This window comes from Achromobacter denitrificans NBRC 15125, from assembly GCF_001571365.1.
Lineage (GTDB): Bacteria > Pseudomonadota > Gammaproteobacteria > Burkholderiales > Burkholderiaceae_B > Achromobacter > Achromobacter denitrificans.
In genome coordinates, this window is the sequence record NZ_BCTQ01000038.1 from 1 (window position 1) to 56594 (window position 56594).

Consider the following 56594-nt stretch of genomic DNA (forward strand, 5'->3'; position numbering starts at 1 on the left):
GTAGGACGCGCCGCTGGCGCCGCTGTAGCCGGGCCGCGGCGAATCCGCGGGCCGGGGGGCGGCGGGCGCTGCGGCCGCCTGCGGCGGCGTGCCGGCCGCGGACTCGGGCCGGGCGGCGGTTTCGAATTCGTCTTCGTCCTGGCTCGCCGGCGTGACCGCGGAGGATCCGCCGGTCTGCGCCAGCGTCTGGCCGACGGCGTGGGACACGAAGCGGTGCACGGCGCCGCTGTCGCGGAAGCGCACCTCGTGCTTGGCGGGGTGGACGTTCACGTCCACCGCGGCCGGGTCGATGTCCAGGAACAGCACGTAGGCGGGCTGGCGGTCGCCGTGCAGCACGTCCGCGTAGGCGGCGCGCAAGGCGTGGCTGACGGTGCGGTCGCGGACGTAGCGGCCGTTGACGTACAGGTACTGACGGTCCGCCCGGGCGCGCGCCGCGGTGGGGCGGGTGATCATGCCGGCCAGGCTGACGTTGCCCACAGAGTGCGACAGCAGCAGGCCGTGCTCGGCGAATTCCGCGCCCAGCACGTCGCGGATGCGCTGGGGCGGCTCGGCGGGGAGCCATTGCCGCTGCGCGCGGTCGTGGTGGAACAGGCGGAAGGCGATCTGCGGATGCGCCAGGGCGATGCGCTCCATGGCGTCCACGCAATGGCCGAACTCGGTGGCTTCGGAACGCAGGAACTTGCGGCGGGCCGGCACGGCGTCGAACAGCTGGCGCACGTCCACCGTGGTGCCGGGCGGGCCCGACGCGGGGCTGACCTGCATGCTGCCGGCGTCGATCTGCCAGGCATGCTCGCCGTCGCGGGTGCGGGAAATGATGGTGACCTGGGCCACGGAGGCGATGGAGGCCAGGGCTTCGCCCCGGAACCCCATGGAGGCCACCGATTCCAGTTCGTTCAGCGAGCGGATCTTGCTGGTGGCGTGGCGCGCCAGCGCCAGCGGCAGTTCCTCGGGCGGGATGCCGCCGCCATCGTCGGTGACCGCGATGCGGCGGATGCCGCCGCCTTCCAGGCGCACCTCGATGGCCCGGCCGCCCGCGTCGATCGCGTTCTCAAGGATTTCCTTGAGCACGGAGGCGGGGCGCTCGATGACCTCGCCGGCGGCGATCTGGCTGATCAGCAGGTCGGGGAGCGCAAGAATGGAGCGGCGTTCGGTCATATTGCTGGCATTTTCTGGCATGGCTGTGCCGATGATTTTAGCGTCATGGGCGGGTGGGCTATATTCGCTGACACTTATTCCATTCCCACCGCAGGGTTGCTTCAATGCTTGAGTTCTTCAATATGGTCCTCCACATCGACCAGACGCTGGGCGTCTGGGTCGAGCAGTATGGGGTGTGGGTGTACCTGGTGCTGTTCCTGATCGTCTTCGCGGAAACGGGGCTGGTCGTCCTGCCGTTCCTGCCGGGAGACTCGCTGCTGTTCATCGCGGGGGCGTTCGGCGCGACGGGCCATATCGATCCGCTCTTGATGGGGGGCCTGCTGATCGTCGCGGCGATCACCGGCAATACGGTCAACTACGCCGTGGGGCGCTACATCGGGCCGCGCGTGTTCTCGATGAACCTGCGTTTTCTCGACCGCGGCGCGCTGATGCGCACGCACGCGTTCTACGAAAAGCATGGCGGCAAGACCATCGTGATGTCGCGCTTCATCCCGGTCGTCCGGACCTTCGCGCCCTTCGTGGCGGGCGTGGCCGACATGTCGCTGGCGCGTTTCCAGCTGTTCAACATCCTGGGCGCGCTCATCTGGGTGGTCAGCCTGGTCGCCGCGGGCTACTTCTTCGGCAACATCCCGCTGGTGCGCGAACACCTGAACACCATCGTGCTGCTGGGCCTGGCCGCCGCGATCGTGCCGGTCGTGGGGGCGGGGCTGTTCAAGCTGGTCAAGGCGCGCCGCGGCGCGCGCTGAACCGCCGCCCGCGCTCTGGCGCGGCGGCGGAAAAAAGGCGATGCGCGGAAACCGCGCATCGCCTTTTTTTATCGGCCGGAAGCCGGCCCTAGCTGACGTCGCCCAGCCGCGCCAGCGGCGGATTGGCGGTGAAGTAGCGTTGGATGCCCGTCATCATGGCCTGCGCCAGCTTGTCCTGGTGCGAGGTGCTGCGCAGCAGGGCTTCTTCCTGCGGGTTGCTGATGAAGGCGGTCTCGACCAGCACGGACGGGATGTCCGGCGCCTTCAGCACGGCGAAGCCGGCCTGTTCGACGCTGTTCTTGTGCAGGCGGTTGATCTTCTTGATTTCGTCCAGGAAGGCGCTGCCGACCTTCAGCGAATCGTTGATCTGCGCGGTGGTGGACAAGTCCAGCAGCACCTTCGCCACCTGGCGGTCGTGGCTGCCCAGGTTGACGCCGCCGATCAGGTCGGCCGCGTTTTCCTTGTCGGCCATCCAGCGCGCCTGCGTGCTGGTGGCGCCGCGCTGCGACAGCGCGAATACCGAGGACCCATTGGCCGAGGGCTTGATCCAGGCGTCGGCGTGGATGGAGATGAACAGGTCCGCGCGCACGCGGCGGGCCTTCTGCACGCGCACGTGCAGGGGCACGAAATAGTCGTCGTCGCGCGTGAGATAGGCGCGCATATAGGGCTGGCTGTCGATCAGCGCCTTCAGGCGCCGGGCGATGCGCAGCACCACGTCTTTCTCGCGCAGGCCGCTGCTGCCGATGGCGCCCGGATCCTCGCCGCCATGGCCCGGATCCAGCGCGATGGTCAGCATGCGCTGCTTGCCGCGGCTGGCCGTGGCCGGCGGGGGCTTTGGGGTGGACGGCAGGGCCGGGGCGGGCTGCTGGCCCTGGACGCGGGGCGGTTCGGGCGGGTCCGCGCGGGTTACCGGGTTGCGCTGGATGTCTTCCAGGATGCGCGCCAGCGGATCGTCCACGTCGGGGCCGCTCTGCTTGTTCAGGATCGCGATCAGCGGGTCCTGGGCGATTTTCGGGTACAGGTCCAGCACCAGCCGGTACTGGTAGTCCGCCACGGGCTTGAGCGTGAATACCTGCGGCGCCACGGGCTGCTTCAGGTCGAACACCAGCCGCACCACGTTGGGGCGGTTCTGCGCCACGCGCAGGCTCTGGATATAGGGGTCGTCGGGGCGGACCTTGGAGACCAGGTCGTTCAGGGCCGCGCTGATGGTCAGCCCTTCGATGTCCACCACCAGGCGGTGGGGATTCTCCAGGGTGAATTGTTCAGCCTTGAGCTCGCTGTCGAGTTCAAGCGTGACCCGGGTGTATTCGTCGGCCGGCCAGGTGCGCACGGCCAGGATCGTCGCCGCCTGCGCCAGGCGCGGCAGAACCGGCAGGACGAGCAGGGTGGCGGCGACGCTGATCAGGCGGCGCCGGGTGGCGCCTGCCGAGGGGAGGGCGCCGCTGAGGGCGGGGGGACAATCGCGTTCAACCATGTTTGTCCTCGGGCGGTGTACGCGGTCAGGGTGGCGTCACGTCCTTCGCCCACATAGGCTAGGGAAATCAGCAGGTCGGGAGGGGGCAAAAGGCCCTCTGCCCGCTCAGGCCATTCGATCAAAACGACCGCGTCGTCACGCAGCAAATCCCGGAATCCTGCGTCCAACCATTCGCGCGAATCACTAAATCTATAAAAATCAAGGTGATAGAAGTATAAGTTAGAAACTTTATAGGATTCAAGCAGCGCGTAGCTCGGACTTTTGATTCGCCCTGTGATGCCGCATTCCCGCAACAGCGCCCGGGTGAAGGCCGTTTTCCCTGCGCCGAGGTCGCCCTGGAGGTGGATACACCCCCCCGCCAGGCCGGTATCGCGGCCGGAAACCAGGGGGGCGAGCTGCCGCGCCAGCGACTCCGTGGCGGCTTCGTCGGGCAAGTGCAAGGTCAGGCTGCAAAGAGGGGCGGACATGGCGCGGGGCGAGTGGTAAAAACGGTGGAGGAAACACGGACGTTCGCGCAATTATAGGAATGCGGGTTTCTGCTAATCTAGTAGTGATTGTCATTCTCAACTAAGCCGTGGCTGGCGCGCTTGCCGCCGGCCACCATCGACGTTGCCACGGAGTTGTACGCGCCATGAAGACCCGCATCGAAAAAGACACGTTTGGCCCGATTGAAGTGCCCGAAGACCACCTCTGGGGCGCCCAGACGCAGCGCTCGCTGCATTTCTTCGCAATTTCCACCGAGAAGATGCCGGCGCCGCTGATCGATGCGATGGCGCGCCTGAAGCGCGCGGCCGCCAAGGTCAACGCCGACCTGGGCGAACTGGACCCGAAAATCGCCGACGGCATCATCCGCGCCGCGGACGAAGTGGTTGCCGGCAAATGGCCCAACGAGTTTCCGCTGTCGGTCTGGCAGACCGGTTCCGGCACCCAAAGCAACATGAACATGAACGAGGTGCTGGCCAACCGCGCCTCCGAGCTGCTGGGCGGCGTGCGCGGCGAAGAGCGCAAGGTCCACCCGAACGACCACGTGAACCGCGGGCAGTCGTCCAACGACACCTTCCCTACCGCCATGCACGTGGCGGCCGCCGTCCAGGTGGAACACCACCTGCTGCCCTCGCTGAAGGCCCTGCGCGCCACGCTGGCCGCCAAGAGCGCCGCGTTCTACGACATCGTCAAGATCGGCCGCACGCACCTGCAGGACGCCACGCCGCTGACCCTGGGCCAGGAACTGTCGGGCTACGTGGCCCAGCTGGACCTGGCCGAGCAGCAGATCCGCGCCACCTTGTCCGGCCTGCATCAGCTGGCCATCGGCGGCACCGCGGTGGGCACCGGCCTGAACGCGCATCCGCAGTTCAGCGTCAAGGTCGCCGCCGAACTGGCGCACGCCACCGGCACGGCCTTCGTGTCCGCGCCCAACAAATTCCAGGCGCTCGCCTCGCACGAAGCGCTGCTGTTCGCGCACGGCGCGCTGAAGTCGCTGGCGGCCGGCCTGATGAAGATCGCCAACGACGTGCGCTGGCTGTCCAGCGGCCCCCGCTCGGGCCTGGGCGAGATCAGCATCCCCGAGAACGAGCCGGGCAGCTCCATCATGCCGGGCAAGGTCAACCCGACGCAGTGCGAAGCCATCACCATGCTGGCCGCGCAGGTCATGGGCAACGACGTGGCGATCAACATCGGCGGCGCCAGCGGCAATTTCGAGCTGAACGTCTACAAGCCGCTGGTGATCCACAATTTCCTGCAATCGGTGCGCCTGCTGACCGACGGCATGGCCAGCTTCGACAAGCACTGCGCCGCCGGCATCGAGCCCAACCTCGAACGCATCGCGGAACTGGTGGACCGCTCGCTGATGCTGGTGACGGCGCTGAACCCCCACATCGGCTACGACAAGGCCGCGCAGATCGCCAAGAAGGCGCACAAGGAAGGCCTGTCCCTGAAGGAGTCGGCGCTGGCGCTGGGCTACCTGACCGAGGCACAGTTCGCCGAATGGGTCGTGCCGGCTTCGATGACGAATAAGTAGCCCCCACGCTGCGCGCGCTTTGCGCGCTTGCTGCCCCCCGAGGGGGCTGCGCCGCCTTGGGGCGGCCCGGCGGCGGCGCGGCTATTTTTGCGACGCACTGTAAAACAGGCTTCTTTCTCAGGCATTTTCTACGCGCTTGCAGCTCCGAAGGGGGCTGCGCCGCCTTGGGGCGGCCCGGCGGCGGCGCGGCTATTTTTGCGACGCACTGTAAAACAGGCTTCTTTCTCACGCATTTTCTACGCGCTTGCAGCTCCGGAGGGGGCTGCGTCGCGTTGGGGTGGCTTGGTGGCTGCGCGGCTATTTTTGCGACGCACTGTAAAACAGGCTTCTTTCCCACGCATTCCCTACGCGCTTGCAGTCCCGGAGGGGGCTGCGCCGCGTTGGGGCGGCCCGGCGGCGGCCCAGGAACCAAGCCTCGCTTCAGACTTTGTCGCCGACCCATACGCCGTCCCGCCCGAGGGGGGGGACGTGCGCCGACCGCCTGCGCTCAGATTCTGATCAACCGGCCAGCAGCAGCCAAGCCGGGATCGTCAGCGCGGAGAACAGCGTGCCCAGCGATATCAGCACCGCCACCATGCGGCCGTCGCCACCCATGCGCATCGCCAGCACGTAGGCGGCCGACGCCGTCGGCAGGGCCGCGAACAGCAGCAGCATCCGCGCTTCCAGCGGCGGCAGGTCCAGCAGGTCGGCCACCAGCAACGCCATGGCGGGCAGAACCACGAGTTTCACCGCCAGCATCCACCCGATCAGCGCGCCGTAGCCCTTGCCGCCTTCCCAGGACAGGCTGGCGCCCACGCAGATGATGCCCAGCGCGATGGCTGCCGCGCCCAGGCGGGCCAGCACCGTGTCCACGGGGCCGGGCAGTTGCAGGCCCGCGAGGTTGCAGGCCAGGCCCAGCAGCGTGGAAATCAGCAGCGGGTTGCGCGCCAGCTCGCGCAGGAGATTGTTGCCGCTGTGGCGCGCCAGGCCATAGACCGCCGCCAGATTGGCCATGGGCACCGCGAAGCCGACGATCAGCGCCATCACCGTCTGGCCCTGCGCGCCGCCCAGGCTCGCCGCCAGCGCCAGGCCGATATAGGTATTGAATCGATAGCCGCATTGCGCCGACGAGGCCAGCCCCAGCGACGAAGGCCGCAGCGCCAGGCCCGCGAGCCAGGACAGCGCCACGCCCGACCCGATGACGGCCGCCGTGGCCTGCAACAGCATGACGGCGTTGCCGGCCGTGATGGGCGTGCGGACGATGGCCTGGAACAACAGGGCGGGGAACAGGACGAAGTACACCAGCCGCTCGGTGCCGGCGAAAAATTCGCGTGAAAAACCCAGTTTGTGACGCAGCGCCCAACCCAGCGCGACCAGCATGAAATCAGGGAAAACCAGGAGGGCAACCGACATTGGGCAAGTACGTTTTGATGGGGGTCAACCGGGGATCGGCGCGCTATGCGACTGTAAGCATTTGCTGCTATTCTCCGTCATTCTGGCGGCCGCGTGTGCCACAAGCAACCTACAACAGCAGTGCGATTCGCCCAGCACCAAGCAGCGCGCCGCCACCGTCAATGACTGACCCGTCTACAGGCGGGCACATCAAACACGGCCCGTTTACATACGGGTTCGCATTATTGGAGGAAACACTTTTATGAACAAAGTCCGCTCCCTGGCCGCGGCCATCGCCCTGGCCGCCGGCGCCGCCGGTACCTTCGGCGTCTCGGTCGCCCACGCCGCCGATAAGTACCCGAGCAAGCCCATCCGCGTCATCGTTCCGTTTGCGCCCGGCGGTTCCACCGACATCATCGCGCGCCTCGTGACGCAGCGCATGAGCCAGGAACTGGGCCAGCCCATGGTCGTGGAAAACAAGGGCGGCGCGGGCGGCGCCATCGGCGCGTCCGAAGCCGCGCGCGCCGATGCCGACGGCTACACCCTGTCCATCGCGACCGTCTCGACGATGGCCGTGAACCCGGCTTGCCGCCCCAACGACCTGCCCTACGATCCGATCAAGGACTTCCAGCCGGTCACCAACTTCGCCAACACCGCCAACGTCGTGGCCGTGAACCCGAAGTTCCCGGCCAAGGACTTCAAGGGCTTCCTGGAAGAGCTGAAGAAGAACCCGGGCAAGTACTCCTACGGCAGCTCCGGCACTTGCGGCGTGCTGCACCTGATGGGCGAATCGTTCAAGATGGCCACCGGCACGGACATCGTGCACGTGCCGTACAAGGGTTCGGGCCCGGCCGTGGCCGACGCCGTCGGCGGCCAGATCGAAATCCTGTTCGACAACCTGCCTTCGTCGATGCCGCAGATCCAGGCGGGCAAGCTGCGCGCCATGGCCATCGCGTGGCCGGACCGCATCGAATCCATCAAGGACGTGCCGACCTTCAAGGACGCCGGCTTCCCGGTGCTGAACCAGCCGGTCTGGTACGGCCTGCTGGCCCCCAAGGGCACGCCGATGGAAGTCGTGAACAAGCTGCGCGACGCTGCCGTCGTGGCCCTGAAGGACCCGAAGGTCATCAAAGCGCTGGACGACCAGGGCTCCGCTCCGTCGGGCAACACGCCCGAGGAATTCGCCAAGGAAATCAAGGAACAGTACGACTGGGCGAAGGACGTCGTGAAGAAGCAGAACATCAAGCTGGACTGATGATGCGCGGGGGCGGGCATTGTCTGTCCCTCGGCTTCACCGCGTAACGGACCCCGGCGCCGCGCTTGCGGCGCGCCCAAGTTCCTTTCGGGGAGTGCGGGCAGTCCTGCAATAAAAACGGGCGCCTTCGGGCGCCCGTTGCTTTTGGCGAGACGCCGAGGATGTTCAGGCAGGCGGGGCGTCGAGCGCGGCCTGGCGCGCTTCGCAGCCGGCCCTGAGCCGCTCGATCAGGTCGCGGTGCAGCGCGGACAGGGGATCCTGGTTGCGCACCATGATGCTGATGGGCACGCGCAGCGGCGGATCCAGCCGCCGCAGGCTCATGCCCGGGCGCAGCATCGCCTGGGCCGTGATCGCGTCCACGATCGCGTCGCCGCAGCCGGCGTCGACCAGCGCGCAGGCCACGTAATGGGTCTGCACCTGGATGGCGACCTGCGGATCCAGGCCCTGCGCGTCGAGCGTCATCTGCAACAGGGCGCCGGAGGCGTCTCCGGCGTCCAGCACGATCAGCGTGTCGCCCGCCATGTCCGACAGCTCCGACAGCCGCAGCGGGCCCGCGCCCGGCTTGCGGCTCAGGTGCACGAGCTCCGTGTGGCCCAGGCCCATGCGGGTGAGGCCTGGGTAGTCGTTCGTGTCGAAGGTGATCGCCAGGTCCAGCTCGCGGGTCAACAGCCCCTGCACGAGCTCCGCGCTGTGATGCGTATGGATGTCGAAGGTGATGCCGGGTTGCGCGTCGCGGCTGGCGCGCACCACGCCCGGCAGCAGTCCCAGGCCGAGCGCGGGCGCGCAGCCCAGCCGCAAGTGCCCGTTGGGACGGTCTCGCAGGCTGGCGGCCAGCCTGCGCACGCTGTTGAGGTCCTGGTTCAGGCGCGCGACCTCGGGCGTGAGGATCTCGGCCTCGCGGGTGGCGACCAGCCGGCCCTTCACGCGCTCGAATAGATTGAAGCCCAGCTGGGCTTCGGCGTGCGCCAGCAGCTTGCTGGCCGCGGGCTGCGAAATGTGCAGCGCGGCCGCCGCCTCTGTCAGGGACCCGGTACGGCGGATCGCTTCGAAAATCTCGATGTGGCGCAGGCGCATGGCACGACGGGAAGCAGTGGACGGAAACACGGGATTCTATGCCGGATGCGTCCGCCGGACCCGTTGATATGATGGACGCCTGCCGGATTGCCGGCGCACATCGGAGTTCCACATGCGCGCATCCCGTCATGCCGCCGCGATCCTGCTGGCCGCCGCAATGGCCGCCATGCCCGCCGCCTGGGCGCGGACGCCGCCCGCGGCCGAGGACCTCAATCCGGAAGCCGCCAGCGGCACGCGGGCGCGCGAGCTGGCGCGGGCCTCGCACTTCATGATGGTGTCGGCCAACCCGTTGGCGACCCGCGCCGGCGATGAAATGCTGCGCCGGGGCGGCAGCGTGGTGGACGCCGCCATCGCGACCCAGCTGGTGCTGAATCTGGTGGAACCGCAGTCCTCCGGCATCGGCGGCGGCGCGTTCATGGTGCTGTATTCGGCCCGCGGCGGCCGCTTGCAGACCTACGACAGCCGCGAGACCGCGCCCGCGGCGGCGCGTCCCGACCGATTCCTCGACGCCCAGGGCAAACCGCTGTCTTTCGCGCAGTCCGTCAATAACGGCATGTCGGTCGGCGTTCCGGGCCTGCTGCGCGGCCTGGAACTGGCGCACAAGGAGCATGGCGTGCTGCCGTGGGCCGACCTGTTCCAGCCCGCCATCAGGCTGGCCGAGCAAGGCTTCGCCGTATCGCCGCGCCTGCACAAGCTGCTGGCCGGCAACAAGGCGCTGCCCCAGCAGGCCGCGGCCGCCGCCTATTTCTACGGGCCCGGCGGCGAGGCCTGGCCCGTGGGTCACATACTGAAGAACCCTGAATTCGCGCGCACGCTGCGCGCGGTGGCGGAGCATGGCGCGGACGCCTTCTACCAGGGCGACATCGCTCGCGACATCGTCGCCGCGGTCCATGGCCACGCCGTGCCCGGCGACCTGAGCCTGGCGGACCTGGCCGGCTATCGCGCCCGGACGCGGCCGCCTGTCTGCGGGGCCTATCGCGGCTATCGCCTGTGCGGCATGGGGCCGCCGAGCAGCGGCCCGCTCGCCGTGCTGCAGATGCTGGGCGAACTGGAGCAGTTCCCGATCGGCCGCTACGCGCCGGGCAGCGTCGAGGCGGTGCACTATTTTTCGGAGGCCGGCAGGCTGGCGTTCGCGGACCGCGATTTCTACGTGGCGGATCCCTCCTTCGTGCCGGTGCCAGTGAGCGCCTTGCTGAACCCGGCATACCTGCGGGCGCGGGGCGCCCTGATCCGGCCGGACCGCAGCATGAAAGTGGCGCTCCCTGGCGATCCCGAAGGCAAGCTGCTGTCCCTGGGCAAGGACGACGCGCTCGAACTGCCTTCCACCAGCCACCTGGTGGCGGTGGACCGCGAGGGCAACGCGCTGAGCATGACCACCACCATCGAAAGCGAATTCGGCAGCAAGATCTTCGTGCGGGGCTTTCTGCTGAACAACGAGATGACGGATTTCTCCTCGTCCTTCCAGGACCCCGAAGGCCGGCTCGTGGCCAACCGCATCGAACCGGGCAAGCGTCCGCGCAGCGCGATGGCGCCGATGATCGTGCTGCGCGACGACAAGCCCTACCTGCTGGTGGGCTCGCCCGGCGGCAGCGCCATCATCAACTACGTGGCCAAGACCCTGGTGGGCGTGCTGGACTGGGGGCTGGACATCCAGGCGGCCATCGACCTGCCCAACATGGGCAGCCGCAATAAGGAAACCGAGCTGGAGAAAGGCACGCCGCTGGAGGCCCTGGCGCCCGCGCTGGAGCGCATGGGGCATCCGGTGCGCATCACCGAGTTTCCCAGCGGCATCCACGGCATCGTGATCGGCGCCGACGGGCTGCAGGGCGGCGTGGACCCGCGCCGGGAGGGCCTGGCGCAAGGCGGCTGAGCAGCAACGCGTAGGATGGGTGGAGCGCGAGAATTCTTAAGCCAGAACCCCGACGCTCAACGCGCGAAACCCATCGGCCGGCGCAAGCCGGCATTGCGCTTGCCACGAAAAACGGCGGCTCGCGCCGGCCGAGGGGTAGAAGGCCGACGCTCAACGCGCGAGATTCATCGGCTGGTGCAGGCCGGGATTGCGCTTGCCACGAACGACGGCGGCTCGCGCCAGCCGATGGGTAGAAGGCCGACGCTCAACGCGCGAGATTCATCGGCTGGTGCAGGCCGGGATTGCGCTTGCCACGAACGACGGCGGCTCGCGCCAGCCGATGGGTAGAAGGCCGACGCTCAACGCGCGAGATTCATCGGCTGGTGCAGGCCGGGATTGCGCTTGCCACGAACGACGGCGGCTCGCGCCGGCCGAGGGGTAGAAGGCCGCTCAACGCGCGAGATTCATCGGCTGGTGCAGGCCGGGATTTGCGCTTGCCACGAAAGACGGCGGCTCGCGCCGCCCGATGGGTTGCGCGCGTTGGATACTTGGGTTCGTTTTTAAGAACTCTCGCGCTTCACCCATCCTACAGCCCCGGTGGTAGCTTGCGCAGCGCGGCGGGCGTGCGCGAGAGCTTGATCGGCGAACCCACGCCGCGGTAGTCGCCTTGCTCCAGCACCATGCCGCGATGCCGCGTATGCGGATGCGCCAGCGCCTGGTCCACCGTCAGCACGGCGGCCGCCGGCACGCCGCTGCGCAGCAGCCGGTCGGCCAGTTCGGCGGCGTCATGGCCGGCCAGCAGGGCGGACAGGTCGTCGCGCAGGGACTGGCGGTTGCGCAGGCGGTCGGCATTGGCGGTATAGCGCGGATCCTCGGCCAGCGCGGGCGCGCCCAGGGCCTGCGCCAGCTGCGCGAACTGCCGGTTGTTGCCCACCGCCAGGAAGATGGGGCCGCTGGCCGTGGGCAGGGTCTCGTAGGGCGCGATGTTCGGGTGCGCGTTGCCGCTGCGCGCGGGCACCTTGCCGCTGTAGAAATAATTGGGTGCATGCGGATGCAGCAGCGACAGGGCGCAGTCGTACAGGGTGATGTCCAGGAACTGGCCCAGGCCGCTGCGGCCGCGCTCGTTGAGCGCCAGCAGGATGGCCACCGCCGCGTTCAGCCCGGTCACCATGTCCACCACCGGCAGGCCCACGCGGGTGGCTTCTCCGTCCGCGTCGCCGTTCACGCTCATCAGGCCGCACATGGCCTGGGCGCAGGCGTCGTAACCGGGCAGGCCGCCCAGCGGCCCGTCCGAGCCGAAACCGCTGACCCGGCAGTGGATCAGCGCGGGAAACTCCCGGCTCAGCGTTTCGTATCCCAAGCCCCATTTTTCCAGCGTGCCGGGCTTGAAGTTCTCGACCAGCACGTCGGCGTCGGCCAGCAGGTGGCGCAGCAGCTCCTGGCCCGCCTCCCGGGACAGGTCCAGCGTCATGCCCTCCTTGTTGCGGTTCACGCCGATGAAATAGGAGGCGGTATCGCCCAGGAAGGGGGGGCCCCAGCCGCGCGTCTCGTCGCCGCCGGGCGGTTCGATCTTCAGCACCTCGGCGCCATGGTCGGCCAGGATCTGCGTGCAGTAGGGGCCGCCCAGCACGCGGGAGAGATCGATCACCTTGCAGCCCGCCAGGGCGCCGGGATTGGGTTGGGATGAAGCCATGCGGAATCCGTTCAGTCGATGGAAACGTGGGCGCTGGAGATGACCTCGCGCCATTTCGGAACTTCGGTCGAGATGAAGGCGGACAGGCCCTGGGGCGTCTTGTCCTGCGCTTCGACGATGCCCTGGCTGCGCAGCGTCTGGGCCACCTCGGGGTCGGACAGGGCGCTCTGGAAGGCCCGGTTCAGGGTCTCCACCACCGGGGCGGGCGTGTTCTTGGGCGCCACGATGCCGAAGAACACGCTGACGTCGTAGCCCGCGAGCCCCTGCTCGGACAGCGTGGGCAGATCGGGCAGCGCGTCGGAGCGCTGGGCGCTGGCCAGGCCGATGGCGCGCAGCTTGCCCGCCTTGACGTAGGGCAGCGCGGTCAGGATGTCCGTGAACGACATGGATACCTGTCCGCCCAGCAGGTCGTTGAGCGCCGGCCCGGTGCCCTTGTAGGGGATGTGCATGATCTGGGTGCCGGCCATGCGGTTGAACAGGATGCCGGCCAGGTGCGAGGACGCGCCGTTGCCCGAGGACGCGTAGCTCAGCTTGTCCGGGTTCTTCTTGGCGTAGGCGACCAGCTCCTGGAGGTTGTTGGCGGGCACCGAGGGGTTCACGACCAGGATGTTGGGCAGGTGGCCGATGCGGATGATGGGCGCGAAGCTGGTCTGCGGATCGTAGCCCTGCTTCTTGTACAGGCTGACGTTGATCGCCAGCGGCCCCGAGGTGCCGAACAGCAGGGTGTAGCCGTCGGGCTTGGCCATGGCCACGTATTCCGAGCCGATGTTGCCGCCCGCGCCGCTGCGGTTTTCGACGATGACGTTCTGGTTCAGCGGCTGCCTGAGCTTTTCCGCCAGCCGGCGCGCCAGCGCGTCGGTAGGGCCGCCGGGCGGGAAGGGCACGATCAGGGTGACCGGGCGTGCCGAAGGGTAGGCGTCGGCGGCCAGGGCGGGCGCCGCGGGAAGGGCCGCGGCGGCGGCCAGCAACAGGGGGGCGAGGTAGCGGTTCATGCTTGTCTCCAGTGGTGGATGCGCGCCGGCTGTGCCGCCGGCGTCGGTTTACAGCGCGTATTGCAGGATGGCCCGGCAAGCCGCGCTTTCGTCGGGCGGGATGGCGTAGGGATCGCGCGGACCCAGGCGGTGCAGCAGCACTTGGTCGGCCAGGCGCGCCCGGCTTTCGAGGCCCGGGGCGGAGGCTTCCCAGCGCAGGGCGGCCAGGGAAACGGCGTGGTACAGCAGCGATGCCGCCTGGCGGGCCAGCTCGGGGCGGTCGCCCTGCGCGGCGTGCTCGGCCAGGGCGTACGTCTGTTCCAGCGAGCTGGCCTGCAGCGCGGCCAGTTCGGGCGGGCAGGGCGCGCCCTCGGCCAGCAGGCGTTCGGCATGGCTGCGCAGCGCCGGCAGCGATCGCTCCTTGACGATGGCGCGCAGCACGTCCAGCGCCACGATATTGCTGGTGCCTTCCCAGATGGAGCCCAGGTGCGCGTCGCGCACCAGGCGCGGCTCGGTCCATTCCTCGATATAGCCGCAGCCGCCGCGCACTTCCATGGCATCGCCGGTGACCTTGCGCGCGTCGCGGCAGGCGCGGAACTTGATGAGCGGAGTCAGGATGCGGGCCAGCGCCGGATCGCCGCCGCCCTGGTCGGCGTCGGCCAGGGCGCGCGCCGTCTGGAACATGAGGCTGCGCGCCTGCTCGGCCCAGACCGTCATCTTGACCAGCTGGCGCTGCATCAGCGGCATGTCGATCAGGCGCTTGCCGAAGGCGCGGCGATGCTGCGAGAAGTAGACCGCCTCGGTGACCGCCCGGCGCATCAGGCCCGCGGCGCGCATGCCGTTGGACAGGCGCGAATTGTTGATCATGTCGGCCATCTGCTTGAAGCCGCGCCCGCGCTCGCCCACCAGCCAGGCCTGCGCGCCTTCCAGGCGGATCTCGCCGCTGGCCATGGAGCGCGTGCCCAGCTTGTCCTTCAGGCGCAGGATGCGGTAGCGGTTGTGTTCGCCGCCGGGGAGGTCGCGCGGCAACAGGAAGAGCGACACGCCCTTCAGGCCGGGCTGAGGTTCGCTGCGCGCCAGCACCATGGCGAAGCCGGCGTCCGGATTGGAGCAGAACCACTTGTCGCCGTAGAGGCGCCAGGTGCCGTCCTCCTGCGGCTCCGCCGTGACTTCCGTGGCGCTCACGTCGGATCCCGCGCCTTGTTCCGTCATGAACATGGCGCCTTGCCGCAGCGTGTCGAAGTCCTGGGAGGTGACCTGGGGCAGCACCCGCGCCACCAGCTCGGGGTCGCCGAACTTGCGCAGGGTGCGCGCCAGCGAATCCGTCATGCTGACCGGGCAGCACAGGCCGAACTCGGCCTGCACGAACAGGTGGCTGAGCGCGTACTTGGCGGCGGGCGGCATCGGCTCGGGCCAGCCCAGCACGCCGCCCCGGTGGGACAGCGCGGCCAGGCCGAATTCGCTGTAGGCCAGGCGTTCCAGCTCGACGTAGGCCGGATGCTTGTCGATGCGCGATTCGTCCGTGCCGGCGCGGTTGCGCACGGAAAGCGTGGGCGGGTGCTTGTCGGCCGTCGCCGCGAGTTCGTCCATGGCGCCGCCCGCCAGCTCGCCCAGCCGTTCCAGGTGGGGCAGCAGGTGGGCATGCAGGGCTGGCGGCAGGTAGCGCTGGCTGAGTCCGGCGGCGTACGGGTCCGCGCGGAACAGGTTCAGGCCGCGCGAATCGGGCACGGGCGTGGCGGTGGCGGGAGCGGTCTTGACGGGGGCATCCATGGCGGCATCCTGTGCAAAACGAAAGAGATGCCTTGATGGTGCGCAAATCGATTAATCTATACAAATACTGTTTTTGTGTAGAAGAATCCAAAAAAAGTATAGATCAAGGGGGACGGAACCATGGATCTGGACCCGCGCCTGCTGCGGTATTTCATTGCCGTGGCCGAAGAGCGCCATTTCAGCCGGGCCGCCGTCCGGCTGCACATCTCCCAGCCGCCGCTGAGCTACGCCATCCGGCAGCTGGAGGAGAGCGTGGGCGCGCGCCTGTTGAACCGCAGCAGCCGCCACGTGGAGCTGACCGACGCCGGGCAGGTGCTGTATCGCGAGGCCCTGACGCTGTTGCGGCAGGCCGAAGAAGTGCGCACCCTGGTGCAGCGCGTCGACGCGGGCCTGCGCGGCCGGCTGCGCATCGGTTTCGTGGGCTCCATGTTGTATCGCGGCCTGCCGGCGCTGCTCAATGCCATGCGGGCCGAGCTGCCCGACGTGGAGCACGTGCTGACGGAGCTGAACTCGCACGACCAGATCGAGGCGGTGCGCCGGGGCGAGCAGGACCTGGGCTTCATCCATGCCAATCCCCTCCCCAAGGGCGTGGAGGCGCGGGACCTGGTGGCCGAACCCTTCATGGTGTGCCTGCCGCAAGGCCATCCCCTGGCCGGCCGCGCGTCCCTGAAGCTGGCCGAGCTGGCGTCGGACGATTTCGTGTTCTTCGCCCGGGCGGCGTCGCCCAGCTATTACGAGACGGTGCTGTCCATGTGCGTCTCGGCGGGCTTCATGCCCGTCATCCGCCACGAGGTGCGGCACTGGCTGAGCGTGGCATCGCTGGTATCGCAGGGCCTGGGCGTGTCCATCGTGCCCGCCTGCCTGTCGCGCAGCGGCCTGGCGGGCACGCGGTTCATCGCGTTCGAGCACGCTGCCCGCTCGGTCAGCCAGGCGATCTGGCCCGGCGAGGCTCGTTCGCCGCTGCAGGAAAAGGCCGTGGAACTGATGGCGCGGCACTACGCCGGCGCGGGCGCCTAGGAGTACACTCGTTCAGGCCATGCCCTATCGATCGATCCAGCCGTTGACGCGCCGCAGGCGCTTCATCACCCGGCTGCGCCATTGCGGCCCTCCGGCGAAGCACTGAACCCCATCCGAGGGCGTTTCAGCTTCTTCTCCGGAGTCGATCGTGGACCTTCCCTTTTCATTTCATCCGCGTCTCTTCAGCGCGCTGCGCGGCTACGACCGCAGCCGTTTCCTGCAGGACCTGGGCGCCGGCCTCACGGTGGCCGTGGTCGCGCTGCCCCTGGCCATGGCCTTTGCCATCGGCTCGGGCCTCAAGCCGGAAGCCGGGCTGTTCACGTCCATCATCGCGGGCTTCCTGATCGCCTTGCTCGGCGGCAGCCGGGTGCAGATCGGCGGGCCGGCGGGCGCGTTCATCGTCATCGTCTACGACATCGTGCAGCAGTACGGGGTGGCCAACCTGATCATCGCCACCGCGCTGTCCGGCGTGCTGCTGTTCGTGATGGGGCTGCTCAGGCTGGGCACGCTGGTGCGCTTCATCCCGGTGGCCGTCATCATCGGCTTCACCAACGGCATCGCGGTGCTGATCGCGCTGTCCCAGGTCAAGGATTTCCTGGGCCTTTCGATAAGCGACATGCCGGGGGATTTCTTCGGCATCCTGGGGGCGCTCGGCGGCCATCTGTCCACGCTCAATCCCTGGGCGGCCGGGGTGGCGCTGGCCTCGCTGGCCTTGATCGTCGGCTGGCAGCGCTGGCTGCCGAAATGGGGCGGGCGGCGGGCGGCCAGGCTGGCGCGGGTGCCCGGATCCATTGTCGCGCTGGTCCTGGCCACGGCGGCGGTGGCCATGTTCGGGCTGCCGGTGGAGACCATCGGCAGCCGCTTCGGCGGCATCCCGGCGGCGCTGCCCGATTTCACGCTGCCGGCGTTCAGCTGGGAATCGGCCCGCTTCCTGCTCATGCCCACCATCACGCTGGCGGTGCTGGGGGCCATCGAGTCGCTGCTGTGCGCGCGCGTGGCCGACGGCATGATCGGCGATCGGCACGACCCCAACCAGGAATTGATGGCGCAGGGCATCGCCAACTTCGTCACGCCGTTTTTCGGCGGCATGCCCGCCACCGGCACCATCGCGCGCACGGTAACCAACGTGAAGAGCGGGGCCACCAGCCCCGTCTCGGGCATGGTGCATGCGCTGGTGCTGCTGCTGGTGATCCTGGCGGCCGCGCCGCTGGCCGCCTCGATCCCGCTGGCCACGCTGGCGGCCATCCTGATGTTCGTCGCCTGGAACATGGGCGAGTGGCGCGAGTTTGCTCGGCTCAAGACCTATCGGCTGCCCTACCGGGTGACGCTGGTGTCGGTGTTCCTGCTGACGGTGATCTTCGACCTGACGGTCGCGGTGGAATTCGGCATCTTCGCCGCCTGCATCACCTTCATCTACCGCATTTCCAGCCTCTCCCGCGCGGAACGCATCACCGCCGCGGAGCAGCCGCTGCTGGCTGGCCACGAGGGGCAAGTGGCGGTCTGGCGGCTGTATGGAACGGTGTTCTTCGGCGCCACCAAGCTGGTGGAGTCGCTGGAGGACCACCTGCCCGCGCGGGCGCTGGTGCTGGACCTGAAGAACGTGATCTACGTGGATTCGACGGGCGCCGAGGCGCTGGACGCCTTGAGCAAGGCTTGCGAAACGCGGCAGGTGCGGCTGATCGTCTCGGGCCTGATGGGGCAGCCGCTGGACATCGCGCGCAGGATCGGCTTGCTCAAACGCTTGCAGGGCCATCTGCAGCCCGACGTAACGAGCGCCACGGCCGCAGCCGTCGCGGCCATGGAGGCCGGCCCGAGCCCCTAGGAGGCCGGGCCGCGGGGTTCCGGCCTAGCGGAAGACGACCGTCTTGTTGCGGTTCAGCAGGATGCGGTGCTCGACGTGGCTGCGCACGGCGCGCGACAGCACCAGCGATTCGATGTCGCTGCCGACCTGGGTCAGGTCCTGGGCCGTCATGGTGTGGTCCACGCGCTCGATGTCCTGGTCGATGATGGGGCCTTCGTCCAGGTCGGAGGTCACGTAGTGGGCGGTGGCGCCGATGATCTTGACGCCGCGGGCATGCGCCTGGTGATAGGGGCGGGCGCCCTTGAAGCTGGGCAGGAAGCTGTGGTGGATATTGATGGCGCGGCCGTTGAGCGCGCGGCACATGTCCTCGGACAGGATCTGCATGTAGCGGGCCAGCACGACCAGGTCGATGCCTTCCTGCTCGACCAGGGCCAGCACCTGCCGCTCCTGTTCCGCCTTGGTGTCGGCCGTGACCGGCAGGTAATGGAACGGAATGCCGTAGGAGGCCGCCAGGCCGGCGTAGTCGTTGTGGTTCGACACGATGGCCGCCACTTCGGCGTGCAGGTGGCCGCTGTGCACCCGGAACAGCAAGTCGTTCAGGCAATGGCCCTGCTTGCTGACCATGATGAGCAGGCGCTCCTTGCGGCGGGCGTCGTGCAGCTTGAGCTCCATGCCGTATTCCTCGGACATCGCGGCCAGGCGGGCGCGGAGGTCCTCGGCGGCCACGCCGGTGGGGGCGTCGAAGTGCACGCGCAGGAAGAAGCGGCCGGTTTCCTCGTCGCCGAACTGCTGCGAATCCAGGATGTTGCAGCCCAATTCGAACAACAGGCCGCTAACGCGGTAGACGATGCCCGTGCGGTCGGGGCAGGACAGGGTCAGGATGTAGTCGTTGTGCTGCATGGTTCAGGAGGCAATGGGAAATGGAAATCGGATAACGGGCAGCCCCCTCGGGGGGCAGCAAGCAGGCGTAGCCTGCGCAGCGTGGGGGCACAACACTTTCATTGGTGCAGCCGGGCCAGCGTTTCTTCCGCCAGGGCCAGGCTGGAAGTCAGCCCCGGCGACTCGATGCCGAACAGGTTCACCAGGCCGGGAACGCCGTGCGAGGCGGGCCCGAGGATGGCGAAATCGGCGGCGGGCTCGTGCGGGCCGGAGATCTTCGGCCGGATGCCGGTGTAGCCGGGCGCCAGGGCATCGTCGGGCAGGGCTGGCCAATAGCTGCGCACCGCGGCATAGAACACCTCGGCGCGCGTCGGGTCCAGGGTGTAGTCCTCGGTGCCGACCCATTCCGTGTCGGGGCCGAATTTGGCCTGCCCGCCCATGTCCAGCGTCAGGTGCACGCCCAGGCCGGCATGCTGCGGCACGGGATAGATCAGGCGCGAGAAGGGCGCGCGGCCGGACAGTGTGAAATAGCTGCCCTTGCACAGGTAGTCGGTGGGAATGCTGGAAGCCGGCACGCCCTCGATGCGGCGCGCCAGCGCCGGCGCCTGCAGGCCGGCCGAGTTGATGAGCACGTTGCAGCTCAGGCTCATGGCCTCGTCGCCGCCGAATTGCAGGTCGAAGCCGCCTTCCGGACGCACGCGGCCGGACACCAGCGGCGTGTGGAAGACGCATTGGGCGCCCGCATTCTCGGCGTCGCCCTGGAACGACAGCATCAGCGCGTGGCTGTCGACGATGCCGGTGGACGGCGACGAGAGCGCGGCGGTGCATTGCAGCGCCGGTTCCAGACGCATGGCGTCTTCGCCGGACAGGAATTGCAGGTCGTCCACGCCGTTGGCGCGGGCGCGCTGCGCGATGCTCTCCAACTGCGCGGCCTGTTCCGGGCTGGTGGCCACGATGAACTTGCCCAGGCGCTTGTGGGGCACGCCGCGCTCCGCGCAATAGGCGTAGAGCAGGTGTTTGCCGCGCACGCACAGGCGGGCCTTGAGGCTGCCCGCGGGATAGTAGATGCCGGCGTGGATGACTTCGGAATTGCGCGAGCTGGTGCCGGTGCCGATGGCCTCGGTGGCTTCGGCCACCAGCACTTCGCGGCCGGACTGGGCCAGGGCGCGCGCGATCGCCAGGCCCACCACGCCCGCGCCGATGACGACGCAATCGATATCCACGCTCATGACGTTTTCCTTTCCGAGCGGTCGCCGGCGGGCGTCAGGTCGAAACCGCCCGCATGGAAAACCAGCGGCGGCTCGCCGCTGTGGCCGCAACGCTCGACCTGGCCCACCATGATGACATGGTCGCCCTCGACGTAGCGGCTGCGGTTGTGGCATTCGAACCAGGCCGCGCAATGGCCGTCCAGCATGGGCGTGCCGCCCGGCGCGTGGTGCACGGGCAGGCCGGCATAGCGGTCGGGAGTCTTGCCCGTGGCGAAGCGGCGCGCGAGCGCGATCTGCTCCGCGCCCAGCACGTTGACGACGTATCGCTCGCACTGCTCGAAGGCGGCCAGCGAGGACGAACTGCGCGACAGGCTCCACAGCACCAGCGGCGGGTCCAGCGACACCGAGTTGAAGGAACTCACCGTCAGCCCGATGGGCGCGCCATCGAGGCCGGCGGTGGTTACGACGGTCACGCCCGTGGCGTAGCGGCCCAGCGCGGTGCGGAAAAAAGCGGCGTCAAAATCAGGGGAGGAGGCGGTCATGCAATCGTGGATTGGGGCGGGCGCGCCGGGCGCCCGGCATCAAGGCGACAGGCGTTCGATCTTCCAGGCCGCGCCGTCGGCGACGTAGCGCAGGCGGTCGTGCAGGCGCGAGGGCCTGCCTTGCCAGAATTCGAAGGCGGTGGGCTTCAGGCGGTAACCGCCCCAGTGCGGCGGGCGCGGCGGCGCTTCGCCGAAGCGCTCGCGGAACTCCTGTTCGCGGGCTTCCAGTTCTGCGCGGGTGATGGGCTGGCTTTGGCGCGAGGCCCAGGCGCCGATGCGCGAACCGGCGGGCCGGCTGTGATAGTAGGCGTCCGATTCCTCGGCCGCCACTTTTTCCACCACGCCCTCGATCCGGACCTGGCGCTCCAGCGGCTGCCAGAAAAACAGCAGGCAGGCGCGCGGTTCGGCTTGCAGGTCCAGGCCCTTGCGGGATTCGTAGTTGGTGAAGAACGTGAACCCGTTTTCGTCGAAGCCCTTGATCAGGACGATGCGCGCGCTGGGCTGGCCGTTGGCGTCCACCGTGGCCAGGGTCATCGCGTTGGGCTCGGGCACCTTGGAGGCCAGGGCCTCGTCGAACCAGAGGGTGAATTGCGCGAACGGCGAAGCCGAGGCCTGGCTTTCGAGCAGGACGTTCTTCTCGTAACTTTGACGCAGATCAGAGACGGACATGGGCGTAAGGATTCAGCGTTGATAACAGGGAGTTTATACCGCCTGGAGGGCGGCCCCCCTATTGACCCCGCTCAGGTCCCCGGCAAGATCGCCCCCGTCCGGCGGGGCGGCGGCCTCAGGCGCCTTCCGGCAGGGAGTGCCCGTCCTGCTCCAGCAGGCGGGCGATGGTGTCCAGACGGGCGTCGTGGATGCCGGCCGCGCGCAGCGCCTGGGCGGTCTGCACGACGTAGTCGGTGCAAGGGCCATAGCGGCCCGCGGCGCGGCGCACGATGGCCAGCAGCTCGGGTTCGGGCAGGGCGCGGATATAGGCCGGATTGTCCCGGTTCATGATGAAGACCAGCGCCCGGACGTTGCCGTGCTCGGTGGCGCAGTTGAGCCAGCGGGGCAGGTAGGCGCCGGTGGACATCTCGCGCTCCCAGAGCGCGGGGAAATAATCGGGGACCTGGTTGCCCGCCAGCCGGTACACCACGCCCCGGCACGAGCCGCCCCGGTCCAGCCCGAACACCAGCCCCGGGCATTCCGGCGTGCCCCGGTTGACGCGGGACCACAGGCACAGCGCCCGGTGATGGCCGCGCAAGGTGGCGAGCCGGCGCTCCATGAAGTCGAAATCGGGGCGCCAGATCAGGGATCCGTACCCATATACCCACACATCCTCGCCGGACTGCCAGTGGCGCAAGGCCTCGTCCAGGGAGTCCTGCCGTTCCTGGGGGGTCCAGAGGCGAAAAGGCAGGCTGGCGCCGGGGATGCCGGCGGGAGGGGAAGACGGGATGTTCACGACTACGGTTTCCGGTCAGATTCGATCGGGGGATTGCGGTTGGCCCAGCCTCCGGCCATCAGGGCCAGGGAATAGGCCCAGAAGAGCGGAGCAACGCCAATTACCGCACCGAGCGCGCCGAAGGTCAACGGCAAGGAGACCTGGGAGCCGTTGATGAGGGCCATCCGCAGGCCCACGGCCTCGGCGGCGCGCCCCGGCGGCGAGTGCTGGTGCAACAGGGAAAGCATGCTGGGCTGGCAGCATCCCAGGGCCAGGCCCAGGATGAAAGACAGCACGATCAGGACCGTAACGTCGGTGAACAGGGGGTAAAACATGAAATCGATGGCCGCCGTCGCCATCGCCACGCGCACCAGGGTCCAGGAACGCACGCGGCGCTGGATCAGAGGCAATATGAGGCGGATGACGAAAGTTGCCGCCGCGAAGGACGCAAGAATGACGCCGATCGTGGTGGCGGACAGGCCGATGGCCACGCCGAAGATGGGCACGACGAACAGATGGGTGTCCCAGGCGCCGGAAAGAATGGTGTTCACCATCAGTATCCGGCGCAAGGCCGGCACCGCCAGCAATTCGGTAACGCGCCGCCTTTCCGCTTCTTTTGCGCCTGACAGCTGCGAATCCACCGCCTTCAATTGGTGACGCAATACGTACAGGCCGCCCGCCGACAGCAACGGGCCGAGCGTGAGCAGGCCGAAGGCCAGCCGGGTGCCCAGGTGGTCGATGGCGAGGCCGGCGATCAGCGGGCCGGAAAAGCCGGAGCCGGCCAGCGCCAGCGACATGAAGGAGAAATTGCGCAGCCGCTGCGTGGGTTCGGCGTGGCCCAGCAGGTCCTGGGTGGCGACCTGATGCAGCATGAAGCCGATGCCGATACAACAGGAGGCGATGAGCAGGGCCAGCTGCGTCTGGGAAATAAAGGGCAGCGCGGTGCCGACGGCGACGAGCGTGGTGCCGATGACCAGCGGCCGGACGATGCCGACGCGGTCGACCCAGCGGCCGGCGCGCACCGAGAACAGCATCGGCAGCACGGCGAACACCGCGACCAGCGTGCCGACCTTGAAGGTCGACAGCCCCATCTGGAGCGCGGTCAGCGAGACGGTGATGCGTCCCCCTGTCAGCGCCACGTGATTCATCATGGCCAGCAGGCACAAAAGCACCGCCCCGGAAAATTCCGGGGAACTGGGCGACGAGGAGGGGGATCTATGAGGAGTGGACACGGATACGGCTTAACTGCATTCATTCTGTCCATATCGTCGCCCTATGTCGAGGCTAGCGTGTTTTGCGCTGCCGCAATTGGCGCCATACTTCGATTTCACGATAGGCGTCATCTAAGGGCAAACTCGTATGCTTATGGTGCAAGATGGCGGCACGTTCGGCGCTTCTGCGCGCCGCGCCGCGGCGGCCGGGCGCGCCAAAGCGTTGTATCGTTCTTGCAACGGAACAATTGCGTGTCTCCTTGACGGCCGGCCCGCTTTACTGTTTTTCACCGTTTTGCCACAGATTGCCCATGGTTTGGGCGGGCTGCGCGTTTAGCATGTGCAGGCATCGCGGGCAGGCTGCCCTTGCTCCGGCCCCGCAATTCGCAATACCGGCGCGGGGCGGACCCCGGCGCCCCATTCGGCAGGTTCAATGAAAAAGTCCCGCAGTAAGTTCAAGCGCTACACCCTGATCGCCGTCGTGCTCCTGCTTGTCGTGTTGGCCGTGCGCGCCGCCTTTTTCTCGGCGCCGCCGCCGCCCACCTTCGCCGTGGCCGAAGTCACTCGCGCCAACCTGGAGGACAGCGTGCTGGCCAGCGGCACGATCGACGCCATCGAGCGCGTCAGCGTGGGCGCCCAGGTGTCCGGCCAGCTGAAGTCCCTGAAGGTGGCGCTGGGCGACCGGGTCAAGAAAGGCCAGCTGGTGGCCGAAATCGACGACCTGACGCAGCAGAACGACCTGCGCAATGCCGAAGCCGCCCTGCAGACCCGGCGCGCGGAACGCGCCGCCAAGGTCGCCATGCTGAAGCAGGCGGAGCTGGCCTTCCGCCGTCAGCGTCAGATGCTGGCGGCCGACGCCAGTTCGCGCGAGGCCTACGAAACCGCCGAGGCCACCCTGGGGGTGACCCGCGCCGAGATCGCCTCGCTGGACGCCCAGATCGCGCAGGCCGAGATCCAGGTCGACACCGCCCGGGTCAACCTGGGCTACACGCGCATCGCCTCGCCCATCGACGGCGTGGTGGTGGCCGTGGTCACCAAGGAAGGGCAGACCGTCAACTCGATCCAGAGCGCGCCCACCATCATCAAGGTGGCCCAGGTCGACACCATGACCGTCAAGGCGCAGATTTCGGAGGCGGACGTGACCCGCGTGAAGCCGGGCCTGCCGGTGTACTTCACCATCCTCGGCGAACCCGACGAGCGCTATCACGCCGAACTGCGCGCCGTGGAGCCCGCGCCGGACTCGATCCAGAAGGACGACGCGACTTCCTCGCTGACTTCCTCCTCCAGCGGCAGTTCCACCACCGCCGCCGTCTACTACAACGGCCTGTTCGACGTGCCCAATCCCGACGAGAAGCTGCGCATCTCGATGACCGCGCAGGTCTTCATCGTGCTGGGCGAGGCCAAGGACACCGTGGTGGTGCCGGCCTCGGCGCTGGGCAAGCGCGACGGCGATGGCCGCTACGCCGTGCGCGTGGTGCTGAAGGACAACAAGACGGAAGTACGCCAGGTCAAGATAGGCATGAACAACAACGTCCAGGCGCAGGTGCTGGAGGGGCTGGAGGTGGGCGAGCGCGTGGTGTCGGCCGATTCCGCGCCCGCCGCCGCCCCGGGGGCCTGAGATGAGCGGCCCGCTCATTTCGCTGGCCGGCGTGCGCCGCGAGTTTCCCGCGGGCGAGCAGACCATCGCCGTCCTGAAGGACATCGACCTGTCCATCGAGGCGGGCGAGATGGTGGCCATCGTGGGAGCGTCCGGTTCGGGCAAGTCCACGCTGATGAACATCCTGGGCTGCCTGGACCGCCCCACCCGCGGCGAGTACCGGGTCGGCGGGCGCAGCACCGGCGAGCTGGATCCGGACGAGCTGGCGGAACTGCGCCGCGAGCACTTCGGCTTCATTTTCCAACGTTATCACCTGCTGTCCGACCTGACCGCGCAAGGCAATGTGGAGGTGCCGGCCGTCTATGCCGGCAAGCGGCGCGAGGCGCGCCTGGCGCGCGCCGAAGAACTGCTGGAGCGGCTGGGGCTGGGCGATCGCTCCGGGCACCGGCCCGGCCAGCTGTCCGGCGGCCAGCAGCAGCGCGTAAGTATCGCGCGGGCGCTGATGAACGGCGGCGACATCATCCTGGCCGACGAGCCGACGGGCGCGCTGGATACGCATACGGGCCAGGAAGTGCTGCGCATCCTGGAAGAGCTGAACGCGGCGGGGCACACCATCATCATCGTGACTCACGATATGAACGTGGCGCGCCATGCCCAGCGCATCATCGAGATCAGCGACGGCGAGATCGTGTCGGACCAGCGCAATCCCGAGGCCCCGCGGCGCCAGATCGCCCGGGACGAGGCGCCGGCCATGGCGCAGCGGCCGGCCTGGCAGGCCTACCTGGACCGTTGCGGCGAAGCCCTGCGCATGGCCCTGCTCGCCATGAACGCGCACCGGCTGCGGACTTCGCTGACGATGCTGGGCATCATCATCGGCATTGCGGCGGTGGTGTCCGTGGTCGCGCTGGGCGAAGGCTCCCGCCGCAAGATCCTGGACGACATCAGCGAAATCGGCACCAACACCGTCGAGATCTTTCCCGGCAAGGATTTCGGCGACGAGAAGGCCGTCAACATCCGCACCCTGGTGGCCGCCGACGCCGACGCGCTGGCTCGCGAATCCTATGTGGACAGCGTGACGCCCGAGGTCTCGACCAGCAATACGCTGCGCTACCGCAACGTGTCCGTGAACGGCGCGATCCAGGGCGTGGGCGAGCAGTATTTCCGGGTGCGGGCCATCAAGCTCGCCCAGGGCAAGTTCTTCGACGCCACCAGCGTGACGCGGCGGGCCCAGGAGGTCGTGATCGACGACGGTACGCGCAAGGCCTTGTTCGGATCGCATACTGACCCGATCGGGCAGGTGGTGTTCCTGGGATCCATGCCGGCCCGCGTGATCGGCGTGACGCAGAAGAAGGACACCGTCTTCGGCAGCAACGACACCCTGAACGTATGGATTCCCTACACCACGGCGCTGTCGCGGGTGCTGGGCCAGCAGCACCTCAAGAGCATCACCGTGCGCGTCAACGACGCGTCGCCGCCGGCCGCGGCCGAGCAGGCCATCGTGCGCCTGCTGACGCGCCGCCACGTGGTGAAGGATTTCTTCGTATTCAACACGGACGCGATCCGCAAGACCATCGAGCGCACCACGGCGACCATGACCCTGCTGGTATCCATGATTGCCCTGATCTCGCTGATGGTGGGCGGCATCGGCGTCATGAACATCATGTTGGTGTCGGTCACCGAGCGCACCCGCGAGATCGGCGTGCGCATGGCGGTGGGCGCGCGGCGCAGCGACATCATGCAGCAGTTCCTGATCGAAGCGGTGCTGGTGTGCCTGATCGGCGGGGCAATCGGCATCATTCTTTCCCTGGGGCTGGGCGTGCTCGTGTCCAAGGCCACGGGCGGTTCGTTCAAGATGATCTACTCCACGGCGGCGATGGTGGCGGCGTTCACCTGCTCGACGCTGATCGGAGTGCTTTTCGGTTATTTGCCGGCGCGCAACGCGGCGCGCCTGGATCCCGTCGAGGCACTGGCCCGGGAATGAGGACGATGAAAGCGGTTTCCCTGATCTGCAAACCCGCCGCCCTGGCGCTGCTGCTCGCGCTGGCGGGCTGCGGCGGCCTGCTGCGCACCGATTACGAGCCGCCGGCGACGTCGGCGCCCGAAGCCTGGTCCCATGGCCCGGCCCCGGGCACTCCGTCCACCCCGCTGGCCGAGGGCGGGGCGTGGTGGCGGAATTTCAACGATCCGGTGCTCACCGGCCTGGTCGAGGGCGCGCTGGCGCGCAACAACGACCTGGCCGCGGCCGCCATCCGGGTGCGCCGCGCCCAGTACCAGGCGGGCCTGTCCGAAGACCAGCTGTTCCCGCAACTGGGCGGCAGCGCCAACGTTACCCGCACGCGCACCCTGAGCGGTAATCGCATCACCACCCGGAACAACGCGGCCGAGCTGACGGTCAGCTACGAAGTTGACCTCTGGGGCAAGCTGTCCCGCCAGCGCGACGCCGCGGAATGGGCCGCCCTGGCCACCGAACAGGACCGCCAGAGCGCGGCCCTGTCGTTGGTGGGCACCACCGCCACGCTGTACTGGCAGACCGCCTTCATCAACCAGCGCATCGCCAGCAGCGAAGAGAGCATTGCCTACGCCCGCAAGACGCAGGACCTGGTGCGCGCCCAGTACGCGGCGGGCGGCGCGTCCGCGCTGGAAATGGCCGAGGCCGAGCAGACCGTGGCCAGCCAGCAGGCCGCCCATGCGCTGCTGGTGCAGGCGCGGGTGGAATACGCGAACGCGCTGGCCATCCTGTTCGACGGCCCCCCGGAACGCACCATGGCGGATCCGGCTCGCCTGCCGCAGTATCCGCTGCCCGAGGCCCGGGCCGGCGTGCCCGCCGAGCTGCTGGGCCGCCGCCCGGATCTGCGCGCCTCCGAGCTGCGCCTGCGCCAGGCGCTGGCCACCGTCGACGCCACCCGCGCCAGCTTCTATCCGCCCTTGACGCTCACCGGCGCGCTGGGCAGCGCCAGTCCCACGCTGTCCGACATCCTCCAGAACCCGGTCGGATCGCTGGCCGCGGGGCTGACGCTGCCGTTCCTGCAATGGAACCAGATGCAGCTGAACATCAAGATATCCAGGGCGGACTACGAGGAACGCGTGGTGACCTTCCGGCAGTCGCTCTACCAGGCGATGGCGGACGTGGAAAATGCCTTGTCCAACCGCACCCAGCTGGCGCTGCAGGCCGAGCAGCTGGACGCGTCGCTGCGGGCGGCGCGCCAGGCCGAGAGCCTGTACGAAGTGCGGTATCGGGCGGGCGCGGTGCCGCTGAAGGATTGGCTGGACGCGCAGGAAAAGCGCAGGACGGCCGAGATCGCGCGGGACGAGAACATGCTGAACCGGCTGGTGAACCAGGTGACGGTTTACCAAGCATTAGGAGGGGATGATGCCGTTGGCGACGGGGCGGGGTTTGTGACGGGGAGTTCTTGATCTGTTGTGACGGGGAGTTCTTGGGACGTCTGTCGCGGCGGGGGCCGGGGGGGCGCCCCCGTGCCGGGCGTCTTAAGAACCAGGCTGCACCAGCCAGGCCGTCCCAAGAACCAACCCTCAGCAGCCTGCCCTAAAATACCCCCCCATGAACTCCCCAGAACTTCTTCACCAGGAACCCGCCGACCTGGACCGCCGCTTTGGCGGCCTGTCCCGGTTGTATGGCCCCGAAGCGCCCGCCCGCCTCCGTAACGCGCATGTGGCGGTTGCCGGCCTGGGGGGCGTCGGGTCCTGGACGGTGGAAGCGCTGGCGCGCTGCGGTGTCGGGGCGCTGACGCTCATCGACCTGGACCACATCGCCGAATCCAACGTCAATCGCCAGATCCATGCGCTGAGCACCACCTTGGGGCAATCCAAGGTCGACGCCATGGCCGAGCGCGTGCTGGCCATCAATCCGGAATGCCGGCTCACGCGGGTGGACGACTTCGTGTCGCCCGAGAACGTGGCCGACGTATTGCCCGGGCCGTATACGGTCATCATCGATTGCACCGATCAGGCCGCGGCCAAGATCGCGATGATCTTGCATGCGCGAGCGCTGGGCGTGCCCATGCTGCTGTGCGGCGGGGCGGGCGGCAAGACGGATCCGCTGGCCCTGCGGGCGGGCGACCTGTCGGCGGCCGTGAACGACGCGCTGTTGTCCAAGCTGCGCAACAAGCTGCGGCGCGAGCATGGCTTCCCGCGCGCCTCCGACCAGAACGGGCGGGCCTTGAAGCGCGTGCCCAAGATGGGCATCCATGCCTTGTGGTTCGACCAGCCCGCCATCCTGCCGGATGCCTGGACCCGCGCCACCGAAGGCGAGGACGATATGGGCGCGTCGGGCATGACCCTGGCGCCGCAGGGATTGTCCTGCGCCGGCTACGGCTCGGTCGTGACCGTCACCGCGGCCATGGGCATGGCCGCCGCGAACGAGGCCCTCCGCCTCGCCGTCTGAACGCGGGGCCCCTCGGCGGGGCTCTCGTCTTTACAGCGCCACGAACACCACGCCGTCCTCGATCCTGACGGGGTAGGTGGCGAGGTTGTCTCGCAGCGGAGAGCAGAGCGCCCGGCCGTCGCGCACGTCGAAGCGGCCCTGGTGCAGCGGACACTCGATCTCGTGGCCGGTCAGGAAACCGTCGCACAGCCGCGCATTGCCGTGCGTACAGAGGTTGTCGGTGGCATAGACCTCGCCGTCCACGCCGTAGAGCGCGATCTCCCGGCCGCCGGCTTCCACGGCGATCACGTCCTCTTCCGGCACGTCGTCTCGCGCGATGGCCTTGATCCATTGCATGCTCATGATGCGGTGTCCTTGTCAGATGGGATAGATGAGCGAATTCGGCACCAGCTCGCTGTCGAAGATGCACAACCGCGATTCGAACTTCAGGCCGCCGGGAACGCGACGCACGACGTCCTGGTAGCGGCCCACGTTGAACACGGTGGTCAGCTGGCTGGGTTTGGTGCGGAACACGGCGTAGTTGGCTTCGGATTCGATGCGGTCGCCCTGCACCGACAGCACGCGCGGCGCGCCCACCACGTGGCGCTGGTAGTAGGGGTCGTGGAAGATCGTGTCCGTGGCGCCGTAGATGCGGTCCTTCAGCATGCCGCGGCTCTCGAAGGCCATGGTCGCCAGCGGATAGCCGCGCTCGTGGTTTTCACGCGGCAGCACCTTGTACACGCAGTCTTCCAGGAAGAAGTCCGGCCATTTCTCCCATTCCTCCGCATCCAGCGCGGCGGCGTAGTCGTTGTACAGGCAGGTGAGTTGGTAGTAGAGGGGAAAGTCCAGCATCGTCAGGCCTCCATCACCCGCCGCCAGTACGCGTACATGCCGCGGATCAGCGTTTCGGTCACCATGTGGTCGGTATTCTCGGCCGTCTTGCCGCCCAGTTCCGCCACGCTGCGGTGCCAGGGCTTCTGCGCGAAGCCCGATTGAGAGAATTCGATGACCTCGCCGTCGTCGGCCGAAACGAAGCCCGCCGGGCCGAACAGGTTGGCCTGGCGCAGGCGGCGGCGCGTCATTTCGGGGGTATCGTCGGCGAAGCCGAAGTGCGTCCAGACGAAATCGAAGGCATCGTGGCCCACGGGCTGGATATGGCGGGTGGACAGGGAATTCACCTGCTGCTGGATGATGACGCTGGGAAATAGCGTCATCAGCACGGCGGTGGGCCCGTTCCACCAGGGTTCCGGCACGATGTCGAGGAAGCGGTCGTCATTGAGCGACATCTGTTCCTTGAAGCTGGAGACGCCGCTGGTCACGCTGCCCTTGCCGCCCTGGCCGCGCGTGGAAATCATGGCGGCGTGGCGGAAGTGGCGGTCCATCTTCAGCTCGGAGCGGTTATCCGCGCGCCACAGGCCGAAGGTGACGAACCAGGTATGCAGCAGGCCCGGATGGTAAGGGTCCTTGATGTTCTCCTGCATCAGCTTCCAGTTGCCCGGGATGCGCTGGCGGCTGTAGCCGTGGATCACCAGCTCGCGGCCGTCGAAGACCCGGTCGAAGTAATGCAGGATGTCCGGACCGAGGTAGTCCTCCAGGGGCTCCACGTCATGGTCGAACGAGGCGAACACCACGCCATTGCGACAGGCCACGGCCAGTTTGGTCAGGCCGTGCTCCTCGGGCTTGAAGTCGGGCGGCATGCCGCCGTTGACCCGGCCGTCCTGCTTGACGCCGCGCCGGAAGGGCACGCCGATCAGATTGCCCTGCAGGTCGTAATTCCACTGATGGTACGGACAGACGAATTCGCTGCGGTTGCCGGAGCGCTCGCGGCAGAACTGCACGCCGCGGTGGGCGCACACGTTTTCCACCACGCGCACCTGGCCGTCGTTGTCCCGCAGCAGGATGACCGAGCGCTCGCCCACGGCGGTGCGCTTGAAATCGCCCGGCTTCGGGATTTCCGCCTCCAGGCCCACGTAGCTCCAGTGCGCGCGATAGAAGAACCGCTCCAGTTCGCGCTGGTGCAGCGCGGCGTCGGTATAGACGCCGAACGGAATGCGGTGGGAGCCGTCCCCTTGCCAGGGCGGAACGAATTGGAGGGGGCTTTCGGGGGCGTTCATGGGCAGCCCCCCGGACAGGGCGCGGCCGCGGGGCGCGTGCGGGAATGCATGGCGAGTCTCCTTGTTTCGGCTGGCCGCGAGGCGGCCGGGCAGAGCCCGCGCGGCATGGGCGCGGGCGTTTCCGGCATGATCGGGCAGGGCGTCAAATAAATAAATAGAATTTGATCAATGAGATAAATCACCAAAATAAATATTGGTGGAGACAAGCGCATGAACCTGCAAGACGTGGACCTGAACCTGCTGGTCGTCTTCAACGAACTGCGGAAGCACGGCCGGGTGTCGGCCGTGGCGGAGAGCCTGGGCATTTCGCAGCCCGGGGTCAGCAACGCGCTGGGCAGGCTGCGCAAGTTGCTGGGCGACGAGCTGTTCCTGCGGACCTCGCGCGGCATGGTGCCGACGCCCTACGCCGAGGCGCTGGCGCGGCCGATCGCCGACGCGCTCGACGCCCTGCACAGCACGCTGAACGCGCGCGCCGCCTTCGATCCCGCGCACAGCGAGCGCGCATTCGTGGTGGGGGTGAACGACGTGGGCGAAACCTACTTCCTGCCGCGCCTGATGCGCGCCCTGGAGCGCGCCGCGCCGGGCGTCACCGTGCGCACGGTGCGCACGACCTCGATCGACGTGAAGGACGAGATGGAGCGCGGCCGGATCGACCTGGCCATGGGATTCCTGCCCGGCCTGAAAGGAGGATTCTTCCAGCGGCTGCTATTCCGCCAGCCCTATGTGTGCATCTTCCGGCGGGATCATCCGCTGGCGGGCACGGGCGTGTCGGCCCGGCAGTTCCGCGCGGCGGAGCACGTGGCCATCGTGTCGGAAGGCACCGGCCACGGCGTGGTGGACGAGGTGATCGGGCAAGCCGGCATCCGGCGCCGCGTGCGCCTGACGGTGCCGCACTTCATGGCGGTGGGGCCGGTGCTAGCCGCCACCGACATGATCGCCGTGGTGCCGCGGCGTTTCGCGGATTGCGCCTGCGGGCCGTTTGGCCTGGCCACCGCGGCCTGTCCGGTGAAGATCCCGGAGTCGGCGATCAACGTGTTCTGGCATGCCCGCAACCACCGAGACCCCGCCAACCAATGGTTGCGGCAGGTCGTGGTGGACGAGTTCGCGGATTGAACCGGCGCCGCGAGCGGGCGGCGCCTCAACTTTCCCGCAGCGTGACCGGGAACCAGCCGCGCAGCGCGTTGGACAGGCGGATCTCGTCCGCGGCGTGCAGGTCGGCCAGGGTCAGGACGCGTTCCTCGACGCGGCCGGTATCCAGCAGTTCGGCGCGCTGCACGCCGGGCAGGCAGCCGCTGTCCACGGGCGGCGTGTACCAGTCGCCGTCCATGCGCAGGTACACATTGCTGCGGCTGCCTTCGCAGAGCTCGCCCCGTTCATTCAGGTAGAGCAGGTCGAAGATGTGGGGATGCGCGGGCAGCCATTCGATGGTCTTGGTGTACCAGGGCCGGTAGGTGGTTTTGTAGCGCAGCAGCGGCTCGGAGGAGCGCAGCGCCTCGGGCGCCAGCATGGCTTCCTGGCCGGCCGGCAGGGGGGGCAGCACGGCGGTCTGGATGCTGCGGCTGCCATCGCGCGCCACCAGCAGGCGCAGGCGATGCGGCCCCGGCGTGGCCAGGCCCAGCGCGGTGATCATGATGTCGCCTTCCACCGCGCGCCCGCCCCAGCCGTAGCCCAGCGCCTTGCACGACGCTTCCAGGCGCTTGAGGTGGCGGGCCAGCAGCGGCACGCGGCGTTCGGCGTCAACCAGGATGGTCTCGATCAGTTCGGGTTGCATGGGACTCTCCTAGGGACGGCCGCGCTCTATCCTACTACCGCGGCGGCCGCCCGGGCGCTCACGCCCGCAAAATGCGGGCCTTCCAGTGGCATTCCTGCCATTCTTCCGCCGGGTCCGAGTCGTGCACGATGCCGCCGCCCACGCTGTAGACACCCTGGCCGGACGCGTCCAGCACCAGGGTGCGGATCGCGACGTTCAGCGAAAAATCGCCGTCGGGCGCCAGCCAGCCGATGCTGCCGCAATAGAGCCCGCGGGGCGCCGCTTCCATCTGGCGGATCCGGCGCATCGCCGCCACCTTGGGGGCGCCGGTGATGGAGCCGCAGGGAAACAGCGCGCGCAGCACGTCTTCCAGGCCGGCGCGGGGCGCCAGCGCGGACACCGTGGACGTCATGGTCCAGACGGTGGGGTAGCGCTCCAGCGAGAACAGCGCGTCCACCTGGACCGAGCCCGGCTCGGCCAGCCGGCCGAGGTCGTTGCGCAGCAGGTCGACGATCATGAGGTTTTCGGCGCGGTTCTTCTCGCTGGCCAGCAGCGCCTGGCCCAGCCGCTCGTCCTCGGCCGGATCGGGATGGCGCGGGGCCGTGCCCTTCATGGGGCGGGTGGTCAGGCGAGGGCCGTCGCGGCGCACGAACAGCTCGGGCGAGAAGGACAGCACGGTGCGCGCGCCATCCTGGATGAAGGCGCCGTGCGCCACCGGGTTGCGGGAGGCGATGCGTCGGTACAGCGTGGCCGGATCGCCCTGGTGCCGCAGGTCCAGCGGTTGGGTGAAATTCACCTGGTACAGCTCGCCGTCGCCGATCAGCGCCCGGATCGTTTCGATCTGCCGCGCGTAATCCGGTTCGGTCATGCGCGGCGCGGGCAGGCTGATGGCCGCGGGCGCGCTGTCGGGGTCCGGCGCCTCCCAGGGCGCTTCGTCGACCTTGCGCTCGAACACCAGCGCGGTCAGGCGGGCTTCGCCATCATCGCGCGGGGGCGTCCAGGCGCCGGTGGGCGGCGCCAGCGCGGCTTCCGGCAGCAGCCATTCCCCCAGCTCGTAGTCGAGCAGGAGCGCCACCCAGCGCCCCTGGCGGCGGGCCGCCTCGATGGCGGCCAGCGCGGGGGCGACTTCGGCGGCGGCGCGGGCTTCGATGCGGGAGCAAAAGCCCTCCAATCGCAGCGCGCGGCCGGCCAGCCGGTCTTCAAAACGACATTCCATGCTTCTTACTGCTGTTGATGTGCCAGGAATTCCTTCAGCACCCGTCCGGTATGGGAATGGTCGCTCAGGGTCATGACGTGTTCGGGAGCCCCTTCCGCCACCAGTTTTCCGCCGCCCGTGCCGCCTTCGGGGCCCAGGTCCAGCAGCCAGTCGGCTTCGGCGATCACGTCCAGGTTGTGCTCGATCACCACCACCGTGTTGCCGGCTTCCACCAGCCGATGCAGCACGTGGATCAGCTTTTCCACGTCGGCCATGGACAGGCCGACCGTGGGTTCGTCCAGCACATACAGCGTATGCGGAATCCGGGAGGCGCGGCCGGTCTTAATCAGGCCGTCGGTCAGCCTGGCCTTGGACAGTTCCGTCACCAGCTTGATGCGCTGCGCCTCGCCGCCGGACAGGGTGGGCGAGGGCTGGCCCAGGGTCAGGTAGCCCAGGCCCACGTCCTGCATCAGCTGCAGGGGGCGATGGATCTTGGGATGGGCCGCGAAGTAGCCAATGGCATCGTCCACTTCCATGGACAGCAGTTCGCCGGCGTTCTTGCCGCGCATCTGCACGCTCAGCGTATCGCTGTTGAAACGCGCGCCGTTGCAGGCATCGCAAGGCACCTTGACGTCCGGCAGGAAGTTCATCTCGATGGTGCGCATGCCCTGGCCTTCGCAGATCGGGCAGCGGCCATCGCCGGTATTGAACGAGAAGCGCGCCGCCGTCCAGCCGCGCATGCGCGCTTCGCGCGTGTCGGCGAACTGCTTGCGCACGTCGTCCCAGAACCCCACGTAGGTGGCCGGGCACGAGCGCGGCGTCTTGCCGATCGGCGTCTGGTCCACTTCCAGGACGCGGTCGATGGCTTCCCAGCCCGTGATGCTTTCGCAGCCGGCCCAGCCCGGCGCCTTGCCCTTCGAGACGGCCTGCATGAGGTTGTCGAGCAGCACTTCGCGCGCCAGCGTCGATTTGCCGGAGCCCGACACGCCGGTCACCACGCTCAGGCGTCCGACCGGAATCTTCGCGTCCACGCTGCGCAGATTGTGCAGGCGGGCGCCCTTGATCTCGATCATGGGCGTGTCGGCCTCCACCGCCCGGCGGCCCTGCAGCGGGTGCGTCAGCGGCTTGGCCAGGTAGCGTCCGGTGACGGATTCCGGCGCATTGACCAGGTCTTGCGCCGTGCCTTGCGCCACCACGCGGCCGCCGCGGATGCCGGCGCCGGGGCCGATGTCGATGATGTGCGACGCGCGGCGGATGGTGTCGTCGTCATGCTCGACCACCACCAGCGTATTGCCGTTGCCTTCCAGCCGCGCCAGCGCGTCCAGCAGGATGCGGTTGTCGCGCGGATGCAGGCCGATGGTGGGCTCGTCGAGCACGTAGCACACGCCCTGCAGGTTGGACCCCAGCTGGGCCGCGAGGCGGATGCGCTGCGCTTCGCCGCCCGACAGCGTGGGCGCCGCGCGGTCGAGCGCGAGATAGTTCAGGCCCACTTCCTGCATGAAGTTCAGGCGGCCGCGGATTTCCGCGAGGATGTCGCGGGCGATCTCTCCTTCGCGGCCGCGCGCCACCAGGCCGGTGAAGAAGGTATGCGCATCCGACACCGGCAGCGAGGCCAGTTCGGCGATGGACTTGTCGCGCCAGCGCACGGCCCGGGCCACGCGGTTCAGGCGCTGGCCGTCGCAGGAGGTGCAGACCTTGGCCTCGCCTTCGTACCAGGCGTTCCAGGCGGTTTCCTCGCCGGTCTGCTCTTCGTCGAAGCCTTGCAGCTGCAGCCCGGTGCCGAAGCAGCCCGTGCACCAGCCGTGCTTGGAGTTGTACGAGAACAGGCGCGGGTCGGGTTCGGGGAAGCTGGTGCCGCAGGACGGGCAGGCGCGCTTGACCGAGAAGTGCTGCTGTTGCAGTTCGCTGTCCAGCGCCTCGTGCAGCTTGTTCACCGGCCAGACGACGGACATCACGCCCTGGCCGTTTTCCAGCGCGCTCTTGACCGCCGCGCGCAGCTCGGCCTCGTTGGCCGGGTCCACGACCACGTCGGCCACCGGCAGTTCGATCGTGTGTTCCTTGTAGCGGTCCAGGCGCGGCCAGGGCGCGACGGGGATGAATTCACCATCCACGCGCAGATGCGTATGGCCCTTGGAACCCGCCCATTTGGCCAGGTCCGTGTAGTAGCCCTTGCGCGCGGTGACCAGCGGCGACAGCAGGCCGATGTGCTCGCCCTTGTGTTCGCGCAGCAGCCGCGCCACGATCTGGTCCGCGTTCTGCGGTTCCACCGCCACGTTGCAGTCGGGGCAGTACTGAGTGCCCAGCTTCACGTACAGCAGGCGCAGGAAGTGGTGGATTTCCGTCATGGTGGCCACGGTGGACTTGCGGCCCCCGCGGCTGGTGCGCTGCTCGATCGCGACCGTGGGCGGGATGCCGAAGATGGCGTCCACGTCCGGTTTGCCGGCGGGCTGCACGATGGCGCGCGCGTAGGCGTTGAGCGATTCCAGGTAGCGGCGCTGGCCCTCGTTGAAGAGGATGTCGAAGGCCAGGGTGGACTTGCCCGAGCCGGACACGCCGGTGATGACGGTGAACTTGTCGCGCGGGATCTCCACGCTGACGTTCTTCAGGTTGTGTTCGCGGGCGTTGCGGATCTCGATCGCCATGCTGTCCTGGCGGCGCGCGCGCACCAGCGACTGCAGCGGCGTGCCCATGCCCGCGCCGTAGGCCGCGCCGGGTTCGGCGATGCGGGCCGTCAGGCCGGCCTGCTCGACTTCCTGGGCGTCGGCGTCGCTGGTGACGACCACGTCCGCCGGCAGGATGCTGACTTCGTAGTCGCGCAGCGCGGCGCCGGTATGCGATTGCGGGTTGTCCATCAGGTCCTGCGGCGTGCCCACGCCCACGACCTCGCCGCCGGCGTCGCCGCCTTCGGGGCCCAGGTCGATCAGCCAGTCGGCCGCGCGGATGACGTCCAGGTTGTGTTCGATGACCAGCAGCGTATGGCCCGCGGCCAGCAGCTTGCGGAAGGCGCGCATCAGGCGCGCCACGTCGTCGAAGTGCAGGCCGGTGGTGGGCTCGTCGAACAGGAACAGGCTGCCCTTCTTGGCGACCTTGGCGGTCGAGATGCCGCTGCGCGCCGCCTCGGCCAGGTGGCCCGCGAGCTTGAGCCGCTGCGCCTCGCCGCCCGACAGCGTCGGCACGGGCTGGCCCAGCCGCACGTATTCCAGGCCCACGTCGGCCAGCGGCGCCAGCCCGGTCTGCACGTCGCGCAGGCCCTTGAAGAAGTCCAGCGCCTCGCTGACGGTCATTTCCAGCACTTCGTCGATGGAGGCGCTCTTGCCCAGGTGCTCGACGCGGACTTCCAGCACTTCGGGGCGGAAACGCTTGCCGTCGCAATCGGGGCAGCGCAGGTACACGTCGGACAGGAACTGCATCTCCACGTGTTCGAAGCCCGTGCCGCCGCAGGTCGGGCAGCGGCCGTCGCCGCCGTTGAAGCTGAACGTGCCCGCGGTATAGGCGCGCTCGCGCGCCAGCGGCGCCTGGGCGAACAGCTTGCGGATGGCGTCGAATGCGCCCACGTAGCTGGCGGGATTGGAGCGCGTCGTCTTGCCGATCGGCGTCTGGTCCACCATCACGACGTCGGCGATCTGCTCGGCGCCCAGCAGGCGCTCGAACGCGCCGGGCGCTTCCGAGGGCTTGCCTTTCTGCTTCAGCAGCGCGGGAAACAGCACGTCCTGCACCAGCGTGGACTTGCCCGAGCCCGACACCCCGGTCACGCAGACTAGGCGGCCCAGCGGCAGTTCGACGGACACGTTCTTCAGGTTGTGCGCGCTGACGCCTTCCAGCAGCAGGCGCGGCGTGTTCGCCGCCACCGGCATGGGGCGCGGCGCTTCCACGCGCTGGCGGCCTCCCAGGTAATCGCCCGTGAGCGTGCGCGCGGCGCGCAACTGCGCGGGCGTGCCGTCGAACACGATCTGGCCGCCGCGTTCGCCGGGGCCCGGGCCGATATCGATGATGCGGTCCGCGGCCACCATGACCTGCGGATCGTGCTCCACCACCACCAGCGTATTGCCGGCGTTGCGCAGGCGGTGCATGACTTCGACCACGCGGTGCATGTCGCGCGGATGCAGGCCGATCGACGGCTCGTCCAGCACGAACAGCGTGTTCACCAGCGAGGTGCCCAGCGCCGTGGTCAGGTTGATGCGCTGCACCTCGCCGCCGGACAGCGTGCGGCTCTGGCGGTCCAATGTCAGGTAGCCCAGGCCCACGTCGCACAGGAACTTGAGGCGCGCGCGCACCTCGGTCATGAGCAGGTCGGTGGCGGCGTCCAGCGCGCCGGAGAAGGACAATGTGTCGAAGAACCGCCGCACCCGTTCGATCGGCAGCAGCATCACGTCATGGATGGACAGGCCGCCCAGGCCGTACAGCTGTTCCTGGCTCCAGTTGGCGCCCACCGGCATGAAGCGCCGGTAGCGGCCGTCCTCGGGCGGCAATACGGTGTCGGCCTCTTCCTTGGTGCCTAGGCGCCAGAGCAGCGCGTCGGGCTTGAGCCGCGCGCCGTTGCAGGTGGGGCAGGGCGTATAGCTGCGGTACTTCGACAGCAGCACGCGCACGTGCATCTTGTAGGCCTTGGTTTCGAGCCAGTCGAAGAAGCGCTGCACCCCGTACCACTGGTGCTTCCAGGCGTCGCTGCCGCCCTTCCAGTCGGGCGTGCCGTAGAGCACCCAGCGCTTGTGCTCTTCGCTCATTTTGTTCCAGGGCACGCCCAGCGGCACGCCGGCCTTCGGCGCGTACTTCTGCAGCTCGTCCTGGCACTCCTTGTAGGATGGAGTGGTCCACGGCTTGATCGCGCCTTCCAGCAGGGTCTTGTTTTCGTCGGGAATGACCAGCCCGAAATCGATGCCGATCACGCGGCCGAATCCGCGGCAGGCTTCGCACGCGCCCAGCGGCGAATTGAACGAGAAGCTGCTGGGCAGCGGGTCGGTGTATTCGATGTCGCAGTCCGCGCAATGCAGGCGGTCGCTGTACTTCCACACGTGGGCGTTGCCGCCGTCGGCATCCATGGCGTAGACGGCCAGGTGCCCCGCGCCCATGCGCAGCGCCGTGTCCAGCGCTTCCATGACGCGTTCGCGCTCGGCGCCGGCGAAGCGGAAGCGGTCCTGCACCACGTGCAGGATGCGGCGCGATTCGGCGGCGGCTTTCGCGCCCTTGGCCTTCTTGGCGCCCTTGGCGGGAGCGTCGGCGCGCGGCGCGGCGTTTTCCTCGGCATGCACGCGCGTATAGCCCTGCTGTTCCAGGAAGCCGCGGACTTCCTCTTCGGTGAAGTTGGAGGGCACCGCGATCGGGAAGGTCACGACCAGCCGCGGATCGCCGGCGGCCGCGGCGCGCTCGGCCAGCGAATGGAAGACGGAGTCGGGCGTGTCGCGCCGCACCACCTTGCCGCAGCCGCGGCAATACAGCCGCGCGCCGCGCGCGAACAGCAGTTTCAGGTGGTCGTTCAGTTCGGTCATCGTGCCGACCGTGCTGCGCGAGCTGCGCACCGGATTGGTCTGGTCGATGGCGATGGCGGGCAGGATGCCCTCGATGCGGTCCACCTGGGGCTTGTCCATGCGGTCCAGGAACTGGCGCGCATAGGGCGAGAAGGTTTCCACGTACCGGCGTTGTCCCTCGGCGTACAGGGTATCGAATGCCAGGGAACTCTTGCCGGACCCCGACACGCCGGTCACGACGACCAGTTCGCCGGTGGCGATGGTCAGGTCCAGGTTCTTGAGATTGTTCTGGCGGGCGCCAACGATGCGAATGTGAGAGCTCATGGACGGTATCGTAGCCTGAGGGAGGGGGCCTGCCCGGACGACGATCCGTCGCTGGTTCCGAGCGCGGCGATATGGAATAATTGCCTATATCGTGAGATAAATGTCCAACATATGGACAAAACCAGACTCACTAGCTGTACAAATAAACAGTATCGCAGATTCGTCCGACATTCGCGCTCTCCGGCTTGCTCTTTTTGCTTGCCGCGGCGCCCGGCGGGTCGCCATGCGCGGGAGACTTCCTTGCTGGAAACCAAGGTCGCGGGAGCCGCGGCGTTCGCGAAGTTCATGACGGTGCTGCAGGCGGTCGCCGACGCGCCGCAGCCGCCCACCGCCGCCGCGCTGGCGCGCAGCTGCGGCTATCCGCGCCCCACCGTCTACCGGATCGTCGCGGCCCTGGCCGAACAGGGCATGGTGGCGGAATCCGGCGGCGCCTACCGGCTGGGCCCCAGGCTGATGTCCCTGGCCAGCCGGGCATGGTCGCAGTTCGACCTGCGCGCCGCGCTGGCGCCAGAATTGCGGGCGCTGCGCGATGAAACCGGCGAAACCGTGCACCTGGCGGTTCCGGCCGGGCGCGAGATGACCTACATTGACAAGCTGGAAAGCCCCGGCCCGGTGCGCATGGCATCGCGGGTGGGCGCATCCGTGGCGCTGCACTCCAGCGCGGTCGGCAAGGCCTACCTGGCGGCGCTGGACGAGCCCTCGCGCGAGCGCCTGCTGCGCGGCCTGCCGCTGGCCGCGCGCATGCCCGCCACGATGACCAGCCTGCCCGCGCTGCGCGCCCAGTTGGACGAAACCGCGGCGCGCGGATACGCCACGGACAACGAGGAAAACGAAGCCGGCATCGTCTGCTACGGCGTGGCGCTGTGCGACGCGGCCGGGCGGCCCGTCGCGGGCGTCAGCGTCAGCACCTTGCTGTTCCGGCGCCGCGACGATCCCCACGCCGCCTACATCGAACCCTTGCTGCGGCTGCGCGACGCCGCCGCGGCCAAACTTGCCGTGCTGCCGGTTTCTCCCGGCGGCGCCTGACCGTCAGCCCTTGAGGAATTCCATGACCGCTTCCCTTGCCCCCAAGCTCGCCGCCCTGATGGCCGCCCGCGTCGTTCCCGTGCTGCGCTACACCGACGCCGCCACCGCCGCCTACGCGGCCGAAGTCGCCGTGGCCGCCGGCTGCACCACGCTGGAACTGACCTGGACCATACCCGGCGTCACCGACCTGCTGCGAGCCTTGCGCGACAAGCACGGCACCGCCCTTCAACTGGGCGTGGGAACGGTGCTGGACGAGCAGCAGGCGCGCGAGGCGCTGGTCGCCGGCGCCGACTTCCTGGTGTCGCCCGCGCTTGCCACCGAGATCGTCGACATGGCGCACGCGGCCGACGCGCTCTGCCTGCTGGGCGCGTTCACGCCCACGGAAGTGCTGGCCGCGCGCCGCGCCGGGGCGGACATCGTGAAGATCTTCCCGGCGGACACCGGCGGCCCCAAGCATCTGGCCGCGATCAAATCCGTCTATCCCGACACCCTCCTGTGCCCCACGGGCGGCGTCACCCAGGAAAACATGGGCGCGTACTTCGCCGCCGGCGCGGCGCTGGTGGGCATCGGCAGCAACCTCTACGACAAGGCGGCCTTCGCCGCCCGCGACACACCCGCCCTAGTGGCGCAGATCGTCCGCACCCGCGAGGCCGCCCATGGCTGATTTCGATATCGTCGCGCTGGGCGAACCGCTGGTCGAACTGAACCAGACCCACAAAGACCAGCGCCAATACCTGCAAGGCTTCGGCGGAGACACCTCCAACGCCGTCATCGCCGCCGCCCGCCAAGGCGCGCGCTGCGCCTACCTGACCCGCGTCGGCGACGACGCCTTCGGCCAGCAGTTCCTGGACCTCTGGCAGGCCGAAGGCGTGGACGTCTCGGGCGTTGAGGTCGATCCGGAAGCCCACACCGGTCTGTACTTCGTCCAGCACGGCCCCGACGGACACGCCTTCAGCTACCTGCGCCGCGGCTCCGCCGCCAGCCTGATGACGCCCGCCAGCCTCGACGCCGGCCTGATCGAACGCGCCCGCTTCCTGCACGTATCGGGCATCAGCCTGGCGATCAGCACCAGCGCCTGCGACACCGTCTTCGCCGCCATCGCGCGCGCGCGGGCGGCCGGCACCCAGGTCAGCCTCGACTCCAACCTGCGCCTGCGGCTGTGGCCGGTAGACCGCGCCCGCGCCGTCCTGCGCGAAACCATGCGCGCCGCCGACCTGTTCCTGCCCAGCATGGACGACATGCAGCACCTGACCGGCAACGACGACCCGGAACGCACCCTGGACTGGATCCGCGACGGCGGCGCCGCCGGCGTGGTCGTGCTCAAGCTGGGCAAGGACGGTTCCATCATCGACGACGGCGCCCGACGCCTCCCCATGCCCGCCCTGCGGGTGCAGGCCGTGGACGCGACCGGCGCGGGCGACTGCTTCGCCGGCAGCCTGCTGGCGCGCCGCTGCGAGGGAGATTCCTGGGAAGACGCCGTGCGCTACGCCAACGCCGCGGCGGCGCTGTCCACTCTGGGCTACGGCGCGGTCGACCCCTTGCCCCGCGCCGAGCAGGTCTGGGCGCGGCTGAAAGACGCATCCGCCTGAGCGCCCGCGCTTGTGGAAGAGGAGGGCGGACAGAGATCCGTCCCGATTTTCCAGGCGTCGGCCGGCGCAGGCGGAGCAGCGCCCGATTTGCCGTCATTGGCGCTCCCCGCCAATTTCAGGCTAAAATGCCAAGTTACCCGAATTTTCCGCCAGCCCAGTACCCGGTTGTGCGGGGTCGCCTTCACCGCACAATTTCATCAGGAGAGTAAACATGGCCGAACGCAAACGCGTGCGTCGCAACACCCTGGAACGCCGTTGCCTGGGCAAGGCTTTCAAGCGCTTGTTCGTCAAGTCGCCCAAGGGCGTGTTCAAGATGCTGGAAAAGATCAAGCGCGTCTAATCCACGCGCCGGGCTGAGCTCCGCTTCCGCCCCGATCCCGAAAAAACCCGCCAGGCCTGCGCCGAGCGGGTTTTTTTATGCCCCGGGCCGCGCGTATTGCCTCATTAACCCGGCTCAGCGAGAGCCAGGGCTATCCGCGCCTCGCCGGCCCTCAATCGATCATCAACCTTCCGGGCCGGCAACCTCATCCTGCGCCGGTCCCAGCTTAGGCAGGATGAAATCCATGAAAGCCCGCGTCTTGGCCGGCTGGATGCTGGACGGATACACCACGTAGATCGAAATCGGATCCACCGACCATCCCGGCAGCACCCGCTTCAGCGAATTCCGCTTGATGATGGGATCCAGCGCCTGACAGTGCGGCATCCGGGTAATCGCCAGATCCAGCCCCGCCAGCGTTCCCGCGATGCTCATATTGTTCGCCGCCAGGTGCCCGCTGACCGGCACGCGCTCGCTGACCGCGCCCCGGCGCAGCGTCCAATGCGAATGCGCATCGTCGATAGTGGTGCGCAAGCACTGGTGCTGCGTCAGGTCGCCCGGTGTCTTGGGTTCGCCGTAGCGTTCCAGGTAACGGTCCGAGGCATAAAGGAAATTGTCCAGCGACACCAACTCCTGCACCACGGCTCCGCTGTGCGACACCCCGTTGCCGTTGCCATTGCCGGCGTCCGCCGCCGACGACAGCGGATGGTCCGAGTCCCGGCCGAACCGCAGCACCACGTCGAACGGCGTTCCCTGCGCATCGGACGCCGTCAACATGCTCAGGTCGAACTCGCATTCGACCTCGGGATAGCGCTCGGTGAAATCGTTGATGGTTTCCGGCAGCAGCCAGATCGCCAGGCTGTAGGGCATGGACACCCGCAGATTCCCGGAAGGGCCGCCGGACAGCATCTGCAGCTGTTCGTGCGCCAGCCGCGCCTCGTCGATCAGGCCCTGGCAGCGGCTCATATAGGCCGCGCCCGCCTCGGTCAGGTCGAGCCTGCGCGTATTCCGATTGATCAGCCGCAGGCCGATCGCGCGTTCCAGCTCGTTGATGCGGCGCGACAAGGTCGACGTCGGCATGTTCAGCGCGCGCGCCGCCAGGCTGAAGCTCTTGCGCTTGGCAACCTCCACGAACAAGGCGATGTCATTGAGCTGGACGGGCGAGGCTTCCATAGGCATTCCGAATTTGGCCGCCCGAGTTTACGCCACTCGGCAGCGCCGCCCCAAGCCTGCGCAGGCGCCGCGGACCGGAATTGAATCCGGTTTTGTCAGATTTGATTGCAAATTCGAATGCCGCGCCATCGGTTCGCGCAGGCATATCCCCTAAACTTCAGGCGAACGCATAAAAACCAAGACCGCAGCGGTTGCATGAGGAATCGCAAAGGGGCACAGTGGGCATGACCGACACGCCAACATTTTTTACCGTACTGACGCCCACCTATAACCGGGCGGGCACGCTGCACCGGGTGTACGAATCGCTTTCCCGGCAGACTTTCCGGGGTTTCGAATGGGTCGTGGTGGACGACGGCTCCACCGACAACACCCATGAATCGATCCTGGACTGGCAGGCTCGCGCGGATTTCCCGATCCGCTATTTCTGGCAGAACAACCAGCACAAGAAAACGGCGTTCAACCGCGGCGTGCGCGAAGCGCGCGGCAAGCTGATCGTCGGCCTGGACAGCGACGACGAAATGCCGCCCGACGCGCTGGCCGTCTTCAAGGAAGCCTGGGACAGCATTCCGCCCGCGCGCCGCGACTCCTACGTGGCCGTCACGGGCCTGTGCGCGCGCCCCGACGGCAGCATCGTGGGAGACCGCTATCCGCAGGACGTGTTCGACAGCACGGCCGTGGACGTCTATTTCCGCTACCGCATCAAGGGCGAGAAATTCGGCTGTATGCGCACCGACATCCTCCGGACCTACCCCTTCCCCGAAGACGTGGCCGGCTTCGTGCCCGAAAGCTTGGTGTGGTGGGCGATCGCGCGCGCCGGCTACCTGAGCCGCTTCATCAACCGCGTCGTGCGCACCTACCACGACACGCCGGGCGGCTTGAGCCAGGGCGCGGTATCGGCCGCCAACAACGCCCAGGGCCTGTACCTGCTGGCCTGGGACATGCTGCAGCACCACCTGGAATTCTTCCGCTACCGGCCGCGCGAGTTCATCATGGCGGCCGCGCGCTACACACGCTTCCGCCTGCACCTGAAGCATTCCGGCGTGCCCACGGCCGTCCAGGCGTACCGGCTCACCCATCCCGTCGCCCGGTTCATGGTGGCGGCGATGTGGCCGCTGGGCTACGCGCTGTACCGCCGCGACCGGCGGCGCGGCGTCGCCTAGCGCTCGCGCCCGGGGCGTTTCCCGGCGCGCGGGAAGCCGCCTCAGGCGGGCGCCGCGGCTGGCGCCCCGTGGCCCAGCCCCAGATACACTTCCACCACCCGCGGGTCTTCCGCCACCTGGGCGGCCGGCCCTTCCAGCGTGACCGCCCCGGTTTCCAGCACGTAGGCGTAGTCGGCCACCTGCAGCGCGGCGCGGGCGTTCTGCTCGATCAGCAGGATCGACACGCCCATCTCCCGCAACCGCGCCACGATGCGGAAAACTTCGCGCACGATGCGGGGCGCCAGGCCGAGGCTGGGTTCGTCCAGCATCAGCAGCCGGGGCTTGGCCATCAGCGCGCGGCCCACCGCCAGCATCTGGCGTTCGCCACCCGACAGCGTGCCGGCCAGCTGCGCGCGGCGCTCCTTCAGCCGGGGGAACAGTTCATAGACTTCGTCCAGCGTCTGGCCCTGGTCGCGCAATCCGTTGCGATACCGGTGGAACGCGCCCAGCATCAGGTTGTCCTCGACCGTCATCTCGGAGAAGAGCTCGCGCTTCTCGGGCACCAGGTTCATGCCGGCCGCGACCATCTCCTCGATCTCGGCATGCTCTTGCCGCTTGCCGCCGAAGACGATCTCGCCGTTCGACGGCAGCACTCCCATGATGGCCGACAGCAGCGTCGTCTTGCCGGCCCCGTTCGGGCCGATCACGGTGACGATCTGGCCTTCGCCGACCGCCAGGCTGACGCCCGAGACGGCCTCGACCTTGTCGTAGGCCACGCGCAGGTCGCGCACTTCCAGCAGTTTCGCGCTCATCATTCCACTCCGCCCAGATAGGCTTCAAGCACCGCGGGGTTGTGCTGGATCTCGGCGGGCAGCCCTTCGGCGATTTTCTCGCCGAAGTCCATCACCACGACGCGGTCCACCAGCCCCATCACGAAATCCATATCGTGTTCGACCAGCAGGATGGCCATGCCTTCGGCGCGCAGCTTCTTCAGCAGGTCCGCCAGCTCGCACTTCTCCTGGTAGCGCAAGCCGGCCGCGGGTTCGTCCAGCAGCAGGAGGCACGGGTCGGACGCCAGCGCGCGCGCGATTTCCAGGATGCGCTGCTGGCCCAGGGCGAGAGAGCCGGCTTCGTCGTGCAGATGCTTGCCCAGGCCCACGCGCTCGACCTGGCGCGCCGCCTCGGCCAGCAGGCGAGCCTCTTCCGCGCGATCCAGCCGCCAGGCGGCCGGCATCACGCCGCGGTGGCCGCGCAGGTGCGCGCCGATCGCCACGTTCTCCAGCACGCTCATGCGGCCCAGCAGGCGCACGTGCTGGAAAGTCCGCGACAGGCCGAGCCGCGCAATCCGGCGCGCGCCGGCGCCGGCCACCGAATGGCCCAGCAGGGTCACCTGGCCGGAGGTCGGCGTGTCCACGCCGGAAATCTGGTTGAACATCGTGCTCTTGCCGGCGCCGTTCGGGCCGATCAGGGCCAGGATCTCGCCCGCCCGGATCTCCAGGTTCATGGCGTTGTTGGCGACCAGGCCGCCGAACTTCCGCGTCACGTCCACTGCCTTGAGCACCACGTCGCCGCGCGGCGGCATGGGCTTGCGGGGCAGGGGCTCGGCATTCATGTCCAGCTTGCGAACCTGCTTCTTCAGCGGAACGCAGCGGGTCAGGACGGGCCACAGGCCACTGCGGGCGCGATGCAGCAGCAGCACCATGCCGAAGCCGAAGACGATCACCTCGAAGTTGCCGGTCTGGCCCAGCAGGCGGGGCATCCAGTCCTGCAGCCATTGCTTGAGCACCGTGAACACGCCCGCCCCGACCAGGGCGCCCCAGACCTGCCCCGCGCCGCCGATGACGGTCATGAACAGATACTCGATGCCCATCTGCAGGCCGAAGGGGTTGGGGTTCACGAAGCGCTGCATGTGCGCGTACAGCCAGCCCGAGGCGCAGGCCTGAAGCGCCGCGATGATGAAGATCACCATGCGCGAGCGGGCCGTGTCCACGCCCATGGACTCCGCCATCACGCGGCCGCCCTTGAGCGCGCGGATGGCGCGGCCTTCGCGCGAATCCAGCAGGTTTTGCGTCGACCACACGGCCGTCAGCAGGAACGCCCAGATCAGGTAGTAGATGTTTTCGCCCTGGGTCAGCGGCAAGCCGAAAAGATGGATGGCGGGAATGTCCGGAATGCCGGTGTGGCCGCCCAGGCCTTCGACCGAGCCGAAGACGAAGTACAGCGACAGGCCCCAGGCGATCGTGCCCAGCGGCAGGAAGTGGCCGGACAGCTTGAGGGTGATGGCGCCCAGCAGGTAGGCGATCACCAGTGTCAGCGCCAGGCCCGCCAGCAGGGTCAGCCAGGGCGACGCGCCCAGCCAGGCCAGCCAGGACGGCAGGGTGTCCGCGCGGGTGGTGAGCAGCGCGGTCGTGTAGGCGCCCACGCCGACGAAGGCGGCCTGTCCGAAGCTCGTCAGGCCGCCCACGCCGGTCAGCAGCACCAGGCCCAGCGCCACCATGGCGTACAGGCCGATGTAGTTCAGCAGCGTGACGTAGAAAGGCGGCAGGACCAGCGGGGCGAGGGCCAGCAGCGCCAGGAACGCGAAGAGGATGTGGCGCGGATTCATTCGTCTTCTTCCTCGACGTGATGGCTTTTCAGTGAACGCCAGAGCAGCACGGGGATGATCAGCGTGAACACGATGATTTCTTTGTAGGCGCTTGCCCAGAACGAGGAGAAGGCTTCGATGAGGCCGACCAGCACGGCGCCGGCGGCGGCCAGCGGATAGCTCACCAGGCCGCCGATGATGGCGCCCACGAAGCCCTTCAGGCTGACCATGAAGCCGGAGTCGAAATACATGGTGGTGATGGGCGCGATGAGGATGCCCGACACCGTGCCGATCAGCGCGGCCAGGAAGAACGTGGCCTTGCCCGCGAAGATCGGAGAAATGCCCATCAGCCTGGCGCCCAGGCGGTTGAAGGCGGCGGCGCGCAGCGCCTTGCCGTACATGGAGCGCTCGAAGAACTGGTAGAGCACGATGATCAGCACGGCGGACACGGCCAGCACCCACAGCGCCTGGCTGTTCACGTTGAGCGGGCCGAGCGTGAGGCTGGCGTCGCTGAACGGCGCGGTGCGGGCGCCTTCCGCGCCGAAGGCGAGCAGGCCGAGCCCGACCAGCGCCAGGTGCACGGCGATGGAGACGATCAGCAGCACCAGGGTCGAGGCCGACGCGATGGGCTGGTAGAAGAGGCGGTACAGCTGCGGCCCCATCGGCACGACCAGCAGCAGCGTCAGCAGCGCCTGCACGGCCATGGGCAACTGGGCCAGCGGCAGGCGGTAGAACAGCGCGGCCAGCGCCAGCGGATAGGCCAGCTTGGCCGCCATGCGCCCGAGGCCGCGGTTACGTCCGGGCCGCTTGCGGCGCGCCATCAGGTCGGCAGCGACTTCGGCGACCGCGAAGGCGAGCAGCAGCCACACCAGCAGCACCGGCTTGCCGGCCTGCAGCGCCGCCATCGTCAGGGCGCCGAACGCCACGAACTCCCCCTGGGGGATGAACAGCACGCGGGTAACAGTGAAAACCAGCAGGATGGACAAAGCCAGCAGCGCATAGATGGCGCCATTGGTGATGCCGTCCTGCCCAAGAATCAGGGCAATCTGAGCATTCATGCGAAATTCCGGGTAAGACAGACAAGCACATCAGGCAGGTCACCCTTACATGCGCCGTGGGTGCCACCACGGAGCAGGCTCTGCGCACCCCAGCGGGATGCCGCGGATCCGGGCTCCGCCGGTCCGCAGGCATGCCCCCCTGGGGGGGAAGCGCGCAGCGCTTCGGGGGGGGGGCTACTTCACCAACGCCCAGTTGCCGTCCTTGACGGTGATGAGTTCGCGGCCGCGTTCGTCGAAGCCGCTATGGTCGGCGGCGGACATGTTGTAGACGCCCTGGGTGCCGACGAGCTCCTTGGTCTGTTCCAGCGCATCGCGCAGCGCGCTGCGGAATTCCTTGGTGCCCGGCTTGCCGGCCTTTTCGGCCAGCGGCACGGCCTTTTCCAGCAGCAGGCCCGCGTCGAAGACGTTGGCGCCGAAGGTGGCCGGCTTGGATCCATTGAGCTTCTCGTAGGCGGCGATGTAGTCGGACGCGACCTTCTTGGACGGATTGCTGTCGGGCATTTCCGGCAGCACCAGCATCAGGCTGGCCGCCAGCACCGTGCCTTCGACCTTCTTGCCGCCCAGCTTCAGGAAGTCGGGCAGGGCCGCGCCGTGGGTCTGGTAGAACTTGCCCTTGTAGCCCTGATCGAAGAGGGTCGTCTGCGGCAGCACGCTGGCGGCGCCGGGGGCGGCCACCAGCACGGCGTCCGGCTTGGCGGCCAGGATCTTCAGCGCCTGGCCCGTGACCGAGCTGTCAAAGCGCAGGTAGCGCTCGTTGGCGGCGATCTTGATGCCCTTCTCGGCGGCCAGGCCCGAGAAAACCTTGTACCAGTTCTCGCCGTAGGGGTCGTTCAGGCCGATGAAGCCGACCGTCTTGATGCCGGTCTTGGCCATGTGGTCGACCAGCGCGCGCGCGATGATGTCGTCGTTCTGCGTGGTCTTGAACACCCACTTCTTCTGGTCGTTCATCGGCAGCACGACCGCGGCCGTGCCGACCGGCGCCAGCATGGGCACGCCGGCCTCGGCCGCGAACTGGATCACGCCCATGGCGTTGGGCGAGCCCGAGGGGCCGATCAGCGCGTCCACGTTCTGCTCCGAAATCAGCTTCTTGAAGGCCGTGACCGAGTTGGTGGAATCGCTGGCGTCGTCCAGCGAGATGTATTCCACGGTCAGGTCGCCGATCTTCTTGGGCAGAAGCGGAACGGTGTTCTTCTGCGGAATGCCGACCAGCGCCGTGGGGCCGGTGGACGAGGTGACGACGCCGACCTTCACTTGGGCCAGGGCGGGCAGGGCGAACAGCGCGGCTACCGCGGCGGCAGCGGCCAGGGGGAGTTTCTTCGACAGCATGGCAAAACCTCCGGATAGGGAGCAAGGTGGGGGTGCGGCTGGAAAACGGAGAAAACGGGAACTGCTGGAATTGCTTGTTGCTTAAACTTTTCTTGAGCAGGCTCAGCACTGTAGACGTCGCCGCAGCGCTTACCTATCCGTCAAAACCCGAAGCGGCGCCCCGGGAATGGGCGCTCAGATGGTGATGGAGCTGACGCTGGCGCCGCCGCAGACGAACAGCGTCTGCCCGGTGACGAAGCTGTTGGCGGGATCCGCGAAGAACATGACGGCCCGCGCCACGTCGTCCGAGCGCCCCAGGCGCTTGACCGGGATGCCGGCGGCCAGCTGCTTTTCGCGTTCGCTGCCGGGTTCGATCACCTCGTAGAACATGTCGGTCTGGATCGGACCGGGGGCCACCACGTTGACCGTGATGCCGTAGGGCGCCAGTTCCAGCGACCAGGTGCGCGCCATGCCCACCATGCCGGCCTTGGTGGCCGAATACGCGGTGCGGGTCGGCAGGCCGAGGGCGCCGCGCGAAGACATCATCACGATGCGGCCGAACTTGCGTTCCTGCATCCCGGGCAGGGCAGCCTGCACCAGGCTGATGGCCGCGCCCAGGTGGATCTGGGTCAGGCCGTGCAGTTCTTCCTGGGTGACCTGCGGCAGCAGGTTGGGCCAGATGACGCCGGCGTTGTGGATAACGTGGCTGATGGGAAACCGCGAGGCGGCCTCGGCGCCCGCCTGCGCGGTAGCCGTGGCATCCAGCAGGTCGACCTGCATGTTGTGCAGGCGCGGATGGCTGAAGTCGGCGGCGCGGCGCGCCATGGAAATCACTTCGTAGCCTGCGTCCAGCATGCTGCGGCAGATCTCGGCGCCGATGCCGGCGCTGCCGCCGGTCACGATGGCGACGTTGGTGTGCGTCATGGATATCCCCTGTTGTCGTTGTCGTTGTCGTTGTCGTGCGGCCGGCTCAGGCCTTGGGCGCCAGCGCCAGCACGCGCAGCGGACTGCCCGAGCCGCTGCGGATCTTGAGCGGCGCCGAGAAGATCACCGCGCCGGTGGGCGGCAGCTGGTCCAGGTTGGTCAGGCATTGCAGGCCGTAGCGGTTGTTGCCGTGCATGTAGTAGTGGCAGGGATAGGGGGGATCGAGGTGCTGCGCCTGGCCCGCGTCGGTGCCGACCGATTCGGTGCCGAAGCCGTGCACGTCGCGCTCCTTGATCAGCCAGGGCACCACTTCCGCGTCCGGGCCGGGCGAGTGCGCGCCATCGGCCTGCAGGTTCAGGTACTCGGCGGGCTTGGCGCGCTTGGACCAGTCGGTGCGCATCAGCACCCACGACCGCGCCGGGATGCGGCCATGCCGCTCTTCCCATTTCTTCACGAAGTCGACGGTCAGCAGGAAATCCGGGTTGTCGCGCGCTTCGGGCGAGCAGTCGATCACGCAGGCGCTGGCGATGAAGGCCTCGACCGGGATGGTGTCCACGGTATTGTCGGGTTGGTCCTTGCCCGTGACCCAGTGGGCCGGCGCGTCGAAGTGGGTGCCGGTGTGTTCGGAGCACGAGAAATTGTTCCAGTACCAGGCGGGTCCGCGCTCGTCGTAGCGCGAGATTTCCTCGATGCGGAACGGCCAGGCCTGGCCGAACTCCGGCGGCAGCACGATGGTGGGGAATTCCGGCGTCAGCGTCTCGGTCAGGTCCACCAGGCGGATGCGGCCGGACACCAGTTCGGTCATGAATTGGGCAAGAATGTTCTGGCTCATGTGCTGTTCCTCTAGATTCGTGCGTTGTCGGGGAAGGGGCGGGCCGTCAGGCGCCCAGCTCCCGTTCCAGTCCCTTGGGGTTCTCCGCCAGCCGGGCGCGGAATTCCTGCGCGACATCGCCGACGTACACGTCTTCGATGCCATCCTTGAGCGCGCGCACGATGGCGGCGGCGATCGCCGCGGGCGCCACCCGCGGGGGCGGCGTGCGTTGCTCCCATTCGTGATCCACCGGCCCGGGGAACACGTTCATCACCCGCACGCCCGCGCCGCGCATCTCGGCGCGCAGGCACTGCGCCAGGGACAGCGCGGCCGCCTTGGACGCCGACCACATGCCGCGCGAGGGCAGGTTCATATGGGCGTAGATGGACAGCACATTGACCCAGGCCGTGGCGCTGTTCACGCCGTCCGCGGCGCGGCCGCACAGCGCCGGGCCGAAGTTCTGCGCCAGGCGCATCAGCCCCAGCACGTTCACGTCCAGGGCGTCGCGCGCCGTGTTGACGTCCTTGCGGTTCAGCAGCCCGCCTTCGCGCTCCTGGTCGGCGGTGTTCACCAGGATCTCGACCTTGCCGCCGATGGACGCGGCGACCCGCTCGACCGAATCGGTATCGGTCACGTCGAGCACCACGGCCTGCACGCGCGGATCGGCCGCCAGCGCGTCGAAGGCGGCGTCGCGCTTCCACGCTTGCGGATCGCCCAGGAACACGGTCGGGCAGCCGGCTTCCAGCAGGGCGCGCGCCACGGCCTGGCCCACCGCCGATTTGCCGTCGGTGACGAGCGCGCGGCGGAATTTCGGATCGCACGAGGTTTCGCGCAGGGTCTTGTCGTCTTCCATGTTCGGCGTGTTCCTTTCAGGCAGGGCGATCATCACGGCCTGGCCGCCGCGGTCCAGCTTCAGCGCCAGGCGCACGGGGGCGCCGTCGACGCAGTCCTGGTGCACGTGCGCCACCACCGATGGGCCGGCGGTCATGCGCACCGTGCCCACCCGCCAGGGCAGGCGTTCGCGGAAATACAGGTCGTTGCTGTGGTGCAGGACGGTGCTGACCAGCAGCACGCCGCTGGGGTCGGCCGGGCGCCACGGCAGGTGTTCGGACAGGCAGTGGCCGCAGACTTCGCGGGGCGGATACTGGACCGCGCCGCAGTCGGCGCAGGTCTGCAGCTCGAAGCGGCCCTCGGCGGCGGCGGCGGTCAGCCCCAGCGCGCTGCGGCTGCGCCAGCCGGGCGGCAGGGTCGGCTGGCGGGTGCGGGCGATGGGGTTCTTGCGGGGCGGTTTGGCCAAGGGTTCAGTCATGCGTCGCTCCTGGCCAGGATGGCCGCGGCGGTGCACAGCCCGCGGTCGTAATTGATCATGCCGAAACCGCTGACCATGCCGAGGCGGGCATCGGCCACCTGCGTCGCGCCGGCCGTGCCGCTGAGCTGGCGCAGCGCCTCGACCAGCCCCAGATAGCCGCCGGCCGCGCCGGCCTGGCCCACCGACAGCTGGCCGCCGTTGGTGTTGAAGGGAAAGCTGCCGTCCACGGTGAAACTGTTGCCGCGCACGAAATCCGGCGCCGCGCCTTTCGGACAGAAGCCCAGGTCTTCGATCTGCATCAGGTTGATGACGGGGTAGTCGTCATAGGCTTGCAGGAAATCCATGTCGCCCGGCTGGGCGCCGGCCTGGCCGTACAGCTCGTCCAGGTCCAGGGTCCATCCGCCGCGCGTCTGGATCGGGTCCTCGATCCAGGCGTTGTGGCGTTCGATGGTGGAGAGGATGCGGGCGTAGGGCAGGTTCAGCGCCCGCGCCCGGTCTTCGCTCATGACCAGGAAGGCGTCGGCGCCCGCGCAGGGCATGACGCAATCGAACAGGTGGATCGGATCGGTGATGACGCGCGCATCCAGGTACTGGGCGAGCGTCAGCGGCTTTTTCATCAGCGCGTGAGGAAAGCGCAGCGCGTTGTCCCGCTGCGCCACGCAGAGCTTGCCGAAGTCCTCCCGGGTGGCGCCGGTCGCGCGCATGTAGTTGGCGGTCAGCAGCGCGAAGCTGGCGTTGGGGCCGCCCGCGCCATAGGGGTAGACGGCGTCCTGCGCGAAGCGCGAGAACTGGCTGACCGTGTTGCGGAACGAGTCCACGTGGTTGGTATCGCCCGCGATGCAGGCCACGACGTCGGCATCGCCGGCCTGCACGGCGCGGGCCGCGCGGCGCAGGGCCGCCACCCCGCTGGCGCCGCCCATGGGGATGTGATCCAGCCAGCGCGGGCTCATGCCCAGGTGCTGCACCAGGCCGACGGCGGTGTCGGGCGCCAGGGTGAAGCTGGAGACGCACAGCCCGTCCACGTCGGTCTTGGCGATGCCGGCCCGCCGGATCAGCGCGCCCAGCGCGCGGCCCAGCCACCAGTGGGCGGCATGCGTGGAATAGCGTTCGTACGGAATGGTGACGGGCAGGGCCGCCACCACGCCGTCATAGCCCCGGCGCCCCTTGCTCATCGGACGGACTCCTCGCGCCGCGCCGGCGCCGCGTCCGCCTGGGGGCGTTTTTTCATGGCGCAGGTGTCCACGCAACGGGCCCTGCCCGGCAGCGTGGGCGCCAGCGCCTTCATCTCGCCGCGCTGGATCTTGTTGGTGGTGGTGAGCGGCAGGCTGTCGACGAAGGCGACGTAGCCGGGGGCCTTGTAGTAGGCCAGCTGCTCCAGGCTCCATTGCACGATGCTGCGGGCCGCCTCGGTCATTTCGGCGTCGGTGACCGGCCACTTGTCGGGCACCACGCAAGCCAGCACTTCGTCGCCGCGCACCGGATCGGGCACGGCGGCCACCGCCACCGCCTTCACCAGTGGATGCTGCATCAGCACGCTCTCCACCTCGACGGCCGAGATGTTCTCGCCGCTGCGGCGGATCACGTTCTTCTTGCGGTCCACGAAGCGCAGCGCGCCGTCGGCCTCGCGGCGGACGATGTCGCCGGTATGGAACCAGCCGTCTTCCCAGGCCTGCGCCGTGGCTTCCTCGTCCTTGAGGTAGCCGGCGAAGAAGCCGTAGCGGGGATCGTCGCCCGCGTGGCGCACCAGCAGTTCGCCCGGCTCGCCGGTCGCCGCCTCGTCGCCCGCGTCGCTCACGATGCGGACCAACACGTCCTCTTCCTCGCTGCCGAAGCAACTGCTGCCGATGTGGCGCGGCTCCCGGTTGGCGATGATGACGGCGCCCGCGCCGGTTTCGGTCATGGCCCAGGCCTCCAGCAGCGGAAAGCCGAAGCGCGCCTCGAAGGGCTGGTGCAGCTTGCGGTCCACTCCCGCGCCGAAGCCGAAGCGGATGGCGCGCTGGGGATCGTTCGCCGACGGCTCCGCCTTCATCAGGATGGCGGGCATCACGCCCAGGTAGTGCAGCACGGTGGCGCGGGAGTCGCGCACGCTGTCCCACCAGGTCTTGGGATGGAATCGGTCCAGCGGGATCAGGCATCCGCCCGTCAGCACCATGGCCATGGCCGAGTACGCCATGGCGTTCATGTGGACCAGCGGCAGCGGCGTCAGCATGCGTTCCTGGCCGGGACGCAGGGCCGCCAGGCCGCCGATGCGCGCGTACCAGCCGCCGGCGTGCAGGAAATAGCGGTTGGGCAGGATGCAGCCCTTGGGCCGTCCGGTGGTGCCGGACGTGTAGAGCAGGGCGCACTCGGTCAGAACGTCGGGCTCGCTGCCGGCCAGCGGCGCGGCAAACGGCGAGGCGGGCGGCATATCGTCCGGGCCCATCACGCGTAGTTCGCGGCCGGCTCGCTTCGCGGCGGCAAGCAGGTCGGCGTGGCGTTCGGGCAGCGCCACGGCCAAGGCGATCTCCGAATGGCCCGTCAGGTATTCGAGTTCGGCCGCGCGCAGGTCGGGATTGATCGGCACGACCGACACGCCCAGCGCATTCAGCGCGAACCAGTGCAGGAAGAAGGCGGGGCGGTTTTCCAGCAGCAGCCCGGCGCGGTGGCCGTGCCCGTAGCCGGCGCGGGCGTAGGCGGCGCGCAGCGTTTCGATGGCGTCGGCGGCCTGCGCGTAACCCAGTTCGCCGGCTTCGACGCCATAGGCCCGCGCCGTTTCGGGCAGGATGCAGAGGAAGGGCTGGGCGCCGTGGCGGGCGGCCGTGACGCGGAATGCCTGATGGACCGTGGTGCTCACAAGCCGCTCCTACATAAACAATTGGATATTGCCGAAGGCCGCGTCGCAATTGACGAGGTCGACGCGCTTGAGCCGGATACGCAACACGCCGTCCTGCTCGACCAGGTGATGCGTGGTCCAGCCGGCGTACAGCGTCTGCGCGTCCAGCCGCGTCTCGACATAATGGAATGCGGTGCGCACCACGTGCCGGCCCTCGGCGGGCGCGGCTTCGGGATGATCGCGTTCGATGGAGGGCGCCTGCAGCA

At 68.3% G+C, this 56594-nt stretch carries 47 protein-coding genes (1 of these 47 running past the window's edge); 16 read left to right on the top strand and 31 right to left on the bottom strand.

The window, feature by feature from the left end; translation table 11 throughout:
• Positions 1-1155, bottom strand: a 1155-nt coding sequence (gene mutL / locus ADE01S_RS24815) for a DNA mismatch repair endonuclease MutL (RefSeq protein WP_156494263.1), incomplete at its 3' end; no start/stop codon positions are given.
• 104 nt (positions 1156-1259) lie between these two features.
• On the opposite strand from mutL, the gene ADE01S_RS24820 reads away from it, so the two are divergent.
• Complete coding sequence (locus ADE01S_RS24820) at positions 1260-1901, top strand: VTT domain-containing protein (RefSeq protein ID WP_082775893.1); 642 nt, start codon at positions 1260-1262, stop codon at positions 1899-1901.
• 88 nt (positions 1902-1989) lie between these two features.
• Here ADE01S_RS24820 and ADE01S_RS24825 read toward each other — a convergent pair whose 3' ends face one another.
• Together ADE01S_RS24825 and tsaE are read right to left on the bottom strand one after the other, a co-directional pair.
• Positions 1990-3375, bottom strand: a complete 1386-nt coding sequence (locus ADE01S_RS24825) for an N-acetylmuramoyl-L-alanine amidase (RefSeq protein ID WP_062684412.1) — start codon at positions 3373-3375, stop codon at positions 1990-1992.
• On the bottom strand, positions 3303-3842 hold the full coding sequence (gene tsaE, locus ADE01S_RS31380; protein WP_075873294.1) for a tRNA (adenosine(37)-N6)-threonylcarbamoyltransferase complex ATPase subunit type 1 TsaE: 540 nt from the start codon (positions 3840-3842) through the stop codon (positions 3303-3305). Before tsaE ends, ADE01S_RS24825 begins: the two co-directional genes overlap by 73 nt.
• A gap of 164 nt (positions 3843-4006) precedes the next feature.
• Here tsaE and fumC point away from each other — a divergent pair, with 164 nt between their 5' ends.
• Complete coding sequence (gene fumC / locus ADE01S_RS24830) at positions 4007-5392, top strand: class II fumarate hydratase (RefSeq protein WP_062684413.1); 1386 nt, start codon at positions 4007-4009, stop codon at positions 5390-5392.
• A gap of 498 nt (positions 5393-5890) precedes the next feature.
• On the opposite strand, the gene ADE01S_RS24835 is transcribed toward fumC, so the two are convergent.
• Positions 5891-6784, bottom strand: a complete 894-nt coding sequence (locus ADE01S_RS24835; RefSeq protein ID WP_062684414.1) for an AEC family transporter — start codon at positions 6782-6784, stop codon at positions 5891-5893.
• A 241-nt stretch (positions 6785-7025) separates the two neighbouring features.
• Between ADE01S_RS24835 and ADE01S_RS24840 the strand changes: the two genes are divergently transcribed.
• A complete protein-coding gene (locus tag ADE01S_RS24840) occupies positions 7026-8018 on the top strand; it encodes a tripartite tricarboxylate transporter substrate binding protein BugE (protein ID WP_062684415.1) in 993 nt (330 codons plus the stop codon).
• A gap of 165 nt (positions 8019-8183) precedes the next feature.
• On the opposite strand, the gene ADE01S_RS24845 is transcribed toward ADE01S_RS24840, so the two are convergent.
• Complete coding sequence (locus tag ADE01S_RS24845; RefSeq protein ID WP_062684416.1) at positions 8184-9092, bottom strand: LysR family transcriptional regulator; 909 nt, start codon at positions 9090-9092, stop codon at positions 8184-8186.
• 112 nt (positions 9093-9204) lie between these two features.
• Between ADE01S_RS24845 and ggt the strand changes: the two genes are divergently transcribed.
• Positions 9205-10962 carry a gamma-glutamyltransferase gene (ggt, locus tag ADE01S_RS24850; protein WP_062684417.1) on the top strand — a complete coding sequence of 586 codons (1758 nt, stop codon included), beginning with the start codon at positions 9205-9207 and terminating at the stop codon, positions 10960-10962.
• 565 nt (positions 10963-11527) lie between these two features.
• Here the strand turns inward: ggt and ADE01S_RS24855 are convergent.
• From ADE01S_RS24855 to ADE01S_RS24865, 3 genes are read right to left on the bottom strand one after another with little or no spacing between them, the layout of a single operon-like run.
• Positions 11528-12634: a CaiB/BaiF CoA transferase family protein gene (locus ADE01S_RS24855; RefSeq protein ID WP_062684418.1), complete on the bottom strand. Its 1107-nt coding sequence runs from the start codon at positions 12632-12634 to the stop codon at positions 11528-11530.
• A gap of 11 nt (positions 12635-12645) precedes the next feature.
• On the bottom strand, positions 12646-13626 hold the full coding sequence (locus ADE01S_RS24860) for a Bug family tripartite tricarboxylate transporter substrate binding protein (protein ID WP_062684419.1): 981 nt from the start codon (positions 13624-13626) through the stop codon (positions 12646-12648).
• 48 nt (positions 13627-13674) lie between these two features.
• Positions 13675-15375, bottom strand: coding sequence for an acyl-CoA dehydrogenase family protein (locus ADE01S_RS24865; protein WP_062684420.1), 1701 nt, complete (start codon positions 15373-15375; stop codon positions 13675-13677).
• Positions 15376-15495: 120 nt separating this feature from the next.
• Between ADE01S_RS24865 and ADE01S_RS24870 the strand changes: the two genes are divergently transcribed.
• Together ADE01S_RS24870 and ADE01S_RS24875 are read left to right on the top strand one after the other, a co-directional pair.
• Positions 15496-16392 carry a LysR family transcriptional regulator gene (locus ADE01S_RS24870; RefSeq protein WP_062684421.1) on the top strand — a complete coding sequence of 299 codons (897 nt, stop codon included), beginning with the start codon at positions 15496-15498 and terminating at the stop codon, positions 16390-16392.
• 148 nt (positions 16393-16540) lie between these two features.
• The gene (locus ADE01S_RS24875; RefSeq protein WP_062684422.1) at positions 16541-18214 is read left to right on the top strand and encodes a SulP family inorganic anion transporter; all 1674 of its coding nucleotides are present in this window, start codon (positions 16541-16543) and stop codon (positions 18212-18214) included.
• Positions 18215-18238: 24 nt separating this feature from the next.
• Here ADE01S_RS24875 and purU read toward each other — a convergent pair whose 3' ends face one another.
• From purU to ADE01S_RS24905, 6 genes are all read right to left on the bottom strand, one after another.
• A complete protein-coding gene (gene purU, locus ADE01S_RS24880) occupies positions 18239-19093 on the bottom strand; it encodes a formyltetrahydrofolate deformylase (protein ID WP_062684423.1) in 855 nt (284 codons plus the stop codon).
• A gap of 98 nt (positions 19094-19191) precedes the next feature.
• Positions 19192-20301, bottom strand: a complete 1110-nt coding sequence (lhgO, locus tag ADE01S_RS24885; protein ID WP_062684424.1) for an L-2-hydroxyglutarate dehydrogenase LghO — start codon at positions 20299-20301, stop codon at positions 19192-19194.
• A complete protein-coding gene (locus tag ADE01S_RS24890) occupies positions 20298-20822 on the bottom strand; it encodes a flavin reductase family protein (protein ID WP_062684425.1) in 525 nt (174 codons plus the stop codon). Before ADE01S_RS24890 ends, lhgO begins: the two co-directional genes overlap by 4 nt.
• 39 nt (positions 20823-20861) lie before the next feature.
• On the bottom strand, positions 20862-21491 hold the full coding sequence (pdxH, locus tag ADE01S_RS24895) for a pyridoxamine 5'-phosphate oxidase (RefSeq protein ID WP_062684426.1): 630 nt from the start codon (positions 21489-21491) through the stop codon (positions 20862-20864).
• A gap of 115 nt (positions 21492-21606) precedes the next feature.
• The gene (locus ADE01S_RS24900; protein WP_172600315.1) at positions 21607-22260 is read right to left on the bottom strand and encodes a gamma-glutamylcyclotransferase; all 654 of its coding nucleotides are present in this window, start codon (positions 22258-22260) and stop codon (positions 21607-21609) included.
• Positions 22261-22268: 8 nt separating this feature from the next.
• Positions 22269-23396, bottom strand: coding sequence for an MFS transporter (locus ADE01S_RS24905; RefSeq protein ID WP_062684458.1), 1128 nt, complete (start codon positions 23394-23396; stop codon positions 22269-22271).
• A gap of 493 nt (positions 23397-23889) precedes the next feature.
• On the opposite strand from ADE01S_RS24905, the gene macA reads away from it, so the two are divergent.
• From macA to ADE01S_RS24925, 4 genes are all read left to right on the top strand, one after another.
• Positions 23890-25074 (top strand): macrolide transporter subunit MacA, encoded by a 1185-nt coding sequence (gene macA, locus ADE01S_RS24910; RefSeq protein WP_062684427.1) that lies wholly within the window; start codon positions 23890-23892, stop codon positions 25072-25074.
• A 1-nt stretch (position 25075) separates the two neighbouring features.
• Complete coding sequence (locus ADE01S_RS24915) at positions 25076-27034, top strand: MacB family efflux pump subunit (protein ID WP_062684428.1); 1959 nt, start codon at positions 25076-25078, stop codon at positions 27032-27034.
• 5 nt (positions 27035-27039) lie between these two features.
• Positions 27040-28467: an efflux transporter outer membrane subunit gene (locus ADE01S_RS24920; protein WP_062684429.1), complete on the top strand. Its 1428-nt coding sequence runs from the start codon at positions 27040-27042 to the stop codon at positions 28465-28467.
• Positions 28468-28612: 145 nt separating this feature from the next.
• Positions 28613-29455 (top strand): tRNA threonylcarbamoyladenosine dehydratase, encoded by an 843-nt coding sequence (locus ADE01S_RS24925; protein WP_062684430.1) that lies wholly within the window; start codon positions 28613-28615, stop codon positions 29453-29455.
• A 30-nt stretch (positions 29456-29485) separates the two neighbouring features.
• Here ADE01S_RS24925 and ADE01S_RS24930 read toward each other — a convergent pair whose 3' ends face one another.
• Genes ADE01S_RS24930 through ADE01S_RS24940 form a run of 3 tightly spaced genes read right to left on the bottom strand, consistent with a single transcriptional unit; the run spans position 29486 to position 31548 of the window.
• Positions 29486-29797, bottom strand: coding sequence for a non-heme iron oxygenase ferredoxin subunit (locus ADE01S_RS24930; RefSeq protein ID WP_062684431.1), 312 nt, complete (start codon positions 29795-29797; stop codon positions 29486-29488).
• Between the two features lie 15 nt (positions 29798-29812).
• Entirely contained in the window at positions 29813-30286 is a 474-nt protein-coding gene (locus tag ADE01S_RS24935) for an aromatic-ring-hydroxylating dioxygenase subunit beta (RefSeq protein WP_062684432.1), read from the bottom strand.
• Between the two features lie 2 nt (positions 30287-30288).
• Complete coding sequence (locus ADE01S_RS24940; protein WP_062684433.1) at positions 30289-31548, bottom strand: aromatic ring-hydroxylating dioxygenase subunit alpha; 1260 nt, start codon at positions 31546-31548, stop codon at positions 30289-30291.
• A 210-nt stretch (positions 31549-31758) separates the two neighbouring features.
• On the opposite strand from ADE01S_RS24940, the gene ADE01S_RS24945 reads away from it, so the two are divergent.
• Positions 31759-32661, top strand: coding sequence for a LysR family transcriptional regulator (locus ADE01S_RS24945; RefSeq protein WP_062684434.1), 903 nt, complete (start codon positions 31759-31761; stop codon positions 32659-32661).
• A gap of 25 nt (positions 32662-32686) precedes the next feature.
• Here ADE01S_RS24945 and ADE01S_RS24950 read toward each other — a convergent pair whose 3' ends face one another.
• From ADE01S_RS24950 to uvrA, 3 genes are read right to left on the bottom strand one after another with little or no spacing between them, the layout of a single operon-like run.
• A complete protein-coding gene (locus ADE01S_RS24950; RefSeq protein WP_062684435.1) occupies positions 32687-33319 on the bottom strand; it encodes an aminotransferase class IV family protein in 633 nt (210 codons plus the stop codon).
• Between the two features lie 58 nt (positions 33320-33377).
• Positions 33378-34514 carry an aminodeoxychorismate synthase component I gene (locus tag ADE01S_RS24955; RefSeq protein WP_062684436.1) on the bottom strand — a complete coding sequence of 379 codons (1137 nt, stop codon included), beginning with the start codon at positions 34512-34514 and terminating at the stop codon, positions 33378-33380.
• A gap of 5 nt (positions 34515-34519) precedes the next feature.
• Positions 34520-40282 carry an excinuclease ABC subunit UvrA gene (gene uvrA / locus ADE01S_RS24960; protein WP_062684437.1) on the bottom strand — a complete coding sequence of 1921 codons (5763 nt, stop codon included), beginning with the start codon at positions 40280-40282 and terminating at the stop codon, positions 34520-34522.
• 240 nt (positions 40283-40522) lie between these two features.
• Between uvrA and ADE01S_RS24965 the strand changes: the two genes are divergently transcribed.
• From ADE01S_RS24965 to ADE01S_RS32195, 4 genes are all read left to right on the top strand, one after another.
• Positions 40523-41308: an IclR family transcriptional regulator gene (locus ADE01S_RS24965; protein ID WP_062684438.1), complete on the top strand. Its 786-nt coding sequence runs from the start codon at positions 40523-40525 to the stop codon at positions 41306-41308.
• A 22-nt stretch (positions 41309-41330) separates the two neighbouring features.
• Entirely contained in the window at positions 41331-41972 is a 642-nt protein-coding gene (locus ADE01S_RS24970) for a bifunctional 4-hydroxy-2-oxoglutarate aldolase/2-dehydro-3-deoxy-phosphogluconate aldolase (RefSeq protein ID WP_062684439.1), read from the top strand.
• The gene (locus ADE01S_RS24975; RefSeq protein WP_062684440.1) at positions 41965-42897 is read left to right on the top strand and encodes a sugar kinase; all 933 of its coding nucleotides are present in this window, start codon (positions 41965-41967) and stop codon (positions 42895-42897) included. Before ADE01S_RS24970 ends, ADE01S_RS24975 begins: the two co-directional genes overlap by 8 nt.
• A 211-nt stretch (positions 42898-43108) precedes the next feature.
• Entirely contained in the window at positions 43109-43237 is a 129-nt protein-coding gene (locus ADE01S_RS32195) for a hypothetical protein (protein WP_006226408.1), read from the top strand.
• Positions 43238-43399: 162 nt separating this feature from the next.
• On the opposite strand, the gene ADE01S_RS24980 is transcribed toward ADE01S_RS32195, so the two are convergent.
• Positions 43400-44386, bottom strand: a complete 987-nt coding sequence (locus tag ADE01S_RS24980) for a LysR family transcriptional regulator (RefSeq protein ID WP_062684441.1) — start codon at positions 44384-44386, stop codon at positions 43400-43402.
• Positions 44387-44610: 224 nt separating this feature from the next.
• Here ADE01S_RS24980 and ADE01S_RS24985 point away from each other — a divergent pair, with 224 nt between their 5' ends.
• Complete coding sequence (locus ADE01S_RS24985) at positions 44611-45546, top strand: glycosyltransferase family 2 protein (protein WP_062684442.1); 936 nt, start codon at positions 44611-44613, stop codon at positions 45544-45546.
• A gap of 41 nt (positions 45547-45587) precedes the next feature.
• On the opposite strand, the gene ADE01S_RS24990 is transcribed toward ADE01S_RS24985, so the two are convergent.
• The 10 genes from ADE01S_RS24990 to ADE01S_RS25035 form a co-directional block, all read right to left on the bottom strand.
• Positions 45588-46337: an ABC transporter ATP-binding protein gene (locus ADE01S_RS24990; protein WP_062684443.1), complete on the bottom strand. Its 750-nt coding sequence runs from the start codon at positions 46335-46337 to the stop codon at positions 45588-45590.
• Positions 46337-48130: a branched-chain amino acid ABC transporter ATP-binding protein/permease gene (locus ADE01S_RS24995; protein WP_062684444.1), complete on the bottom strand. Its 1794-nt coding sequence runs from the start codon at positions 48128-48130 to the stop codon at positions 46337-46339. Before ADE01S_RS24995 ends, ADE01S_RS24990 begins: the two co-directional genes overlap by 1 nt.
• The gene (locus ADE01S_RS25000) at positions 48127-49167 is read right to left on the bottom strand and encodes a branched-chain amino acid ABC transporter permease (protein WP_062684445.1); all 1041 of its coding nucleotides are present in this window, start codon (positions 49165-49167) and stop codon (positions 48127-48129) included. Before ADE01S_RS25000 ends, ADE01S_RS24995 begins: the two co-directional genes overlap by 4 nt.
• 174 nt (positions 49168-49341) lie before the next feature.
• Positions 49342-50493, bottom strand: coding sequence for an ABC transporter substrate-binding protein (locus ADE01S_RS25005; RefSeq protein WP_062684446.1), 1152 nt, complete (start codon positions 50491-50493; stop codon positions 49342-49344).
• Between the two features lie 174 nt (positions 50494-50667).
• Positions 50668-51396: an SDR family NAD(P)-dependent oxidoreductase gene (locus ADE01S_RS25010; protein WP_062684447.1), complete on the bottom strand. Its 729-nt coding sequence runs from the start codon at positions 51394-51396 to the stop codon at positions 50668-50670.
• 46 nt (positions 51397-51442) lie between these two features.
• Positions 51443-52228, bottom strand: coding sequence for a cyclase family protein (locus ADE01S_RS25015; protein ID WP_062684448.1), 786 nt, complete (start codon positions 52226-52228; stop codon positions 51443-51445).
• Positions 52229-52274: 46 nt separating this feature from the next.
• Complete coding sequence (locus ADE01S_RS25020; protein WP_062684449.1) at positions 52275-53516, bottom strand: SDR family NAD(P)-dependent oxidoreductase; 1242 nt, start codon at positions 53514-53516, stop codon at positions 52275-52277.
• Positions 53513-54688 carry a thiolase family protein gene (locus ADE01S_RS25025; protein ID WP_062684450.1) on the bottom strand — a complete coding sequence of 392 codons (1176 nt, stop codon included), beginning with the start codon at positions 54686-54688 and terminating at the stop codon, positions 53513-53515. Before ADE01S_RS25025 ends, ADE01S_RS25020 begins: the two co-directional genes overlap by 4 nt.
• The gene (locus ADE01S_RS25030) at positions 54685-56349 is read right to left on the bottom strand and encodes an AMP-binding protein (protein WP_062684451.1); all 1665 of its coding nucleotides are present in this window, start codon (positions 56347-56349) and stop codon (positions 54685-54687) included. The genes ADE01S_RS25025 and ADE01S_RS25030 overlap by 4 nt, the downstream gene beginning before the upstream one ends.
• Positions 56350-56358: 9 nt before the next feature.
• A protein-coding gene (locus ADE01S_RS25035; RefSeq protein WP_062684452.1) for an aromatic-ring-hydroxylating dioxygenase subunit beta crosses the window boundary here: on the bottom strand, positions 56359-56594 show its final stretch. It continues 256 nt past the right edge of the window; 236 of the gene's 492 nt are visible here — the last part of the coding sequence; its start codon lies beyond the right edge, outside the window; it ends in the stop codon at positions 56359-56361.

Coding starts and splice junctions, on each gene's coding strand:
- macA (WP_062684427.1), top strand. CDS start 23,890: ATGAAAAAGTCCCGCAGTAAGTTCAAGCGCTACACCCTGATCGCCGTC.
- ADE01S_RS24970 (WP_062684439.1), top strand. CDS start 41,331: ATGACCGCTTCCCTTGCCCCCAAGCTCGCCGCCCTGATGGCCGCCCGC.
- ADE01S_RS24915 (WP_062684428.1), top strand. CDS start 25,076: ATGAGCGGCCCGCTCATTTCGCTGGCCGGCGTGCGCCGCGAGTTTCCC.
- ADE01S_RS24975 (WP_062684440.1), top strand. CDS start 41,965: ATGGCTGATTTCGATATCGTCGCGCTGGGCGAACCGCTGGTCGAACTG.
- ADE01S_RS24940 (WP_062684433.1), bottom strand. CDS start 31,548: ATGAACGCCCCCGAAAGCCCCCTCCAATTCGTTCCGCCCTGGCAAGGG.
- ADE01S_RS24995 (WP_062684444.1), bottom strand. CDS start 48,130: ATGAATCCGCGCCACATCCTCTTCGCGTTCCTGGCGCTGCTGGCCCTC.
- ADE01S_RS24945 (WP_062684434.1), top strand. CDS start 31,759: ATGAACCTGCAAGACGTGGACCTGAACCTGCTGGTCGTCTTCAACGAA.
- ADE01S_RS24860 (WP_062684419.1), bottom strand. CDS start 13,626: ATGAACCGCTACCTCGCCCCCCTGTTGCTGGCCGCCGCCGCGGCCCTT.
- ADE01S_RS24825 (WP_062684412.1), bottom strand. CDS start 3,375: ATGGTTGAACGCGATTGTCCCCCCGCCCTCAGCGGCGCCCTCCCCTCG.
- ADE01S_RS24935 (WP_062684432.1), bottom strand. CDS start 30,286: ATGCTGGACTTTCCCCTCTACTACCAACTCACCTGCCTGTACAACGAC.
- uvrA (WP_062684437.1), bottom strand. CDS start 40,282: ATGAGCTCTCACATTCGCATCGTTGGCGCCCGCCAGAACAATCTCAAG.
- ADE01S_RS25000 (WP_062684445.1), bottom strand. CDS start 49,167: ATGAATGCTCAGATTGCCCTGATTCTTGGGCAGGACGGCATCACCAAT.
- ADE01S_RS24870 (WP_062684421.1), top strand. CDS start 15,496: ATGGATCTGGACCCGCGCCTGCTGCGGTATTTCATTGCCGTGGCCGAA.
- ADE01S_RS24985 (WP_062684442.1), top strand. CDS start 44,611: ATGACCGACACGCCAACATTTTTTACCGTACTGACGCCCACCTATAAC.
- pdxH (WP_062684426.1), bottom strand. CDS start 21,491: ATGTCCGTCTCTGATCTGCGTCAAAGTTACGAGAAGAACGTCCTGCTC.
- tsaE (WP_075873294.1), bottom strand. CDS start 3,842: ATGTCCGCCCCTCTTTGCAGCCTGACCTTGCACTTGCCCGACGAAGCC.
- ADE01S_RS24890 (WP_062684425.1), bottom strand. CDS start 20,822: ATGACCGCCTCCTCCCCTGATTTTGACGCCGCTTTTTTCCGCACCGCG.
- ADE01S_RS25005 (WP_062684446.1), bottom strand. CDS start 50,493: ATGCTGTCGAAGAAACTCCCCCTGGCCGCTGCCGCCGCGGTAGCCGCG.
- ADE01S_RS25015 (WP_062684448.1), bottom strand. CDS start 52,228: ATGAGCCAGAACATTCTTGCCCAATTCATGACCGAACTGGTGTCCGGC.
- lhgO (WP_062684424.1), bottom strand. CDS start 20,301: ATGAGCGTGGATATCGATTGCGTCGTCATCGGCGCGGGCGTGGTGGGC.
- ADE01S_RS24920 (WP_062684429.1), top strand. CDS start 27,040: ATGAAAGCGGTTTCCCTGATCTGCAAACCCGCCGCCCTGGCGCTGCTG.
- ADE01S_RS25010 (WP_062684447.1), bottom strand. CDS start 51,396: ATGACGCACACCAACGTCGCCATCGTGACCGGCGGCAGCGCCGGCATC.
- ADE01S_RS24905 (WP_062684458.1), bottom strand. CDS start 23,396: ATGATGAATCACGTGGCGCTGACAGGGGGACGCATCACCGTCTCGCTG.
- ADE01S_RS24980 (WP_062684441.1), bottom strand. CDS start 44,386: ATGGAAGCCTCGCCCGTCCAGCTCAATGACATCGCCTTGTTCGTGGAG.
- ADE01S_RS24835 (WP_062684414.1), bottom strand. CDS start 6,784: ATGTCGGTTGCCCTCCTGGTTTTCCCTGATTTCATGCTGGTCGCGCTG.
- ADE01S_RS25025 (WP_062684450.1), bottom strand. CDS start 54,688: ATGAGCAAGGGGCGCCGGGGCTATGACGGCGTGGTGGCGGCCCTGCCC.
- ADE01S_RS24930 (WP_062684431.1), bottom strand. CDS start 29,797: ATGAGCATGCAATGGATCAAGGCCATCGCGCGAGACGACGTGCCGGAA.
- ADE01S_RS24855 (WP_062684418.1), bottom strand. CDS start 12,634: ATGGCTTCATCCCAACCCAATCCCGGCGCCCTGGCGGGCTGCAAGGTG.
- ADE01S_RS24925 (WP_062684430.1), top strand. CDS start 28,613: ATGAACTCCCCAGAACTTCTTCACCAGGAACCCGCCGACCTGGACCGC.
- fumC (WP_062684413.1), top strand. CDS start 4,007: ATGAAGACCCGCATCGAAAAAGACACGTTTGGCCCGATTGAAGTGCCC.
- ADE01S_RS24820 (WP_082775893.1), top strand. CDS start 1,260: ATGCTTGAGTTCTTCAATATGGTCCTCCACATCGACCAGACGCTGGGC.
- ADE01S_RS24990 (WP_062684443.1), bottom strand. CDS start 46,337: ATGAGCGCGAAACTGCTGGAAGTGCGCGACCTGCGCGTGGCCTACGAC.
- ADE01S_RS32195 (WP_006226408.1), top strand. CDS start 43,109: ATGGCCGAACGCAAACGCGTGCGTCGCAACACCCTGGAACGCCGTTGC.
- ADE01S_RS25020 (WP_062684449.1), bottom strand. CDS start 53,516: ATGACTGAACCCTTGGCCAAACCGCCCCGCAAGAACCCCATCGCCCGC.
- purU (WP_062684423.1), bottom strand. CDS start 19,093: ATGCAGCACAACGACTACATCCTGACCCTGTCCTGCCCCGACCGCACG.
- ADE01S_RS24845 (WP_062684416.1), bottom strand. CDS start 9,092: ATGCGCCTGCGCCACATCGAGATTTTCGAAGCGATCCGCCGTACCGGG.
- ADE01S_RS24950 (WP_062684435.1), bottom strand. CDS start 33,319: ATGCAACCCGAACTGATCGAGACCATCCTGGTTGACGCCGAACGCCGC.
- ADE01S_RS24865 (WP_062684420.1), bottom strand. CDS start 15,375: ATGGATGCCCCCGTCAAGACCGCTCCCGCCACCGCCACGCCCGTGCCC.
- ggt (WP_062684417.1), top strand. CDS start 9,205: ATGCGCGCATCCCGTCATGCCGCCGCGATCCTGCTGGCCGCCGCAATG.
- ADE01S_RS24840 (WP_062684415.1), top strand. CDS start 7,026: ATGAACAAAGTCCGCTCCCTGGCCGCGGCCATCGCCCTGGCCGCCGGC.
- ADE01S_RS24955 (WP_062684436.1), bottom strand. CDS start 34,514: ATGGAATGTCGTTTTGAAGACCGGCTGGCCGGCCGCGCGCTGCGATTG.